The sequence below is a fragment of the Candidatus Laterigemmans baculatus genome, assembly GCF_010367455.1.
Classification (GTDB): Bacteria; Planctomycetota; Planctomycetia; order Pirellulales; family Pirellulaceae; genus Laterigemmans; species Laterigemmans baculatus.
The window spans coordinates 1-43,129 of the sequence record NZ_WRPR01000031.1; the positions used below are offsets into that span (position 1 = coordinate 1).

Annotated in this window: 33 protein-coding genes; 13 read left to right on the plus strand and 20 right to left on the minus strand. The window is 65.1% G+C overall.

Annotated elements, in window-relative coordinates:
• Positions 1-31: 31 nt before the first annotated feature.
• Positions 32-1,099, minus strand: a complete 1,068-nt coding sequence (gene epmB, locus GNK13_RS06585; protein ID WP_261345398.1) for an EF-P beta-lysylation protein EpmB — start codon at positions 1,097-1,099, stop codon at positions 32-34.
• A gap of 122 nt (positions 1,100-1,221) precedes the next feature.
• On the opposite strand from epmB, the gene efp reads away from it, so the two are divergent.
• Positions 1,222-1,791, plus strand: a complete 570-nt coding sequence (gene efp, locus GNK13_RS06590) for an elongation factor P (protein ID WP_164101716.1) — start codon at positions 1,222-1,224, stop codon at positions 1,789-1,791.
• 30 nt (positions 1,792-1,821) lie between these two features.
• Here efp and ribD read toward each other — a convergent pair whose 3' ends face one another.
• On the minus strand, positions 1,822-3,018 hold the full coding sequence (gene ribD / locus GNK13_RS06595) for a bifunctional diaminohydroxyphosphoribosylaminopyrimidine deaminase/5-amino-6-(5-phosphoribosylamino)uracil reductase RibD (RefSeq protein WP_203328959.1): 1,197 nt from the start codon (positions 3,016-3,018) through the stop codon (positions 1,822-1,824).
• 23 nt (positions 3,019-3,041) lie between these two features.
• A complete protein-coding gene (locus GNK13_RS06600; RefSeq protein ID WP_164101717.1) occupies positions 3,042-5,201 on the minus strand; it encodes a tetratricopeptide repeat protein in 2,160 nt (719 codons plus the stop codon).
• A gap of 614 nt (positions 5,202-5,815) precedes the next feature.
• Between GNK13_RS06600 and def the strand changes: the two genes are divergently transcribed.
• From def to GNK13_RS06625, 5 genes are all read left to right on the plus strand, one after another.
• Complete coding sequence (gene def / locus GNK13_RS06605) at positions 5,816-6,400, plus strand: peptide deformylase (protein WP_164101718.1); 585 nt, start codon at positions 5,816-5,818, stop codon at positions 6,398-6,400.
• On the plus strand, positions 6,393-7,439 hold the full coding sequence (locus GNK13_RS06610; RefSeq protein WP_164101719.1) for a methionyl-tRNA formyltransferase: 1,047 nt from the start codon (positions 6,393-6,395) through the stop codon (positions 7,437-7,439). The genes def and GNK13_RS06610 overlap by 8 nt, the downstream gene beginning before the upstream one ends.
• A 66-nt stretch (positions 7,440-7,505) precedes the next feature.
• Positions 7,506-7,787: a hypothetical protein gene (locus tag GNK13_RS06615; protein ID WP_164101720.1), complete on the plus strand. Its 282-nt coding sequence runs from the start codon at positions 7,506-7,508 to the stop codon at positions 7,785-7,787.
• Positions 7,784-9,217 (plus strand): tRNA (N6-isopentenyl adenosine(37)-C2)-methylthiotransferase MiaB, encoded by a 1,434-nt coding sequence (gene miaB, locus GNK13_RS06620; protein ID WP_164101721.1) that lies wholly within the window; start codon positions 7,784-7,786, stop codon positions 9,215-9,217. The genes GNK13_RS06615 and miaB overlap by 4 nt, the downstream gene beginning before the upstream one ends.
• Before the next feature lie 650 nt (positions 9,218-9,867).
• Positions 9,868-14,235: a hypothetical protein gene (locus tag GNK13_RS06625; protein WP_164101722.1), complete on the plus strand. Its 4,368-nt coding sequence runs from the start codon at positions 9,868-9,870 to the stop codon at positions 14,233-14,235.
• Between the two features lie 215 nt (positions 14,236-14,450).
• Here the strand turns inward: GNK13_RS06625 and ychF are convergent, their stop codons facing one another.
• From ychF to GNK13_RS06640, 3 genes are all read right to left on the minus strand, one after another.
• Positions 14,451-15,539 (minus strand): redox-regulated ATPase YchF, encoded by a 1,089-nt coding sequence (gene ychF / locus GNK13_RS06630; RefSeq protein WP_164101723.1) that lies wholly within the window; start codon positions 15,537-15,539, stop codon positions 14,451-14,453.
• Positions 15,540-15,850: 311 nt separating this feature from the next.
• Positions 15,851-17,485 carry a bifunctional aminoglycoside phosphotransferase/ATP-binding protein gene (locus GNK13_RS06635; RefSeq protein ID WP_164101724.1) on the minus strand — a complete coding sequence of 545 codons (1,635 nt, stop codon included), beginning with the start codon at positions 17,483-17,485 and terminating at the stop codon, positions 15,851-15,853.
• A gap of 175 nt (positions 17,486-17,660) precedes the next feature.
• Positions 17,661-18,236, minus strand: a complete 576-nt coding sequence (locus GNK13_RS06640; RefSeq protein WP_164101725.1) for a hypothetical protein — start codon at positions 18,234-18,236, stop codon at positions 17,661-17,663.
• Positions 18,237-18,609: 373 nt separating this feature from the next.
• On the opposite strand from GNK13_RS06640, the gene GNK13_RS06645 reads away from it, so the two are divergent.
• Positions 18,610-19,773 (plus strand): carboxylate-amine ligase, encoded by a 1,164-nt coding sequence (locus tag GNK13_RS06645; RefSeq protein WP_164101726.1) that lies wholly within the window; start codon positions 18,610-18,612, stop codon positions 19,771-19,773.
• 321 nt (positions 19,774-20,094) lie between these two features.
• Entirely contained in the window at positions 20,095-20,946 is an 852-nt protein-coding gene (locus GNK13_RS06650; RefSeq protein ID WP_164101727.1) for an ABC transporter ATP-binding protein, read from the plus strand.
• On the opposite strand, the gene GNK13_RS06655 is transcribed toward GNK13_RS06650, so the two are convergent.
• The 3 genes from GNK13_RS06655 to GNK13_RS06665 all read right to left on the minus strand — a co-directional run bounded on the left by GNK13_RS06655 (position 20,943) and on the right by GNK13_RS06665 (position 22,758).
• Positions 20,943-21,452 (minus strand): YciE/YciF ferroxidase family protein, encoded by a 510-nt coding sequence (locus GNK13_RS06655; protein WP_164101728.1) that lies wholly within the window; start codon positions 21,450-21,452, stop codon positions 20,943-20,945. The two genes, GNK13_RS06650 and GNK13_RS06655, sit on opposite strands and share 4 nt — an antisense overlap.
• A gap of 237 nt (positions 21,453-21,689) precedes the next feature.
• On the minus strand, positions 21,690-22,160 hold the full coding sequence (locus tag GNK13_RS06660) for a response regulator (protein ID WP_164101729.1): 471 nt from the start codon (positions 22,158-22,160) through the stop codon (positions 21,690-21,692).
• A 139-nt stretch (positions 22,161-22,299) separates the two neighbouring features.
• Positions 22,300-22,758: a hypothetical protein gene (locus tag GNK13_RS06665; protein ID WP_164101730.1), complete on the minus strand. Its 459-nt coding sequence runs from the start codon at positions 22,756-22,758 to the stop codon at positions 22,300-22,302.
• A 249-nt stretch (positions 22,759-23,007) separates the two neighbouring features.
• Here GNK13_RS06665 and GNK13_RS06670 point away from each other — a divergent pair, with 249 nt between their 5' ends.
• Positions 23,008-23,361 (plus strand): response regulator, encoded by a 354-nt coding sequence (locus GNK13_RS06670; RefSeq protein WP_203545343.1) that lies wholly within the window; start codon positions 23,008-23,010, stop codon positions 23,359-23,361.
• On the opposite strand, the gene GNK13_RS06675 is transcribed toward GNK13_RS06670, so the two are convergent.
• The 4 genes from GNK13_RS06675 to GNK13_RS06690 are packed head-to-tail and all read right to left on the minus strand — an operon-like array spanning position 23,358 to position 27,264.
• Positions 23,358-24,275: an AEC family transporter gene (locus GNK13_RS06675; protein ID WP_235934859.1), complete on the minus strand. Its 918-nt coding sequence runs from the start codon at positions 24,273-24,275 to the stop codon at positions 23,358-23,360. The genes GNK13_RS06670 and GNK13_RS06675 overlap by 4 nt on opposite strands.
• Positions 24,217-26,121, minus strand: a complete 1,905-nt coding sequence (locus GNK13_RS06680) for a PH domain-containing protein (RefSeq protein WP_164101733.1) — start codon at positions 26,119-26,121, stop codon at positions 24,217-24,219. The genes GNK13_RS06675 and GNK13_RS06680 overlap by 59 nt, the downstream gene beginning before the upstream one ends.
• The gene (locus GNK13_RS06685; RefSeq protein WP_164101734.1) at positions 26,111-26,674 is read right to left on the minus strand and encodes a PH domain-containing protein; all 564 of its coding nucleotides are present in this window, start codon (positions 26,672-26,674) and stop codon (positions 26,111-26,113) included. Before GNK13_RS06685 ends, GNK13_RS06680 begins: the two co-directional genes overlap by 11 nt.
• Positions 26,671-27,264, minus strand: coding sequence for a cytochrome c oxidase subunit 3 (locus tag GNK13_RS06690; RefSeq protein WP_164101735.1), 594 nt, complete (start codon positions 27,262-27,264; stop codon positions 26,671-26,673). The genes GNK13_RS06685 and GNK13_RS06690 overlap by 4 nt, the downstream gene beginning before the upstream one ends.
• 322 nt (positions 27,265-27,586) lie before the next feature.
• On the opposite strand from GNK13_RS06690, the gene GNK13_RS06695 reads away from it, so the two are divergent.
• Positions 27,587-28,543 carry a hypothetical protein gene (locus tag GNK13_RS06695; RefSeq protein ID WP_164101736.1) on the plus strand — a complete coding sequence of 319 codons (957 nt, stop codon included), beginning with the start codon at positions 27,587-27,589 and terminating at the stop codon, positions 28,541-28,543.
• A gap of 120 nt (positions 28,544-28,663) precedes the next feature.
• On the opposite strand, the gene ispG is transcribed toward GNK13_RS06695, so the two are convergent.
• The 3 genes from ispG to GNK13_RS06710 all read right to left on the minus strand — a co-directional run bounded on the left by ispG (position 28,664) and on the right by GNK13_RS06710 (position 32,624).
• Entirely contained in the window at positions 28,664-29,809 is a 1,146-nt protein-coding gene (ispG, locus tag GNK13_RS06700) for a (E)-4-hydroxy-3-methylbut-2-enyl-diphosphate synthase (RefSeq protein ID WP_164101745.1), read from the minus strand.
• Positions 29,810-29,892: 83 nt separating this feature from the next.
• Positions 29,893-31,149 (minus strand): HD-GYP domain-containing protein, encoded by a 1,257-nt coding sequence (locus GNK13_RS06705; RefSeq protein WP_164101737.1) that lies wholly within the window; start codon positions 31,147-31,149, stop codon positions 29,893-29,895.
• Between the two features lie 164 nt (positions 31,150-31,313).
• Positions 31,314-32,624 (minus strand): hypothetical protein, encoded by a 1,311-nt coding sequence (locus GNK13_RS06710; RefSeq protein ID WP_164101738.1) that lies wholly within the window; start codon positions 32,622-32,624, stop codon positions 31,314-31,316.
• A gap of 175 nt (positions 32,625-32,799) precedes the next feature.
• Between GNK13_RS06710 and GNK13_RS06715 the strand changes: the two genes are divergently transcribed.
• Positions 32,800-35,391: a DUF11 domain-containing protein gene (locus GNK13_RS06715; protein WP_164101739.1), complete on the plus strand. Its 2,592-nt coding sequence runs from the start codon at positions 32,800-32,802 to the stop codon at positions 35,389-35,391.
• 131 nt (positions 35,392-35,522) lie between these two features.
• Here GNK13_RS06715 and GNK13_RS06720 read toward each other — a convergent pair whose 3' ends face one another.
• From GNK13_RS06720 to GNK13_RS06730, 3 genes are all read right to left on the minus strand, one after another.
• Positions 35,523-36,872, minus strand: coding sequence for a polysaccharide biosynthesis/export family protein (locus GNK13_RS06720; protein WP_203328962.1), 1,350 nt, complete (start codon positions 36,870-36,872; stop codon positions 35,523-35,525).
• Between the two features lie 67 nt (positions 36,873-36,939).
• Positions 36,940-38,289 (minus strand): hypothetical protein, encoded by a 1,350-nt coding sequence (locus GNK13_RS06725; RefSeq protein ID WP_164101740.1) that lies wholly within the window; start codon positions 38,287-38,289, stop codon positions 36,940-36,942.
• Positions 38,290-38,550: 261 nt separating this feature from the next.
• A complete protein-coding gene (locus tag GNK13_RS06730) occupies positions 38,551-39,576 on the minus strand; it encodes a sugar phosphate isomerase/epimerase family protein (protein ID WP_164101741.1) in 1,026 nt (341 codons plus the stop codon).
• A gap of 303 nt (positions 39,577-39,879) precedes the next feature.
• On the opposite strand from GNK13_RS06730, the gene GNK13_RS06735 reads away from it, so the two are divergent.
• Positions 39,880-40,044 carry a DUF1328 domain-containing protein gene (locus GNK13_RS06735; RefSeq protein ID WP_164101747.1) on the plus strand — a complete coding sequence of 55 codons (165 nt, stop codon included), beginning with the start codon at positions 39,880-39,882 and terminating at the stop codon, positions 40,042-40,044.
• 239 nt (positions 40,045-40,283) lie between these two features.
• Complete coding sequence (gene rlmKL, locus GNK13_RS06740) at positions 40,284-42,530, plus strand: bifunctional 23S rRNA (guanine(2069)-N(7))-methyltransferase RlmK/23S rRNA (guanine(2445)-N(2))-methyltransferase RlmL (protein ID WP_164101742.1); 2,247 nt, start codon at positions 40,284-40,286, stop codon at positions 42,528-42,530.
• A gap of 68 nt (positions 42,531-42,598) precedes the next feature.
• Here the strand turns inward: rlmKL and GNK13_RS06745 are convergent, their stop codons facing one another.
• A complete protein-coding gene (locus GNK13_RS06745; protein ID WP_164101743.1) occupies positions 42,599-42,796 on the minus strand; it encodes a cold-shock protein in 198 nt (65 codons plus the stop codon).
• Between the last annotated feature and the right edge of the window lie 333 nt (positions 42,797-43,129).

Below are 43,129 nucleotides of genomic sequence, written 5' to 3' on the forward strand. Positions count from 1 at the left end.
GGGGGAGAGGGGGCAGAAAACTGCACAACCTCTAGAGAGGCGTTTTGGAGGGCTCGCCCGCCTGTTCGACGACGTAGGTGGGGACGGCGTAACCGGGGAGCCGCGTCCGCAGTTCCGCGACCAGCTGACGGCCTCGAGCGACGGGGACTTCGTAATGGGCAGCCCCGGCGACGCGGTCGAGCTGGTGGAGGTAGTACGGTTGCACGCGATGGTCGACCAGGGTGCGGCAGAGCTGCTCGAGAGCTGCGAGCTGGTCGTTCACGCCGCGGAGGAGGACGGCTTGGTTCAGGACCGGGATCCCGCGGTCGACGAGCCGCCCAAGCGCCGCCAGGGTCGCCGCATCGAGCTCAGTGGGATGGTTCGCGTGCACGACCATCCAGGTGGAAAGCCGCGTTCCCCGCAGCAGGTCGAGGAGTCGCTCGGTGATTCGCTGGGGAATCACGATCGGCAGTCGCGAGTGGATGCGAAGGCGACGGACGTGGGGCACCTCGGCGACGCGACGGATCAGATTCTCCAGTGCCGGATCGGTCAGGACGAGCGGATCACCGCCGCTGAGGATGACTTCGTCGAGCGTCGGGTCGTCGGAGAGCATCGCCAGCGGCTGGTCCCAGGCGGCGTCTCCATGCGGCACGGTGTCGTAGGGAAAATGGCGACGGAAGCAATAGCGGCAGTGGACGCCGCACGCGCCGCTGGCCACCAGCAATGCCCGGCCGTGGTATTTTCGCAGCAGCCCCACCGACAGCGAAGCGGCTGGGGAGCCTTGGAGTTCGCCGACCGGATCGGTGCTGAAGCCGGCTGCGGTGTCCCCTTCCTCGGGCAGCGGGAGGACTTGCCGCAGCAGTGGATCGCGGCAGTCGCCCGGGCGCATCCGGGAGAGGAATTCGAGCGGCACGAAAACCGGGAACGGGTTTCCAGGGGCTGCCTCTGCGACTCGCCGGTTAAATTCCGCCGGGAGCTCCAATCGCTGGCAGAGCACCTCGGCCGAGCGGATCGCCCGTTTCATGGCGGTCTGCCAGGAAACCGCCTCCGGTGCTCGCGGCCCCTCAGTGGTGCGGACAGAATTGGCTTGCGCCGCTAGACTTTCGCTGACAGGATCCAACTTTCAAACTCGGCAGCACGTTTCACGCTCCGCTAGGCCCTGCTCTCCGCTAGGCCCTGCTCTAGGACGGGCCGTGGAGATCGCTGCCGGGAAGCAACCCAAGGTTCGGAGTAGTTTTACCAGTGGCAACTTACAGCACGAGCGATTTTCGCAAAGGCCTGAAGGTCCAGATCGACGGCGAGCCCTACGTGATGACGGAGATGAACTTCGTCAAACCGGGCAAGGGAAACGCGATGTACAAGTGCAAGATGCGGAACTTGATTCGCGGCACGATGCTGGACCGAACGTACAAAGGGGGAGATTCCCTCGAGTCGGCCGACGTCGAGCAGACCGACGTGACGTTCCTGTACCGCCAGGGCGAAGATTACGTGTTCATGGACAGCAAGACGTACGAGCAGTACGAGCTGACGGGCGAACAGGGGGGCGACCTCTGGAAGTATTTGAAGGACGGCATGGGCTGCACGATCACCCTCTACAACGGCAACCCGATCCTGCTCGATCCGCCGAACCAAGTCGAGCTGGAAGTGGTCGACTGCGCCCCGGGAGCCAAGGGAGATACGGCGACGAACGTCACCAAGCCGGCCAAGGTCGAAACCGGAGCCGAGTTCACCGTCCCCGGATTCATCAAGATCGGCAACGTCATCAAGGTCGACACCCGGACCGGGGAATACGTCGAACGGGTCAGCAACTGAGCGTCTGAAGACGAGTACTGACTCCTCGCCCTACGCCGATTTGCTTCGTTTGCGGACGATGATGTGCACATCGTCGTCGACCCGTTCGATCGATTGCGTCTCCCAGCCGTGGGCTTGGCTCATGGCCGAGAGGCCTATGCCGGCGACGGGCGTGATCGCTTTTTGGCCACCGACGATTTTGGGCGAGACGAAGACTTGGGCTTCGTCGATCTGTCCGGCGTCGCGGAGGGCTCCGAGCAGCGCGCTGCCGCCTTCGACCAGGACGTTGGTCATGCCTGCGGCGCCGCAGTGGCTGAGCATCGTTTCGACCATTTTGACTCGACCGTTCGCTTCGCAGCGAACCACGTCGACGCCCGCCTCTTGGAGCTTGGCCATCCGCGCGGCATCGGCGTCGGGACCGACGAACAGCCGGACCGGGCACTGGCGAGCGGTCCGCACGAGCTGGGTGTCGGGGGCCAGCGTGCCATGGCGATCGACGACGATCCGGGTGGCGACGCGGTGTCCGGGGGGGCGCGTGGTCAGCTGCGGGTCGTCGGCCAGCACGGTGCCGGCACCGACGATGACCGCGTCGACGCGGCCTCGCAGTTCATGCACGCGGCGGCGGCTCTCGGGAGAGGAGATCCAGCGGCTGTCGCCGGTGGAGGTGGCGATTTTGCCGTCGAGCGTCATCGCCCATTTGGCGATCACCCACGGGCGGCCGGTGCGGACCCGCTTCAGGTACGGGGCGCATAGATTCGCCACTTCGGCTTCTCCCACGCCGAGCTCGATCGGGATTCCGGCAGCGGCGATGTGCTCGAGCCCGCCGCCGTCGACCGCGGGAAACGGATCGCGGAGGGCGACGACGACCCGCGCCGGTCGGGAGGCGATGACCGCGCCGCTGCAGGGTGGGGTCTTGCCGTAGTGGCAGCACGGCTCGAGCGTCACGTACCACGTCGCGCCGCTCAGGTCAGCACGCTCGCCAGCGGCGGCGAGCGCTTCACGCTCGGCGTGCGGCCCGCCGAACCGCCTGTGCCAGCCTTCACCCAAGACTTGCCCGTCGCGGACGATCAGGCAGCCGACCATCGGATTCGGCTCGACGAGTCCTTGCCCCCGCATCGCCAACTCGGCGGCCCGGTGCATCCAAGCCTCATCGCTCCCTGCTTCCGGCGGTTTCCTCGGGGAGTCGCCGGAGCCGGTGGGCTCGCCGGGGTGAATCGGGTCGATGGGGTTGTCGGGGTCGGAGGGCATCGAGGTCAATCCGTCACGGGCGGTCAATCCATGCCGGGCAACCACAACTTGCTGCCCGAGGAGGGCTCGGCGGCCAGCGGTGATTCCGGTGCTGCGGCTGGCTGCGCGCCGCGGAGTGCTCCGCCGGCGGAGCCCCGCGGCGGCCCTTGGCGGGGCGGGCCCTGGCGGGGCGTTCCGTCAGGGTTGAGCAGGCCGAGCTCGACCAACATCTGCTGCAGATACATCATCACGTTCGTATCGTTTTGATGTTTCGCGTAGATCGTTTGGATCGTGTTCTCGAACCCCCGAGCGTCCCCCAGTTCCAGGTGGCGCTGGAGCTCGATGAGCAGGAACGGAGCGTCGCTGACGTTGGCGGATTCGGCCCAGGCCTTTGCCTTAGCCGACATTTCCAGAGCCGCTTCGGGCGTGGGGGCGGCTTGCACGAGTACCTGGTAGGCGCGGGAGAGCATCGCCTTGCTCTCTTCATCGGTCGCTTCCATCGTGATTAACCGCTCGGCCGCCCGGCGGCTGGCCAGCGTGCTGCTGACCTGCGAGGCCCGCTGGAGCAAGTAGAACAAAGCCTCCTGGTCGAGCTGGCTGGGATCGATGCTCGCCAGGTCAAATGCATTCAGCTGCTCGAGTTCGTCGTCGTTCTGGGGAACGATCGTCGGCAGTTCGGTCGCCTTGAGCCGGGTCGCGACTTCGGCGAGCAGGTCGGCCGCTTCGAGCTGCAGGCCGTCGTAGCCTTGAAGGATGCGAACGATCGCGGTCCGCACGGTTTGGGCCGAAGGGTCGTCGGCGAGCGAGGCGATCGGCTCTCCACCGCTGGCCGGAACGCGGGCGGCGAGGATCGCTGAGACGAAGTGCTTGCGGAAGACTTGGTCGCGCAGCTTGAGCATCGCGTCGCGATTTTTTTGCAGCAGCGAGATGGGAAGCCGCGGGTTCGCCATCACGACCAGCGGCAGCGACTGCGAGCGCCGCTCGACCGGTTCGCCGCTGACCAGATCGCCGAGCTGGGCAATCATTTGAGCGTGATCGTCCTGGATCGCATCGCGGACTTCGAGCCGCGCCGACCGGTCGGTCTGGCGACCGAAGATGAGCACCGTGGCCAGCACGCGGGGCAACGACTCGGCGTCCACCGCTTCCTCGTCCCCCTCGGGCAGCTCGCGGTCGAGGATCTGGAACCCGGCGCGGGGAGGAACCTCCTCCTGTTCGTCGACGAGGCCGCGGAGCATCTCGGCGGGGATCGCCTGCGCGGTCCGCTGGCTGGTCAACGTCATCACCGCCGTGTCGGCTTCGGCGATCTCATAGACCAGCTCATCGGCGGCGACCGACAGCTGCGGCTGGCCCGGCTCGACCAGAATGCTCACGGCCCGCATCCGCGCCGAGAGTTCTGGTTCGTCGACCAGAGCGTCGCTCAACTTTCGCAGCAGCCGCGTCTGGCCCTCGACGTCGGCCCGCCAGAGGGCGCAGCTGAGCAAGCCCGAGAGGATCGCCGGCTGCTCGGGGAACTGGCGGTCGAGCGCTTCGAACTTGGCTTCGGCCGCCAGAATCTGATTGCTCCGCAGCAACGAGTTCGCCTCGTCGTACCGCTCGCCCCAGCTGACGTCCTCGGGACGATCGATCGGCAGCGGCAGACTTTTGGTCAGCAGGTTCAGCCCCCGCGATTGATTCAGCTCGCCGAGGACCGATTGGGCCATCGAGGAGTGTTCCGGCTCCTGCGTGGTAAGGGCCAGCGTGGCGTAGAGCCGCGAGGAGAGCACCTGGCCCTCTTGAGCCAAGGCCATCGAGAGGACCGAACCGATCTCGAGCAGAAACGCGTCGACGCTCCGCCCGCTCTCGGCGAGCGCTTCGAGCAGACTGTGAGCCGCTTCGGAGTATCGGCCTTTGAAGACTTGCGAGGCCGCTTTTTGGGCCAGCGCCAAGGGATTCGAGGGCTGCAGGCGGATGAACCGGTCAGCATTCTCCTCGAGCGCGTCGAGTTCGTTGAGGTTGATCAGCAAGCGGCCCTTGATCGCCAGCGGCCAGGCGGCGCTGGGATGCTCGGCGAGAACTTGATTGAGCCGGTCGAGGGCGGCGACCATCTGCCCGCCACCGACCATTTTGAGCACCTTGTCGAGCTCGCCGATCGAGTCGTAGCACTTGCAGAACTTGATCTTCTTGCCGCTCCCGCAAGGACAGAGAGCATATTGGTCGACGGCCATGCGGACGGCCTCCGTGAGGGTTGTAGGAAAAATGACGGCATCCGAACCAACAGACGGAGCTTCCGCAGATTCGGGGGAAGCAAAAGGCTGGGCTGACCGGAGCAACCTCCGCCAATTTAACGGCCATCGCCGCACCGCGGGAGGCGGGTGAGTGAAGAGTGAAGAGTGAAGAGTGAAGGGTGAAGGGTGAAGAGTGAAGAGTGAAGAGTGAAGAGTGAAGAGTGAAGAGTGAAGAGTGAAGAGTGAAGAGTGAAGAGTGAAGGGTGAAGGGTGAAGGGTGAAGGGTGAAGGGTGAAGAGGATTCTTTCTCTCGTACTCGTACTCAGCGAAGCGGTACTCGTACTCGTACTCGTACTCGCGACCACGCTCGCACCCGCCGATCACGTCACGCCTCGTCTCGCCGAGCAACCAAATCGGGTGTGCACGATGGAAGCACGAGTACCGCTCCGCTGAGTACGAGTACCGCTGCGCTGAGTACGAGTACCGCTCCGCTGAGTACGAGTACGGGTGAAGGATTCACCTGAACCCTCCCTCCTCCTGTCTGCCGCGTCCGGTTGGGCTTAAAATCGAAGGCCTCGTTCGCACCCGCTCCGCCTGAGGATTGCTGTTCTGCCATGCCGTTGCAAATCATTCCCTATCCTCATCCCACTTTGCGGCATAAGAGCAAACCGATTCGCCGCGTCGATGCGGAGCTGAAGCGGATTGCCGCCGAGATGCTGGAATTAATGTACGAAGCTCGCGGGGTCGGGCTGGCTGCCAATCAAGTCGATCTGCCGTTGCGGCTGTTCGTCGCCAATCCCTCGGGGGTCCGCGGCGAAGGGGAAGAGCTGATCCTGATCAATCCCGTGCTGCAGCGTCCCAAGGGGAGCGAGTCGGCCGAAGAGGGCTGCCTCAGCTTGCCCGGACTGTACGGCAACGTGATCCGCTCCAAAGAAGTTCGGCTGAGCGCCTACGACATCTCGGGCAATCCGATCGAGCGCCGCGTCGAAGGTTTCCTAGCTCGGGTGCTGCAGCATGAAAACGACCACCTCGACGGCGTGCTGTTCTTCGACCGGATCAGCGAGCAGGCCCGGGAGGATCTGTATGAGCCGCTCGAGGAACTGGAGATCGAATTCCGGACGCGGCAGGAGGAGGGAACGGTTCCCCCGGATGCGGAGCTGATCGCGCGGCTCGCCGAGTGGGAACAGCGTTATGCCTGAGTTGCGGTTGGTGCTGATGGGGACCGGGCCCTTTGCGGTCCCTTCGTTCGAAGCCCTCGCCGCGGCGGGCTATGCGATCGCGACCGTGGTCACCCGCCCCGAGCGGCCGGGGCCGGGGAATCGTCCGCCGGAAAAATCGCCGGTGCGGCAATGGGCCGAAGCCCGCCAGCTGCCGGTCATCGCTCCCGACTCGATCAATACAACCGAGGCGATCGAGACGGTCCGCGGCGTTCAGCCCGATCTGCTGGTCGTGTGCGATTATGGACAAATCCTCAAACCCGCCGCCTTGGCCGCCGCCAGGCTGGGAGGCATCAACCTGCACGGGTCGTTGCTGCCTGCCTACCGCGGGGCCGCCCCGGTCCAGTGGGCGGTGCTGTGCGGCGATCAGGAGACCGGCGTCTCGGTGATCCACATGACGCCGCAGCTCGACGCCGGCCCGGTGATCACTTCGCGGCGCACGCCCATCGCGGCCAAGGAAACCGCGGGCGAACTGGAAGCTCGACTGGCGGAGCTCGGGGTCGAAGCGACGCTCGAAGCGGTCGCGGCGCTCGCGAATCTTGCCCAGGCCGTCCCGACGCAGGCAGCCCCGGGGGAGGCAGCCCCGGGGGAGGCAGCCCCGGCGCAGGCCGCCCTGGGGGAGGGTTTGCGGGGGCAGCCGCAGGACGCGCAAGCGGCTAGCCGAGCCCCGCGGCTGAGCAAAGCCGACGGTCGGATCGTCTGGACCCGGCCAGCCGCGGAGCTCGAGTGGCACGTGCGAGGGATGCAGCCGTGGCCCGGAGCGTTCACCGAAGTGCCCGCTGGCGAGGGGCGGCGGGCTCAAAGTACGCGGTTGATGATCACCGAGGTCGAAGCGACCGACCGCGCGGTTCCCGAGCAAGTCGCGGCCGGGACCGTCGAGATCGAGGGCGATGTCCTGCTCGTCGCCGCTGGCGATTTCTACTTGCGGCTGGAACGCTTGAAGCCGGCGGGCAAGCGGGAGATGGCCAGCGAGGAATGGTTGCGGGGCCGTCCGCTGCGTGCGGGAACCGTGTTGCACTGAAGGCGCGGGACTCAGTACTCAGTATCCCGTGCCGCGTCTTCTTCCCGCTTGCTCCGCTTGGAAACGATGTTTGATTTGCCCTCGGTCCTGCTTTGGGCTTTTGCGACCTCCGTTTCGGCTGTCATGATGGCGTCGCTGATGCAGCGACGGCGGGAGCAATTGACCGGCCAGTTGCGAGGTTACGTGGAGCGGCATTTGGGGCCCCCCCAAGCTTCCGGCGATGCACAAGCTTCCGACGACGCATCATCCTCCGACGGCACGCGATCCTCCGACGGCACGCGATCCTCCGACGGCACGGCTGGGACCGGCCCTCAAGACACCACCGATCCGATCGACTCCTCTCCATGAACAAGCGTCTTTACATCGAAACGGTCGGCTGCCAGATGAACGTCTTGGACAGCGAGATGGTCGTCGCCGACCTCCGCCGCCACGGCTACGAGCTGGTCGAAAATCCGAGCCAAGCCGATACGGTGCTGCTGAATACCTGCAGCGTCCGGGAGCATGCCGAGGAAAAAATCTACAGCCAGCTCGGTCGGTTGCGGATCGACAAGCACAAGCATCCGGAGAAGACGATCGGGGTGATGGGCTGCATGGCTCAGAAAGACCAAAAGATCATCTTCGAGCGGGCTCCGTACGTCGATTTGGTCGTCGGTCCCGGCCAGCTGCAGCAGATCCCCGAACTGCTCGAGAAAATTCGCAGCGGTGGCGGTCGTCAGATGGCCGTGAGCTTGGATCGCAAGGCAGGGGCTCAGGAGGTGATTCGGCGGAGTCACGAAACTTTTGATCCGCTCCGCGACCCGACGATGCGACCCACTCCGTTCCAGGCGTATCTGCGGATTCAGATCGGCTGTGACAAGTTCTGTACCTACTGCGTCGTCCCCAATACGCGGGGACCCGAGCAAGGTCGTCCCCCGGAGCAGATCCTCTCGGAGGCCCGCGTTCTGGCCGAGCAAGGCTGCAAGGAAATCATCCTGCTCGGGCAAACCGTCAACAGCTATCGCTACGCGGCCGATGGCCAGACCACGCGGCTCGCCGGGCTGCTGCGGCAGCTGCACGAGATCGACGGCATCGAGCGGCTGAAGTTCGTCACGAATTATCCCAAGGACATGTCCGAGGATCTGTTGACGACGGTCCGCGACCTGCCCAAGTGCTCGCCCTACTTGCACGTCCCCGCCCAGAGCGGCAGCGATGACGTGCTCAAGCGGATGAAACGTGGCTACACCGTCGCCGACTACATGGAAATGATGGAGCGGATCGAGCGGATTCTGCCCGAAGCGGCCGTCAGCAGCGACTTCATCGTGGGGTTCTGCGGCGAGACCGACGAGGATTTCCAGAAAACGGTCGACCTCGTCCGCCGCTGCCGATTCAAGAACAGCTTCATCTTCAAGTATTCAGTGCGGCCCGGGACCAAGGCCTCCGAGCGGCTCGAGGATGACGTTCCCGAGGAGGTTAAGTCGGCTCGCAACAACGAGTTGCTGGCAATCCAAAACGCGATCTGCGAGGAGGATAACGCCGCCTTCATCGGTCGCACCGTCGAAGTGCTCGTCGAAGGACCGAGCAAAAAGTCGGTCAAACGCGGGGACGACGGCCCGCTCGTCCAGATGACTGGCCGAACTCCCTGCGACCGCATCGTGGTTTTTGACGGCAATCGTCGCCAAGCCGGGCACCTGCTGCCGGTGGTGATCCACGACGCCAGCGCCCACACGCTAGCCGGAGTCGTCCGCACCCAGCACACGGGCCCCGAAGTGTTTGGGATCGGAGTCCCCGCGGGAGCGTAAAGCCGGCGGGGGGCCTGTCGATATCCTCCCGATGGGGCTCTCCGTAAATCAGCCGCCACGCGCTAGCGTCCGGTTCTCCCAGCGTTTTCGGGAACCGGGGGCTAGCGCCCGGCGGCTGATGAATAATCCGGGCTAGCGATCGGCGGCTGATGAATAATTAGGGCTAGCGCCCGGCGGCGGATGCATTATCCGGCCAGCCGACGACTCTTCTTCTCCTCTCCCGCCCTGCTTCGCGGCACCCTGTTTGCCTTCTATGGGCAATGCTTGCATTAGCGGCCGGTTGTGCTTTGTGGTGCTTGCGCAAAAAGCTTCAGGTGTTGCATCTTGCAACACTTACAACCGCTACAGCGAGCCTTCCATTAAGGGTTTCCCTGAGAAATTTCGTAGCAGCCTTACAGTACGGCAAATAGACTCAGGAAGGACGCAGGATGCCTTTTCTCGTAATCAAACCTTGTCGACAGCAGCAGTCGGAGATCAAACGCATGGCAGAGCGACGCGGAAACGCTTGCCTCCACGGCCGGATCGCCCCCCAGCGATCCCATGCTCATTCGGGGGCTCCTTCCCCTTTCCACGCCCCGAAGTCGCCCCTTCGAGGTGGACGCGCGCACAGCGGACGTGCCGCGATCGCCAGCTGGCTTGCCGGCTCCCGGGTGGCTGAGGGTTGGGGAGCGAAGTTGCTGGGGATCGCGCTGCTCGCGGCGACCGTCACCGGCGGGTCCCTCGCGGGAACTCCCGCGGCGTGGGCTGCCGAGGGAGGCAAGAGCGAGCAGACTGCCGAAACGAAGCAGGTCCGCTCCGACAGCCGCTTGGCGACGTTCGAAACCGAGCGCGGCGAGCACTACTTCGCCCTCGCCGTCCGGCCTGCCGAATCAAGCTCGCTGCACCAGCAACTGAGTAGCGGTCCGCGGAGCGTGTTGATCGTCGTCGACACCTCGGCCAGCCAAGCCGGACCGGTTCGCGGCGACGCCAATGCGGCTCTCGACGGGTTGCTCGACGGGCTCGATTCTGCGGTTTCCGTTGCGATCGCCGCGGTCGACGTGCGGGCGACGATGCTCAGCGGTGAGTTCGCCGCCAGCGACAGTTCGGCCATCACGCAGGCCCGCGGCAAGCTTGATCAGCGGTTGCCGCTGGGCAACACCGATTTGGCGGCAGCCCTCGAGCTGGCAGTCGACCAGTTGAGCGAGCGGAGCGGCCACCGCAGCGTGGTCTACGTCGGCGACGGCGTCTCGCTCGGCAAGCTGCGCGATCCGGAGTTCTTCGCCGGCCTCGTCGACCGTTTGCGGACTGAACAGATCAGCATCCATTCGTTGGCGGTCGGTCCGACCACCGACGTCAGCACGCTGGCGACCCTGGCCAACCAGACCGGCGGCGTCACGCTGGTCAGTGGCGTGGATCAGCGGGTCTCGCCGCAGCAGTCGGGCATGATGCTTTCGGCCGCCGCTGCGGTCAGCCCGGTGTGGGCCAGCGAAGTGGAACTGCCAGAGGGTTACACCGCGGTCCAAGAAGGCCGCCTGCCGCCGCTGCGACTCGACCGCGACTCGGTGCTGCTCGGCCGGATTGCCGCCGACGCCGAGGGGCTCGAGAAAACCGCCACGGTCGCCGTCAACGGCGTTGCGGGGGAGACCCCGGTCGCGCTTCGTTGGCAAGTCAAGGCCGAGCCGAGCCATCCCGATTTCACCTTCCTGCCTTCGATGGTGGCTGCGGCCGAGCCGAATGCGGGCTTGATGCTGCCGACCGCCGGATCGGCGGCGCTGCGGGTCGCCGCTCAGGCGATGGCCCAGCAGGCTCAGGAATTGGTCCGCGCCGGCCGCTTGGCACTGGCGCAAGGGAACTTCCGCGGTGCTCGGGCGCTGGCCGAATCGGCGCTGAAGATTGACCCTTACAACCCCGAAGCCAAGACGCTGCTCTCGATGGCTTCGCAGGAAAAGACGCTGACGGTCGCTCAGGACGAGGATCCGTTTGGCGCCGCTCCCGGGGATAATCCGTTCGCCGACGAACCGGGGCTTAGCGATGAACCGGCTCCGGCTCCTGCGCCGCCGGCCGCGCCCGCCGCTCCGGCAGTTCCCGAAGCGGCGGAGATTCCGGGCGTGCCGGCGGTCCCGGCGCCGGCGGTCCCCCCTGCTCCGCTCGGTGCGGAGTTCGAGACCGACGTGTTCGAATTCGGCGAAGCGCCGAGCGGATTGCTCGACCAAGTCGAAGCCGAACGGTCGGCGCTGGTCGGTCGGCTGCGGGCCGAAGTGCGAGCCCGGCTCGCCGAGGCCTCGCGGCAGCTGGCAACCGACCCGGTCAATGTCGCGGGCGAGTTGAAGGTGTTGCTCGGCGTCGTCGAAAGCGAACCCAACCTGCCGCCGGAGATCCGCGCCCAGCTGATCAGCCAGATCCAAGCGGCGATTCGCCAGGCGAGCCGTCGGGAAGCGGCTTATTTCGAAGATCAAGCGACCCAGCAGCAGCAGCTGGCCGGGGCCGCGGCGACCGAACGCTTGCTCGAGCTCTCTGCCCGCGACGAAGCCCGTCTGGCCGCGGCCGTGCAGCAGTTCAATGCCTTGCTGACGATCGGCGAGTACGACCAGGCGGTCACCGAGATCGTGCCGGCGATCGAAGCGATCGATGGTTACCGGACGGTCGGCGAACAGGTCGACACCTACGGCGCGTTCGGTTTGGCGGTGACGCGGGCGAATCGCTATCGCACGCTCCGGCACCGCGCGTTCGTCGATGCTCTGGCGCTGAACGAAAAAGCGCTCATCGCCTTCGTCGACGAGCCCCCGATCGTCTACCCCGACGCCGAAGTCTGGCAGCGGCTCAGCGAACGCCGCCTGGAACGCTACGGGTCGATCGAGCTGACCGGCGATAACGAGGCGGAGCGAGGCATTTACCGGGCGCTCGAGCAGGAATACAGCCAGAGCTTCAACCAAATTCCGCTTGAGGATGCTGTTCGGATCATCGCCACCGAGAACGAGATCCCGATCATCATCAACACGCGCGCCCTGGAAGACCTGGGGCTCATTCGGGATTTGCCGGTGACGGTCGATCTGAGCAACGTCAGCCTGCGGTCCTTCCTGCGGATCATGCTTCGCGAGAGCGACTTGACCTACATGATCAAGGACGAGGTCCTGCAGATCACGACGATCGAAGACGCTGAAGACCCCAGCAACGCGATCACCAAAGTCTATCCCGTCGGCGACTTGGTCGTCCCGGTCATCCAGCTTGGTGGCATGGGCGGCATGGGTGGCATGATGGGCGGCGGGATGATGGGCGGCATGGGAGGCATGGGCGGCGGCATGGGTGGTATGGGAGGCATGGGCGGCATGGGAGGCATGGGCGGCATGGGAGGCATGGGGATGGGCGGCATGATGGCCGTTCCGGACGATGCCTCGCTCGAAGCCAAAGCCACCGCGGCCCCCGTTGCGGCCCCCACTGCGGCCCCCGCTGCGTCGCAAAAAAACCAGCCCGCCAAGGCAGCGGCCACTCCGGCGACCCCCGGCGCGGTGTCGGCAGCCGAGGCGAACCGCGGCGACGTTCCGCTGCGGGTCACTCCGGCCGAAGGGGAGTCGATCGATGCGGCCTGGGCAGCCCACTTTGCTTCGCTCGAATTGCCCACGGCCGAAGCACAGGCGTTGCACGACGCTCGGCTGCGGACGACCGTGCGGCAGCTAAATCTGAAGGCCGCTCAGGCGGTCGAACAGAATGACGAAGCGGCCGCCCGCCGCTACTACGACGAGGTCCGGGCGTTGATCGCCGCGGCCCTTCGCAGCGGAGCGGTCCAGCCGTGGATGCAGCAGGGGTATGCGATTGCACTGTCGGCGATCGGCGCCGATCCGGAAGAGGTCGAGCGGGCACTGCTGTCGGCGGCGGACGTTGCCGAGACTCCCGATGAACTGTTGCTGGTCGCCAGCCACCTCGAGCGGCATGGCCGGTATGCGGCGGCCTTGGAGCTCTGTCGCGATTTCGCTCGGCTCGAGCCCTATCGGTCCGAATCCTACCTGGTCGGCTTGCGGTTGGCCCGCGAGCTCGACGACGTCGACGGTTTGGCGTGGGCCTGCCAAGGGATCCTTAGCCAAGCCTGGCCGAAGGGTCAGGAGAAGCTGGAAGCGGAGGTTCGCTTGCTAGCCCGAGCGACCTACCTGCAGTTGGTCGAGGAAGGCAAAGCGGAGAAGGCCGCGGAATTCGCCCAGTCGATCAATCAGTCGACCGCTCGTGACTGCATCATTGAAGTCGTCTGGACGGGAGATGCCGACATCGATCTGGCGGTGGAGGAACCGGCAGGCACGGTCTGCTCGATTCAGAATCCCCGCTCTCCGGGCGGCGGCGTGTTGCTCGGCGACGGGTATTCGAGTGGTGCCGATTCGGCGACTGGCCAAATCCGAGAGACCTACATTTGCCCGCAAGGCTTCAGCGGCCGGTACCGGTTGCTGGTCCGCCGCGTGTGGGGCAACGTCTCGACCGGTCAGGTCACGGTGAACATCCTGACCGACGCCGGGCGTCCTTCAGAGCGGCTGATTCAGAAGCAGATTCCGCTGACCGAAAAAGACGCCTTGATCACCTTCGAGGTCAAAGAGGGACGTCGACAAGAAGAGTTGGTCGATGCCCAGCTGGAACAGCTCCGCGACGTCCAGGATAAGCTCAACGGAGCCGTGCTGGCTCAGATCGGAGCCCCGGCGCCGCTGGCCAATGCACCTGGCAACCGGGCCTCTAGCGACCCGGATTACTCGGACCTGATGCGGGAGTTCTACCGCAGCACGCGGCTGGCCGAATTCGCTCGCAACGGCGGCTTTGGTCGCGGTGCGGTTGGATACCAGCCGGTGATCGAGACGATTCCCGAAGGGACGATGATGATGGCGATCGGCGTGATCTCGGGTGACCGCCGTTATGTGCGAATCACCCCCTCCCCGATGTTCAGCGCCATCGGCGACGTCAGCACCTTCAACTTCGTCACTGGCGAAGAAGGGACCGGAACCGGCGGCGGCGGCGGTGTGGGCGGCGGCATCGGCGGTGGCGGTGTCGGCGGCGGCGGATTCTAAGCCGCAGAAGCGCACAACCGAAAGCAGCGCAAGCCGCCAGCGAGCAAAAGTTCGCTGGCGGCTTTTTGTTTTTCAATGTTCTAGGTGTCGCCTCATCAGCCGCAACGCGCTAGCGTCCGGTTGCTGCGGAGTTTGTGAGAACCGGGGGCTAGCGCCCGGCGGCTGATGAATCATCCGGGCTAGCGCCTGGCGGCTGATGAAATTGGGTGCGCCGGTCAGTTGAACAGGAAGTGGCAGATGTCGCCGTCTTTGACGACGTACTGTTTGCCTTCGACCCGCAGTTTCCCGGCAGCTCGGATCTCTTTTTCGCTTTTAAAAGTTTCCAGATCCGCGAGCTCGTAGACTTCGGCGCGGATGAAGCCTTTTTCAAAGTCGGTATGGATCACGCCAGCGGCCTGCGGAGCGGTGGCCCCGATCGGGATCGTCCACGCTCGGACTTCCTTCTCTCCGGCCGTGAAGTAGCTCTGCAGACCGAGCGTCCGGTAGGCTTCTCGGGCGAGCGCCGCGAGAGCCGGTTCGCTGAGCCCGACCGATTCGAGCATCTCGTCGCGGTCTTCGGGATCGAGCTCGGCGATCTCCGCTTCGAGCCGAGCGCAGACCGGGACAAAACCCGCCCCGACTTCCGCCGCATGGCTACGAACCCGCTGGGCCATTTCGCTCTGCCCTTCGAGATCGTCCTCGTCGACGTTGGCGACGTACAGAATCGGCTTGGCGGTCATCAGTCCAAAGCTGGCGATCGACTTCGCTTCGTCCTCCTTGAGCGACAGCGTTCGCAGCGGCTTCTCCTCCGAGAGGTGGGCGATGCATTTCTCGATCGCCACCACGCGGAGCTTGGCTTCCTTGTCGCCGCTCCGGGCGGTTCGCTGGGCTTTAGCCAGGGCCCCTTCCAGGGCTTCCATGTCGGCGAACATCAGCTCGTTCTCGATCGTCTCGATGTCGGCCAGCGGATCAACGTTGCCGCTGACGTGCGTCACGTCGGGATCACTGAAGCAGCGGACGACCTGCAGGATCGCGTCGACCTGGCGAATGTGGCTGAGGAACTTGTTGCCCAGCCCTTCCCCTTCGCTGGCACCTTTGACGATGCCCGCGATGTCGACCAGCTTGAGGGCTGCGGGGATGATTTTCTGCGTCTTGATCAGCGCCGTGATCCGCTCGAGCCGTTCGTCCGGGACGCTCACGACCCCTTCGTTCGGTTCGATGGTGCAGAACGGGTAATTGGCGCTCTGGGCTGCCCGGCTGCACGTCAACGCATTGAAGAGGGTGCTCTTGCCAACGTTGGGCAGCCCCACGATGCCGGCTTCCATGTGGACCGCTTCGCTTGGTTGGGGAGAGAGGGAAGTGTGATTTTTGAAACGAAATCGTAACGCCCGAGAGGGAATTCCCAAACGGGGGCAGGATCGGCGCCCTCCCCCCGGGAGGGTGCCTCGAAGAGCCGGGGGCTAGCCCGGATTATTCATGTGTTTGGATAAATGTGTTGCAAGTTCATGTGGTGTTTGAAGTTGCCACAGACCCTCGCGAGACGGTGCGTTAAATCAGCCGCCACGCGCTAGCGTCCGGTTCTCACGGCGTTTTCGGAAACCGGGGGCTAGCGCCCGGCGGCTGATGGAAGAAACGGTTACAGATCGGGCAGTGTCTCAATGCGCTGGCGTTCGGCGGCCGAGAGTGGTTCTTCATTGGCGAATTGTTGCTCGAGGACTTCGAGCCCGGCGTCCGAGGCATCGTCGCCCGCGGCCTGCCGCTCGGCAACGCGTTGGCGGAGGGTCGCGGCGTCGGCGGGAAAGTCGAGGATGGCAAACCGCACCCCTTCCTGCTTGGCTAATTCGGCGAACCGCTGCCGCTGGTCGGCCATCAGGAAAGTTGCGTCGACGACGACCGAGTAGCCGCCGCGGAGCACGCCGCGGGCGAGCCGATGGAGCTGGTCGTAAATCGTCTGGCGACCTGCCTCGCCGTACATCTCGGCGGCCTGTTGCCGATCCGGCCGCTCCGTGGGTGCCAGCCCCAATCCGCGTTTCCGCTCGACATCCGAGCGGAGCCGGATCGCTCCGCAGCGTTCGACCACCCACTCGCTGCCGGTTGTCTTCCCGCTGCCGCTCAGCCCGTGGGTGATCCACAAACAGCGGGGTTCGGGGCGGGTGAAGCGTTCGGCCAGAGCGATGTGGGCGCGGCAGTCGTCGATCATCGTGGCTCGCTCTTGCTCGGTCAGCCCCGGCTGGTCGGCCCGCATCGCGGCGACTTTGGCGCGGACCAGCGCCCGGTAGACCAGATACCACCGCCAGAGCTGCAGCGCTTCTCGATCGCCCGAGAGCTCGAGATAGTCGTTCGTAAACCGATGGCTTAGATCGAAGCGTTCGCAAGCCGCGAAGTCCATGGCGAGGAAGGCTGCGTCGCTGAGCACGTCGATCCAGCGAAAGCTCTCGTTGAACTCGATCCCGTCGAAGGGGAGCAAGCGATCGTGCCACTGAATCACGTTTTCCAGATGCAAATCGCCGTGGCACTCGCGAATCCGTCCCTCGGCGATCCGCTGCCAAAACTGAGCGGCCTCGGCTTCCAAAAAATCCCGCGTCCACTGCTCGAGCGCCGACAGCCGGGGTTCGAAGTCCGCCAGAGGTGCATTCCGCAGCACCTTGAAATTGGCCAACGCGTTGCCACCGGCTCGCGGTGGGGAACCCCAAGGCGCGTCGGGGGATGGCAGCCCCGCATTGGCCTTCGCCGCGGCCGCGTGGAAGTCCGCCACCGTTTGAGCCAGTTGGCGGATCTCGCCGCCGGCAAGCCGACCTTGGCGGAGCCGTTCTTTGAGCAGCGCGTCGTCCGGAAAGCGGTGCATTTGGACGGCGTACTCGACCACCTCGCCCTGCTCCTGACCCTGCTCCTTCGCCGGCTCCTGACGCTGGCCTTCGCCACTGCCGACGCGGTGGCTCCCGGCGACGGAGAGGCCGCTGCCGACGCAGAGGCCACTGCCGACGCGGTGGATAGGGACGACCGACAAATAAAGGTCGGGAGCGTAGCGGCGGTTGAGCCGCAGCTCCAACTCGCAGGCCGCTTGCCGCGCCGCGAGCGTGCCGTAGTCGAGAAAGTCGGTGACGCACGCCTTTTTGATTTTGTAGGCGTAGGGACCGGCCAGAACGATCAGCGAGATGTGCGTCTCGCGAAACGTGACCGGTCCCTCGACCGGATGCGGATACGCCGCGGGATCGCTCAGGCTGTGCTTCAACTCGCCGGGGTTCAGCTCATTGCGGGCAGAGCTCGGCATGGCAGCGTTGTCGGTTCTCGAGCGGTTCCAAGTTGCAGCAGAACGTCACGAAGTCGTGTGTCAAATCAGCCGCCATGCGCTAGCGTCCGGTTCTCACCGCGTTTCCGAGAACCGGGGGCTAGCGTCCGGCGGCTGATGAATCATACAGGCCATCGCCCGGCGGCTGAGATCATGGTCAGCTCGAGGTGGTGAGCGTCCGCTCGATATCGTCGAGCACTTTCTGCTCGTCGGCCGAGATTTTGCCGATCCCTAGCACCCCACCGGAGGCTTTGGCCACCGCTCGCGACTGGTTCAGAATCGAGGTGCGGAGCGACTGCTGCGAGGCGGCATCGAGCGACCCGTGGACCGTCTGGACGTAGTGCTGCCAGGTTTGCCAGAGGGCCGCCGTGGGGCGCGTCTGCAGCCACTCGGAGAGGAGCTGCGAGGCGAGGCTGTCGGCAGTGATGCCGCTTTCGCGAGCCGTCTTGAGGATCGATTCTCGTTCCTCGGCCGTCACGTTGCCATCGGCCCAGGCGACGAATACGGGGGGAACGAGGGCGATCGCAAGCAGCGAAGTTGCTTGGACCCCGCGGTCGAGCAAGGTGTCGAGCAGCCCGCGGTCCTGGATGCCCGTGGCTTGGGCCAGGGCTTCCCGCGACTCGTCCCGCTCGAGCGACTGACGCATCTTCTCCAGCAACGCTTTGTCGGCGCGGTAGAAAAACTCGTCTTCCAACGCACGTTCCCGCTCCCGAAAGGCGTCCTTCTCAGCCATTCCACACAGCTCCCACAGGCGATTGATGGTCGTTCGGGTCCAGCCGGCGCCGACCGCCGATGCGCGAATTGAGGACCCTTGCTGCGCTGTATCGTATCGTTTGCACCGCCGACGTGGGGCCCCCCGTCCGTACGCCAGACTTTCCAGAGTCGCCTTTCGCTCCGCGAAAGTAGCGTTTCTGCGCAACTTTCGCGGAGCGAAAGGCGACTATCGCGGAGCGAAAGGCGACTCGGCCGACGCACGCCGTTGGCTCGCGATTTGCTTCCCTTGCGGAGCGTCGTATTTCTTAGCTCGCCAGAGTTGGCCCTTGCAGGCGCGTGGTCCTTGCAGGCGGAGTACCAGCGAGAATCGTTCCTGCGAGAGAAAAGCACCCATGAGGGAAGTTACCCAGCCGCTCACGGTCGGTGTCGAGGAAGAGTATCAAATCGTCGATGCCGAGACGGGCTGTCTGCGACCGGATTGCGACTCGATCATGGCTTCGATCGAGTCCGACGAGGCCCACCGAGGCGGGGGAGCCGCGGAGACCGGGGCGGCGGTCCAGCACGAACTGCACCTGACTCAGATCGAGATGGCTTCGGCTGTCTGCACCACCCTCGAGGAGGTCCGTGCGCAGGTCGCCGAAGTCCGCGGCCGGCTGATCGCCGCAGCCCGACAGTGTGGGGCGGAATTGGTCGCGGCGGGGACGAACCCGAAGCGTCCCCCGGACGAGGACGATGTGACGCCTAGCGAACGCTACCGCAGCATGACGCGGCGGTACCAGATGCTCGCCCGCGATCTGCGGATCTTTGGCTGCCACGTGCACGTCTCGATGCCGGATCCCGAGATGGGGGTTCAGGTGATGAATCACGCCCGGCCCTGGCTGCCGGCGCTGCAAGCGTTGACGGCCAACTCGCCCTTCTGGGAGGAGGAGGACACGGGTTACGCCAGTTATCGCCGCGAGTTGTGGGTCCAGTGGCCGATGGCCGGGCCGCCGCTTCCTTTCAAAGACGCGGATGAATTGCGGCGGTGCGTTCGGTCCTTGGTCAAAGCGGAAGCGATCGAGGACGCCACCCGGATCTACTGGGATGTGAGGCTCCCCGAAAAGCTGCCCACCATTGAATTTCGCGTGATGGACGTGATGACGCGGATCGAAGAGACGGTCGCCTGCGTGGGGCTGATCCGCGCGCTGGTCGCCCGCTGCATGGCGGACGTGCGGGCCGGCGTGGCGCCGCCGGATGTCCGCCCCGAGTTGCTGACGGTCGCGATGTGGCAAGCGGCCCGCTATGGGATGGGCGAGCGGCTGATCGATCCGGTCGGGTGCCGGCAGGTCTCCGCAGTCGAACATATCGAAGAATTGCTCGCCTATGTCCGCGATCCGCTCGAGGCGGCGGGCGATTGGAGCGAAGTGCGGAAGACGGTTCAGCGAATGATCGATTTCGGCGGCGGCGCGGCACGCCAGCGAACCTTCCACCGCGAAGGGCCGCTCGAGCACGTCGTCCAGCGGTTGGTGGAACATACCGCGGCAGGAGCTATCATACCCTCGCCCGCGTCCTCCTGATTCCACCGCTCCCTCGAGACGAGCCTCGGAGCCCCGGGATTTCCGCTGCAGCACCCGCGGCTAGCGCCGTCGGCTCAGGGTTTTCTGCCAGAGCCTAGCTGGACAGCGCCACTTTGGATTGATTCGCAGCAGGACGGCTCGCGGAAAAATCGTTTAACGGCAAGCCGAAGACGCCTGTGTTTAAAAAGCAGTCGCCTTCGGCTTGCCGTTAAACGACTATGGTGCCAACTGCTGGGCACTGCTGACGTTATGGCAATTCCGCGTGAGAAAGTGGCGCCGTCCAGTTAGCGCCCGGCGGCTGATTCTGTGACAACCAGAAAAATGAACGGTATTGCACGTGAAGGCGAGCCCGCCGCACCGCTGCTCGAAGTCTCCGATGTCACGGTGCAGCGGGGAGAGGTCACGATCCTCGATTCGCTCAGCGTGAGCATCCCCGAGGGCCGTCACACCGCCGTCCTCGGGCCCAATGGCTCTGGCAAAACCTCGCTGCTGAACGTCCTTCTCCGCCATTTCTATCCCTCGGTAGGAGCCGCCGGTCATCAAGGCACGGTCCGGATCTTGGGGCAAAGCGTTTGGGAAGTGGCGGCGCTACGGCGGCAGATGGGCGTCGTGTCTTCCGCCGTCGACGCTGCCTTCTCCAGTGGCCGCACCGGGCGAATGACCGGAGGCGAAGCGGTCGCCAGCGGTTACACGGCGACCGAGCTGCCGGAGTTCGGAGTGCCGATGACCGGGGAGACGGTGGAGAACGCTCGACGCGCCCTCGACCGGGTCGACGCCGCGCACCTTCTGCACCGCCACGTGGCGACTCTTTCAACCGGCGAACGTCGCCGCGTGCTGATTGCCCGGGCCCTTGTGCATCGCCCGCGAATCCTGATTTTGGACGAGCCGACGACCGGTCTCGATCTCGTCGCCCGCCATCACTTCCTCGCCATGCTTCGGCGGATCGCTCAAGGCGGCGAGGTGACGCTCGTCATCGTGACGCACCATACCGAAGAGATCCTTCCCGAGGTCGAGCACGTGGTGTTGCTCGAGCGGGGGCGAGTCGCATTCGCTGGGCCCAAAGAAAAAGCGCTGACCGACGAACGTCTGTCAGCGCTTTACAAGATGCCTCTGCGGCTAGAGCATCGCGAGGACGGCACAAGCGTCGCCATCCTCGATCCCGTGCGAGATTAGTGATGCGCCGCCGCGACATTGACTTCGCTGGTCGCCAGCGTCGTCAATTTCTTGTCGGTCGCACCCTCTTCGTCGAGCGTGGTCTGAAGGATTTCAGCCACGCGGGTGAGACCGAGTCGCTGGGCCAAGCTACGAGCGGTCCCGTAGCCGGCGATCTCATAGTGCTCGACGCGCTGGGCCGCGGCAATCAAACCAGCGTCACGGACGTCCGAGTCCCCGTGCGCGGAAATGATTTCCGACCCCTCCGCAATCAAGCCCTTGGCAGCTGGGCACGTCTCGCGTTCCGGCTGGCGATCGCACATCCGGAACACGCTTTCGAGCCGCTCGATCTGCTGCTTCGTTTCACCCAAGTGGGTTTCGAAAGCGGCTCTCAAATGGGCCGAAGAAGCTGCCTCTGCCATTTTGGGAAGCGCGTCGGCAATGCGATGCTCCGCGTCATACAGATCCTTGATCTGATCCCAAAACAGCTCCTCCAGCGTATTGTAGGTTTTGCTGAACAGTGCCATGACGATAACTCCTCTTGGGAAGTGTGCGATTGTTCGAGTTCACACCTCTCAAGAATTGCAACCCTCGTTCCAGCCACTCGCCCCGCGGAGGAGATTCGCAGCGGAACGGCCGCGGAGGGGCAGAAAGGGCTGTAGGAATCGCCCGTAGCGACTGCAGCCGGAAGCTCGGCGGAGAAATTGAGCGGAGCGGGAGTGGTGGATCGCCGCGCAATGGGGCTGTTCGCGAATCGCTCGCCCCTAATTCGCTTCGGTGGCGGGGCGGGCGGCCGGTTTGGCCTGGTCTTCCATCTCGCGGATGTAAGCTCGCAGGCGTTCGAGCTCGTCGGCCGTTCCCTTCAGCTTGAGCATGTTGCGAACTCGCTGCAGCAACTCGATCTTGTTGACCGGTTTGCTGAGGAAGTCGTCGGTTCCCGCCTGCACGGCTCGCTCGATATCGCCCAGCTCGGCCAGCGCCGTGACCATCAGGATCATCACCCGCGCCGTTTCTGGGTTGTCCTTGATCTTCCGGCAAACTTCGAAGCCGCTCAGCTTCGGCATCATCACGTCGAGGAGGATCAGATCGGGGGCGAACGAAGCCACTTTGTCGAGCGTGTCCTGGCCGTCGACTGCCGTCTCGACCTCGCAGTCCACGGCGGCCAGATAGGCTTCTAACAATTCGCGGTTGGCGGCGTTGTCGTCGGCGATCAGAATCCGGTGGGTGTCGGGCATGGGAGGCGTCGAACGGGCGAGGGAAAGAAGCGAAGACCTGCTGCCAAGTTTACGAGAACGGCTCGATCCTGTCGCGGGCATTCTGGGGGCTGTCGCGGGCATTCTGGGCGCTGTCGCGGGCATTCTGAAGGCAGGAGATCTACCTCACCCAGCGGAAGCCGGCGAGCGCGAGTAGAGTGAGGTGCAGCAGCAAACCGACGATCGCCCAGCGAGGTCGCGGCGCAGCGCAGCCGAACAGGCTCAGCACGCTTCCCAGCCCCGCGATCAGCACGCCGCCAAACGGGAATCCCCAGGCCGTTGTCAGAGCAAACGGGAGCATCAACCACCCGGCGAGGATTCCTCCGCGAGCCATCTCGGCCGCCACGCTGGCCCCCGCGTCGATAGGGACCCCCGCGTCGCCGGCCCCCCCCACATCGATCGACGCTGCCGCTTCGAGCTCCGTTCGGCTCGCCTCGGCCCTAGGGACGGGCGGGGGTGGATCGACGGCGAAGGGGGACCCGGTGCGAACCTCCGGGGGCTCAGCCGGATTGGCCGCGGCGTCGGTAGAAGGTAGCCGTGGGGGGTCGGAATCGGCAGGAGGACGGGGCGGCGGGCTCACAACCGAGGAAACTCCCTCAAAGCGGAAAAAAGGGGCCGACCGAGTCCGACGGCGGATTGTCGCGGTGATTCGTTAAAATACACTGGAAAGCGGCCCGCCGGATCCCGGCGGATCCCTTCCCTGCGCCCCCCCGCTTCCCGATCGGCACCGATCGCACCACTTGTCCGGGGCATCGCTTCAACTTTTGAGATGAGACTTGAACCCTTGGTAGCCAGCTCTAACGGATCGGTCGGGCGACGGATTTTGGTCGTGGACGATAACGTCGGCGCGGCAAAGATGCTGGCGATGCTTCTGAAGCGGCTCGGGCCGCACGAAGTGGAAACGGCCCACGATGGGCCGAGCACGCTGGAAAAGGCCGAGGAATTCAAACCCAACCTCGTCCTGCTCGACATCGGCTTGCCGCGGATGGACGGGTTGGCCGTCGCCACCGAGCTGCGGAAGCGAGCCCACTTCGCCGATACCCTGCTCGCCGCCCTGACCGGCTTCGGGCAAGAGGAAGATCGGCAGCGGTCGAAAGAAGCCGGCTTCGACGAGCATCTGATCAAGCCGGTCGACGTCGATACGCTCCGGCAACTGCTCGAACATCCCAAGCTGTCTAGCTAAAACCCGAGCAGCTGTTTGCCGACCACCAGCCACACGGGGATCGTGAGGATTCCGGTCAACGACGTCCCGAGCACGGCGCGGAGCGCGGTGCCGGTGTCCTGGTTGTAGAGCAGCACCAGGACGATCGGGAAGGTCGCCGCGGGCATCGCCGCCTGCAGCAGCACGACTTGCTGCAAATCGACGGGGATTGCCGCGAAGAGGGCGAAGGCCATCAGCGCCGCGGGGATCAGCAGCTGCCGCAGCGCCACGGCGGCCACGATGGTGCTGAGGTTCTCTCCCCACCGCACCAGCCGCACGTAGTCGAGGATGATCGCGCCGCTGAGCACCAGCCCGAGCGGGATCGCGCACTGGCCGAGCGAATCGGTCAACTGCATCACCGGACCAGGGACCTCGTCGGCCCAACCGAACTGGCGAATCAGAATCGCGAGGACGACGGCCAGCAGCGGTGGAGAGAGCACCGCCCGCGTCCACTGCTTGGTGAAGTGACCGGAAACGATCATCACGCCGACGCTCCAGAGGGCGACGTCGACGCCCACGTTGTGGAGCATCAAGGTGACCACCGCTTCGGGGTAGAAATACTCGGCCAGCGGAAACGGGATGTAGCCATAGTTGCAGATCCCGACGCAGAGCGCAAAGGCCCGTTGGCTCGCCGGGTCGCGGAGCCCGATCCATGGCCCCAGCCCCCAAGCGACCAACCCGGCCACCGCAAAACCGCCACAGGTCGAGAGGAACCCGACCGTCGGCGGCAGCCAGCTCTCGGCGAACGAATCAAACTGGTCGCTGGCGACGATCCGAGAGAAGAAGAATGCCGGAATCAACACGTTCGCCGTCAGGTTGGCGAGCGATTTGTCCGACTCATTGGTCAACCAGTTCAGCCGCCGCCCCAGCGCCCCGACGACCATCACGAGGAACACGCCGAGAACTCGAGAGGTAATGGGCCACAGGTCGGACATGGAGAGCGTCGGGAGTCTGAGAGGCGTGGAGCGCGATGCTTGTGGCTTCGGCGTGGGCCACGGCCGCCGGTAAATAATGCATCTCGATGCGATGCTGGGCGGGGCCCGCCGCGGCCGTATCGACCTGCAGCGTAGCCATCTCCCAGCGACGGTCGAAAGGGGACTGGAGGACCGCGACCGTTTGCACTTTGTCGAAAAAGGTAAGGCTGGTTTTGCGACTGACCATCCCGCTGCGAAAGAAAACCATCGGCCCGCTGCGGGCATACTCGAGCGAGCGGGCGTAACGCACTGCGAACAGCAGCAGTGCCGGAAGGACCGCCAGCCCCACCAGACCGCCCCACGGCCAACTCAGCGCCGCTCCCACGCAGCCGATCACCAGGGCCCGCAGCACCGCGACGCCGCCGAGCCGCCGCACGGCCCGCGGCGCGGTCGAACGCCAGCAAATCGCCGCTGGCTGATAGACCAAGCCCTCGCGGAGCTCCGGCAGAATCGTCTCCGCATCGGAGAGCTTAAGGACCGGCACGAACCATCGCCGAGCGACCGTCTCGGCGGCATCTTCTTCCTTCGTGCCGCCGCCGCTGGCCGTCTCGATCCGAATCGTTGCCAGCCCAAAAATCCGCCCCAGCAGCGTCTGCTGGACGCTGATGAACTGAATCCGGTGCCGCGGGACGGTCGCCGAAACCCGCGTGAACAAGCCGCAGGAGATCCGCAGATCTTCGCCGTACCGCTGCAGGGAATAAGCGTGAAAGCGGAACACAAACCAACCCGCCGAGGCCATCCGCAGCAGAACCAGCACCGCCACAGCCGCCGAGATCGTCACGACCGTCGTCTCGGCGACCGACAGCCCCCGCGGCAACCACTGCTCGACTTGCTGAAAATCAATCTGCCGCTCCAGATCGAACTGGAAGATCACCCCGATCAGCAGCGGAATCAGGAGCAACCCGCGATTGGAAAGCAACCCCGCCAAAATCAACCGCCGGCTGCCGATGCGATAGCTCCACTCGGGCGAAGCGGCCACCGCCCCGCGACGCGCTGCAGCTGGCTCCGCGGCCGCAGGACTCGACGGCTGGTGTGCGTCCTGAGCCGCTGCGCGAGGTGCAGCCGGTAGGTCCGATCCACCGGCAGGCTGGCCCCCACTCAGCGACGGGCCCCCACTCAGCGACGGGCCCTCCGCAGCCGCGTGGGGAGCCGCGTGGGGAGCCGCGTGGGGAGCCGCGTGGGGAGCGGCGGCAAAGATGGCGGCCCGCAGCCGCGCGACGTCGGCCAGCGAGAGGACGCGGAGCTTGGCCTCGAGGTCGCTGCCGCCGGCCGTTTCGACGCGGACTTCCGCGACGCCAAACGCATGGTGCAGAGGGTTCTGCAGCAAGTCGATGTTTTGGATCCGGGCGGCCGGGACCGTGCGGTGGCGGCGAAACAGCAACCCGTCGCTGATTCGCAACTCGCCGCCGAGCAACTGGTACCGGAGGGTCAAAAAACGCAGCAGCGCCCGGGCGGCGGTCATCGCGACCCCGGCCGTGGCGATGAACAGCGCGTAGCGATTGCCCGAGCTGGCCATGAACACCGCCAGCAGCGCAGCGACCACAAACTGGCGGAGCGTCGAGAGCAATTCGAACAGAATGCTGCTCGGGTGCAGCCACTGCGGCGCCTGCAGGGCGTCGACGAGCTGGGCATCGACGAGTTGGGCCTCGACGCCTTCGGCCTCGACGAGCCGGGCGACGAAGATCGGCTCGGTTTCGGGTAGCTGGATTTTGGGCGGCTCGGGTCGCGGCTTCTCCTCGGCCGCGCCGCTGGGCTCATCAGACGCCATCGCTCGCCTCGCGCCGGCCGATCAGGGCATCGCGGAGCTCGCAGGCGGTGGTGAACGCGAGCCCGCCGAGTTCGACCGAAGCGTTCTGCGTCCCTGCGGTGTAGACGATGAGTTTGCCAATGTCGAACGAGCGTTCGAGCGGCCCTTGAGCCACGTCGGTGTGCTGGACGCGGGCATGCGGGACGGTAATCCGCCGCCGCCAGAGGATTCCGCGGCGGATTTCAAACCCGGCATCGCTGAGTTGGTAGAACGTGTGGCGGTAGTTGAGCGCGGGGTGCCAATGTGCGGCCCATATGAGAACGGCGGCGAGGAGGCCGTAAGCTGCGAGCACCAGCCCCAGCAACACCGGGCTCGGCGAGCTGAGCAGCAGGAAGCTAAGGATCGCGACCGCGCCGGCGACGAGCACCACGGCGGCGAAGATCCAACCGGCAATTCGCTCCGCCGTCACCGATTGCGGGGCCACTTGCTGCCAGCGGTCGGCCTCCTCGCGCGGGACCCCGCTCGGTTCCCCGCTCCCTTCCCTACTCCCTTCTCCGCTCGCTTCATGGCTCAAAGCTGAACTCCGCCGGTGGTGACCCAGAATGCGACCAGCATGCAGAGCCAGATCGCGTCGAGAAAATGCCAGTACATGGCGGAAAAATCGATTGCCCAGTAGCGTTCGTGGTCGTAGCGGCCGATCGCCGCACGGGAGGCCACCAGAGCCAGCGCGATGACGCCTCCGGCCACGTGCAAGCCGTGCAGCACGGCCAGCACGATCACCATCCCAAAGACCCCTTTGTGCGGCGTCGCTGTGAACTCGGGTTTGCTCATCATCTCCCACATCGCGAACATTTGCAGCGCCATGAACGCCAATGCGGCGACGACGGAACCGGCGAGCAGGAGCACCAACCGCCGCCGCTGTTCGCGACGCACCGCCCGCGTCGCCACGTGCAGCACGCCGCTGATCGCGAGCAACAAGGCGGTGCTGAGTAGGAACGTCGCCGGCAGCGGCTCGAGCGTCTGCGGTTCTCCACGCCGGGCCACTGCATACAGGACGTAGATCAGGATGCTGCCGAGGAAAAACATCAGCAGCGACGTGAGAAACAGCAAGCCTCCCTGCTGGGCGCGGCGATCCGAGGCGAGTGCGAGCGGCCGAGTCGTCATGGCGAACGCTGGTGAAATCCAAGGAACCAAAGAACCATCGTCGCCTTTCGCTCCGCGAAAGTAGCGCAGTCTTCGCTGCTTTCGCGGAGCGAAAGGCGACAATGCTCCGTTACTTTCGCGGAGCGAAAGGCGACTATGAGAAAAACCGCATGCGGGCAGCCCCCGAAAACGGCTCAGGTGGTAAACCTCGCAGCTCTATGCCATGATTCTCGACCGTCGCAAAGCATCCGTCGAGGACGGCCGGCAAGCGAATCGCATTTCGAGAGCGTGGATTTGCGAGTATGACAGTTCCTCTACCAGCTTACCTGCAGAGTCGGAACGCGTGATTTCCATCCGACCGTTCCAGAATATCGATGTCCCCGCCGTCTGCCGCCTGTGGAATGCCCACCGCGCGGAGCTGCAGCTGTCAGCGGATCTGTCACCGCTGACCCTCGAAGTGGCGGTGCTCAGCCGACCCTTTTTCGATTCGCGGCAGCTGCTGATTGCTCGCGAAGGAAAGGCGGCGCTCGGTTTCGTGCACTGGATGTTCGCCGCGGAGACTCCGGACAAAGCGGTCGTCGCGAACTTGGCGGTCCCGGCGGGGAGCCGCCGCGAGGAAGTTGCCGAGCGACTCCTCCAAGCGGCGACCGAAGCGGCCGCGGCCGACGGAGCCAAAACGATCGCGCTCGGCCAGGCTCCCGACGACTGGACCGGTTACGCGGGGGCGGCGGTGCATGGGCTCGGCGGCGGAATCCCCGAATGCGACGCGGCGGTCGCTCGGTGGGCCAAGCAGGCCGGGTTCACCCCCTCGCGGCAGCTGCTCAACTTCCTGCTCAACACGACGACCTACCGCCCGGCCTACGACCGCGAACTGCTCACGCTGCGGCGATCGGTCACGGTCGAGCATCGCCAGGAAGTCACCGACCTCCCGTTCCGCTTGGCCGCCTCGCTCAGCCATCTGCAGCTCCACCGGTTCGTCGCCCACCGGCGGAGCGGAGAGAGCATCGCCGAGGTCGATCTGATGCTCGGGGACCCGGAGATGCTGATCGTCACCAGCGGAATCGCGCTGCTCATCCGCTGGACCACGCTGCCGGCGACGCCGAGCCCTGCCAATGCGTCGGCTGGTCCCGCTCCCGAGCTGCGGTTTGTGTTGGCCACCGCCATCGGTCAACTGATCGGCGAACGGATCACCCGCATCGAAGCCACCGTTGACGCCGCCGATACCGCCTCGACCGCGCTGCTCGAGCAAGCGGGCTTCACGCTCGACCACCGCGGAACGATCTTCAGCCGCTCGCTCTAAAGCAGCATCAGCCGCCACGCGCTAGCGTCCGGTTGTCGCGGCGTTTTCGGGAACCGGGGGCTAGCGCCCGGCGGCTGATGAATAATCCGGGCTAGCCCGGCGGCTGATGCATGCACTTTTCTACGGCGTAGCGGCGGAGGGGCGAGCGGCGATCAGGCGGTCGAGCTCTTGCCGCAGCTGGGGGAGGATCTCGTCGTAGGTGAAGCTCCCGACGACTTCGGTGCCCCGTTTGAGGTTGACCCGATTGGGGCCGCACCACAGGCCGAGGTCGGCGTCGTCGGTCTCGCCTGGGCCGTTCACGCGGCAGCCCATCACGGCGATCGTGATCGCGTGGTCGCGGGCGTAGTCGGCCATCTCTTTGACGTTCGCTGCCAAGTCGACGAAGGCCTCGTTTTCGACCCGCGAGCAGCTCGGACAGCTGATGATGTTCAGCTTGTCGGGCTGGAAACGCACGACGCTCCGCACGCGGCCAGCGGCGATGTCTTCGAGAATCTCGCGGCCGGCGGCGATCTCTTCGGGTTTGCGGGGGTTGGGGACGGTCAGCGAGACGCGCAGCGTGTCGCCAATCCCTTGGCTGATCAATTGCTCGAACGCCACCCGGGTTTTGATAATCCCTTCGGGAGGCAGCCCCGCTTCGGTGACGCCCAAGTGGAGCGGGACGTCGGGCCGCTCGGCGGCGAAGCGGCGGTTGACTTCAACGACCTTCCGTGGATCGCTGTCCTTGAGCGAGACGACGTAGCGGTGGAACCCCAGCGAGTCGAGGAACTCGCAGTGCTCCAGGGCGCTCTCGAGCATCGGCGTGATCGAATCGCTCGGGTCGTATTTTTCTTTCTTGGCCGGATCGACGCTTCCGCAGTTCACCCCGATGCGGATCGCGCAGTCATGGTCCACGGCACACTGGACGATGAACCGCACCTTATCCTGCCACGGCCGATCCTTCTGGTGGTGGTAGAGATGCCCCGGGTTGTAGCGGATCTTGTCGACGTGGGGGGCGACCAGGGCCGCGAGCCGAAAGTTCTCTTGCAAGTCGACCGCCAGATTGGCCGTGGTCCGCTGGCGAATTTCCGCCAAGGCCGCCGCATCTTTCTCGCTATCGACGGCGATCCGCACGACGCCCGCCCCCGCCTCGCGGAGCGCTTCGGCTTGCTCGGCGGTCGCGGCGACATCCTGAGTCTTGGTCGCCGTCATGCTCTGCACGGCGATCGGGTGCCCGCCGCCGACGGTGATCCCGCCGATGGCGACCGTGCGGGTGGGATTCCGCCGGATGTTTGTGTTGCTGTTGTTCGTGTTGCTGATGTTCGTTTCGCTACCGCCACGCACCTGCAGTTCCTCCGAAGCTGGGCCGTCCGTTACTTGCTTCCTATTCTATGGCCCGACCAGAGATCGAACGATGGGAGCTGCGTTCCTAAAGAGTCGCGTTGCTGAATAAATTGCTCCATCCGTTCCCGATCGTTCAGCAAACAATCGACGACTTCGGCGTCCCACTGCTGGCCGCGGCCTTCGCGAAAGATTTTTTCGACCCTCGCGAGCGGCATCCCCGTGCGGTAGGGCCGGTCGCTGGACATGGCGTCAAACGCATCGGCGACGGCGAGGATCCGAGCCATGTGCGGAATTTCCTCGCCGGCCAAGCCGTCGGGATAGCCGCGGCCGTCCCACGACTCGTGGTGATGGCGGACCCCCGGGAGAATCGGCTCGAACTGACGGATTCCATGGAGGATTCCATAGCCGAGCACGGGGTGTTTTTTCATCTGATCGAACTCCTCGTCGGTCAGCCGCCCCGGTTTTCCAAGGATCGCGTCGGGAACGCCAATCTTGCCGATGTCGTGCAGCAGTCCCGCCATCCGCACCGTTTCGCGGGCGTGGGTGTCATAGCCGAGATCGTCGGCCAGCATTTCGGCTAGCTGGGAGACGCGGTTGCTGTGGCCGCAGGTGTAGGGATCCTTGGCGTCGACGGCTGAAACCAGCGAGAGCACCGTCCCGGCAAACATGCTCCGCATCTCGGCGAACTGGTCGTCGATCGCCAAGTGGGCCTGCAGAATGCTCGCGACCGACTGCATCAATTGAACTTCGATCGTTCCCAACTCGGCTCCACTCGGCGAGCCGATCGCCAGCATTCGGCTGCTGCTACGTAGCCCCCCCTCGAGCCTCACCGAGATTGCTCGGTCGATCTCGGGAGCCGAACGGAGGGCGTAGTTGGCCACCACGGCTTCCTCGCTGCCCAGCTCTTCAGCGATTCGCCGCAGCAGCGCGCCGTCCATCGGTTCGCCGGCTTGGACCACATCAACTGCCGAGCCGACCCGGCTGTTTTGCTCGAGCCAGACGATTGCCACGGTTTCCACCGGAAGGCAGACCGCCAGCTTCCGCAGGGTGTCGCGGCACAGGGTGTTGCGATCGCCCACCGAGTCGAGATTGCAGGCGAGGTTGTGAATCAGGTTCAGCTCTTCGAAGGTCTGCGCCAATTGACCGCTCAGCTGGTCGATCTCCGCTTCCATCTGCTGGATCAGGGGCGCGGCCTCGTAAACCGCCGGCTGAGCGAAGATCAAGTCCGGAGAGACCGCCCCTGCATGGGCATGGGATGCGAAGTTGAGGGCCTGCAGAGATGTCACGGTGCACGTTCCTGGAAGAGTCGGGGAAAGAGCGCTGCCCAAAAACTACGCCGCGACTTCCCCTCCCGCTCTCAAAACGGTCCGTGAGATACCTCTTTCGAACCAAAATTCCCGGTAGCCGAGGTCAAGCTCTGGCAGTTGTGCGGGATGTGCGGGGACACGATTCACGAAAACTTGTCGCGGCTTTCCCGCAACCGCTGACTGACCCGTCGCAAAATCGTCCGCTCCGCCATCGAGAGCGACCCATAGCCCTCGCGGTGGAGCCGCTCGAGAACCGCGTCGAGCCGCATCGCATCGACCGCTTCTTCCCGCTCGGCCCGCTGCACGCGGCGGATCCGCCACCGGCCCCACCAGGAAAGTCGCCGGCGCTTCCGCTTCGCATCCGCTCCCGATGAACGAGTCGCCTGGGAAGGGGAAGCTGGGAGAGGGGAAGCTGGGAGGGAAGCAGGCGAGCTGCTCCCGAGCACCCGGCCGCGACCGGACCAAACCAGGATCGAGAGCGCGATCAGAATCGGCCAAAGGGGCAAAAAGAATCCCACCGGCCAGAACGCCCCACCCGCCGCCGCCCCGCCGGTCTCCTGTTGCCATTGCCAAGCGGCAACGGCGGCCAACAGAACCGCCACAACTCCCTGCAAGCGATCGACTTGCCGCTGGACGATTTGCGGCTGGACGGTAGCGGACGGAGCGCGATCGCTCGGCCGCAGCGTGTGCCACTGCTCCACGAGGCCGCAGAGGATCTGGCGTCCGGCGGTGCCGGGAAGCGGGAGTCCCGTCAGCGTCGCCTGTGTCAGCCACACCCAGGCAGCGACGCGGAAGGCCGAGCCGAGCCCACCGTCTCCCGACAAGTGGGCCGATCCCCAGAAAGTCCGTGGAGCGTCCTCGGGGGCCAGCAGCAGAGCGGCTGCGGCCGCAAGCAGCCCTGCGACCAGGATCGCGAGCGTCGGTCCAGCCGCCAAGGCTAACCGCGGGCTTCCGACCAGCACCGGCGAAGCCCCCGCCCGCTGCGAAGCCCCCGCCCGCTGCAAAGTCCCCGCCCGCTGCGAAGCCCCCGCCCGTGGGTCCTTCAACCGCAGTGCGATCGCCGACACGCCCCGGTAGCCGATGGCCGTCAGCGTCAACTGCTCGGGGCGACGGTGCAGTCGCCGGCTGATCATGATCCACAGCCCGGCTTGGACCAATGAGCCCACACCGGCGGCGAGCAACAGCAGCACAGCGAGATTCGGCAGATCCCCGTCCCCAGGCCGCCCCCGCAGCCACCACGCACCGCCGAGGACCACGACCACCAGCGCTGGCCAGCTCCAGCCGATCAGCAGCCGTACCGATCGCCAGTGGCCGACGATGATCCCTTCAAGCCTCGCGGCTCCCCCTGCCGGGGCGACCGCCAATCCCGCGGCTCCTTCGCCGGAGTGCCGCTGTGGAGGCTGCCGATCGGGCCCGGAATCGTCTGCAGCATTGGGCGGAGGATGAAAATTCAAGGGAACCCACTCGAGCAGTATTCTGACAATGCCTGGGCTTGATTTTACGTTGCCTGCGGCGGCTTGGTTTGTCTCCAATTTCTATTTCCGTTTTTTCGAAGTTTTGCTAAAGATGCGGCAGCGGGCCTGGATTGGCCCCCGGGGAGGGACCCGACGAAAGCATCGAAAGGACGCGATGAAGATGAATCGCTTTGGTATTCGCTTGGCCGCTGGTTTGGCCGTGATCACGCTCGGTTGCTTGGGGATCTTCCAGGCCCAACGCAGCTCGCAGAGCGTCGTCGAAGAGCCCTGGGACGATGCGCCCGTCCCGGCCGCGATCGAACCTCCGACTCCGCTCCAACTGGAGAACGCGGCCGCTCCGGTCGATCTTCAAACGCCGCAACTGGCCGAAGCGAGTGCCGCCGATGCCGAACTGCTGGTCCGTGGCAACGATCGCGGCAGCGACCCGGCTGCCGATGGTCCCTCGAACGGATTTAATTTCGGTCCGCTCGACGAACCGGCCCCCGCGGCAGGAGTCACGCCCGCCGCTGCCAGTGAAATGGACATGGGCAGTGCAATGGGCATGGGCAGTGCAAGGGACAGGGGCAGTGAAGTGGCGTCAGCTGGCCCCGACGCGGCTGCCGTAGGCCCTGGTGGCGTCCAGTTGGCGGCGCATGATGAGCCCGCCGCGTCAGGTCCGGCCAGCGATTTCGCCTTCCCGCAACCGCTCGCTCCCGCCGCTCCGGCGAGCCAAGCCGGCCCCTCCACCGCCGAGCAATTTGCTGCCGAACCGATCACCGAGGAACCGATCACCGAGGAACCGCTAGCCGCCGAAGCGCAAGCGGAAGCGTCGGCCCCCGAGGAACTGGCCCCCGAGGAGTTGGCCCCCGAGGCGTTGGCCCCTGACGCAGCCATGGGCCCTGCCGCAGCGGCCCCTCCTGCCACGCTGCAGATGCCCACGATGACGTTCGACGGCAGCGGCGACGAGGCTCTGGACGGCGGTTCGCTGGACGCTGAAGCTGGCAATGAAGCCGCCAGTGGCGTGACGATCGGCGAGATCGAGAGCGGTCCGGCGGGCTCGCCGCTGCAGATGCCCCAGCCGCTCGAGCCCCTTCCGGCCGACGCTCAAGCCCTCGACACCGAATCTGCAAACCCTCTGCCCGAGGAGCCCGCTGCCGCCGGGCCGGCAGACCCTGCGGCCACTCCCGCAACCGCGTCGGCCCCGAATTCGTCGGCCTTCAATTCGTCGGCTGCACCCCAGACGATCACACCTCCCGCGGTCACACCTCCCGCGGTCACTGCTCAGCCGCGGATGTCGCAGCCTTCTGGTGCCGCTTCGAGCATGGCGGCGGCTTCGGGAGCCGCGGCGCTGCAGACGGTCAGCCCGAGTGAAGTGTTGGCCGAGCCGGGGGAACGGCGGCTCGAGGGAGCTCAAACGCCGAGCGTCGTGATCCACAAACGGGCGCCGGAAGAAGTCCGCGTCGGCAGGCCGTCGGATTTTGTGATCCAAGTCAAGAACGTCGGCACGGTCGCTGCGCTCGACGTCCGCGTCTTCGATTCGGTCCCGCAGGGCATGCAGTTGGTGGAGGTCGTTCCCCAGGCGGCTGAAGTCGACGGGCTGCTGTGCTGGCAGATCGGCGACCTGGAGCCGGGAGGTGAGCGAACGGTGACGATGCGGTTGATTCCGGAGGTCGAAGGAGAGCTGGGAAGTGTGGCTCGGGTCACGTTCGAAGCGGCCGCCTCGGTTCGCACGATCGCCACCCGTCCGCAGCTGAAGCTCGTGCAGCGGGCGCCGGAAGAGGTGCTGATCGGTCAGCAGGTGGAGATCGAAGTCGAGCTGTCGAACGTGGGCAGCGGGACGGCCTCGGGCGTGATGCTGCAGGCGGATCTTCCCGAAGGGCTGGAGCATCCGATGGGACGTCAGCTAGACAACTTGATCGGGGCAATGCCCCCGGGCGACGTCCGCCGCCAGATTCTCCGCTTGCGAGCGACGGCGCCAGGCATGCTGCAGAACGCGATTCGGCTGGTCGGCGAAGATGGAGTCGTGGCCGAGAGCACGGTCGACATCGAGGTCGTTTCGCCGGCGCTCGAAGTCGCGCTCGATGGTCCCTCGCTGCGGTACTTGGAACGCCAGACGACCTACAACGTGCAAGTCGCCAACTCGGGAACCGCCAACGCATCGGAAGTCGACATCGTGGCCTATCTCGACCGGGGACTGAAGTTCGTCAGCACCGAATTCGAAGGCCAATACGACCCCAACCAGCACGCCGTCTTTTGGAGTTTGGCGGAATTGCCGGCCGGTCAGAGGGGCGAAGTTCCGCTGACCCTGCTGCCGGTCGAAGCGGGCAAGCACAACGTTCGTCTCGAAGCCAAAGCCGACCTGGGGATCGCTGCGGCGAGCGCGAAAGAGCTGGCGATCGAAACGCTCGCCGAGCTCAGTTTCTCGATCGCCGATGATCAGGATCCGATCGAGACGGGGACCGAGACGACCTACGAGATCCGGGTCCAGAACACCGGCTCCCGCGACGATGGGAACGTTCAGCTGAAAGTCCAGCTGCCGGCTGGGATGGAGCTGATCAGCGCCGATCCGCAAGCCGGGACCGACGGCCGGGGATTGGTCGTGTTCCAGCCCATCGCGCGGATCGATGCCAAGGGAGAACAAGTCTTCCGCGTGCGGGTCCGTGGAGCGAGTGCCGATACGCACGTGATCCAAGCGTCGCTGACGAGCAACCAATCCCCCAAGCCGGTCACCAAGGAAGAGAGCACGACGGTCTACTCCGACCGGTAGAGTGGTCTTCCACCTTGCCCTCCCCCCGGGAGGGTGCCGTTCGGCCTTCTTGAGCCGTAGGCGCTAGCCTCGGGCCTCGCAGCCTTGTATTTCCGCCGCAGAACCCGCGGCTAGCGCCGTCGGCTCAGGGTTTACTCGTCGCCGAGCGAGATGCTGACGCCACCGAAGGGCACGATGCCGTAGACCCCTTCGGTGAAGACTTGCCGGACGAAGTTGTCGAACAGCCGAATCGGGGCTGGCGGAACGACCACCACGTCGCCGTCGCGAAGCCAAATTTCGTCCGACGGCGTGGGGCGTTTGCCGAGCAGTGCCCCGCGGAGGTCGAGCATCGTGGAAACGATCCGCCAGTCTTCAGCGCGGCGGAAAATCACCACTTGCCGGAGGTTGGCTCCCGGCAGCCAGCCGCCGGCCGAAGCGATCCCGGCGGTGACCGTGGTGGGACCGTCGAGCTCGATCCGTGAGGGGACGCCGACCTCGCCGATCACGTACACGTAATGCGGGGCTTGCTCGGTGAGGATCGGCTCGACCTCGATTCCCACGACGCGCTCGTTGTAAGCCAAGTTGATTTCGCGTTTGACCTCGTCGAGCGAAAGCCCCTGCACTCGGACCGAGCCGATCACCGGCAGGCGGATCGTGCCGTCGGGAGTGACCGTGACAGTGATCGCTTGCTGCGTCAGACCGCTCGCTCCACCGACCGCGTTGCGAATATCCTCGGCCAACGTGTTGGTCCGGATCGGCGTCACGTCGACCGCCGGTTCGGGGTAGAACCGCGTGTAGCGTTCTTCGAGCAGCTCGCGGAGCTGCGTGATCGTCAGACCAGCCGCGTGGACTTGGCCGAGCAGCCGCACGGTGATGGTCCCGTCGGGCTGAATCCTCAGCCCGTTTTCAAAGGTGCCCCGCGTTAACTCCTCGTCGGCGACCGACTCGATCAGCACCTCGTCGCCTACCATCAGGCGGTACGAGCCGTTGATCTGCCGCCGGGTGAGCAGATAGATCAGCTGCAACTGGTCGCCCGGCCGCAGTCGGTACTCGGCCAAGTGGGAGAGCCGCGGTGGACCGGCGTATTCGCCTGGACCAAACTGCTGAAAATCCATCGGCCGCATGTCTTCCCAGCGGCCTTCCGCTCCCGCCGACCACGCACAGTCGACACCCTGCAGGCAGGGGCTACAACCGTTCCCGCAAGTTCCGTGAGGCAGCTCGGCCGCAGGCAATATGGCTGCCGGAAAAGGGGCTGCCGGAAAAGGGGCTGCATGCAAAGGGGCGGGAGGAACTGCGGCAGGAGGGGCGATCGATTCGAAGTCCTCCGGCGACTGGGGAGCCGGGGTCGCGTTTCCTACGGCCGCCGCCGCAGGCAGGACGTGCGAAACGGGGACCGCTCTCGAGAGCTGGGGCACTCCCAACTGCGCTTGCTGGGCCGTGGTGGTTTGGGGGCACCAAGCCAGAGCGACCGCCGCGGCGACCAGTAACCATGAGCTGCGCATCGCTGCCGAACCTCTCTAAAGCTCTAAAGCGGTAATCCGTTATCGCCGTACGCTCAGTACTCAGTACTCACTTCCACAAATTCCGCATCCCTGCGGCGACGCGCTCTAAGACACTGTAGGTGCCATCGGCGGCTGGTTGAGCCTCAGCCGGCGGCGCCCCGCTCCGCTCGGCGCCCCCCGGGTGCCGGTTCTCGGGCGGAGCCTTCTCGGCTGGGGCCAACGGTTCTCGCGAGGGAGGCCGGGGGGCTGTGGAGCCGCTGGTCGGCGGCTGGACCGGAGGCGAAATCGCGGCGAACTGGCTGGGTTCGACTTGAACGATTTGGGGGCCGTGCGATGGGGCCGTGCCGCTGACGCTCGGCAGCATCGCGATCAGCGTCTGAGCGGTCGCGGTGCGGCCGGCCAGCCGATGCGTTTCAATCAGATTCCGCAGCGCGGGCTCGTTCGGTTGCAACTCCAGGCTTCGCTCAAGTGCCCACTGGGCTTCCTCGAGCAGCCCCAGCCGCATCGCGCGATAACCGAGTTCGTTGCTCACCAGCGGATGGTTCGGGTCAACGCCGACGGCCGCGCGAAGGCAAGTCAGCGATACCGACTCGGCCAGCGCCCCGTGGCATTCGCCGTGGGCCAGTTCGATCCGCGAGAGCCACAGCAGAATCGTTGCCGTCTCTCGCCGACCGGCGGCGGCACGCGTCAGCGCCTCGCGAGCATAATCGAGGTAGACGTCGGCTGCCGCGAAGGGGGTCAGCGTGTCGAAGCGGCAGTCGTGCAGCACCGGCGTCTGATGGGACTGGACCATCCGCTGCAGTTCCTCGGGGCCGGCATGGCCGTAGCGACCGACCAGATCTCCGGCCTCGCGGATCGCAGTGATCGCCTGCTCGAGCGCCGCGGTCGCAGCGTTGCTTCCCGTCTGCAGGTCGGCTGCGGCGGCTGAGGTGCGCAGCGCTTCGAGGATCGATTCGCGGGCCGAGCGGTACGCGCCGCGGCGGAAGGCCAGCTCACCCTCCTGCGTCAGCCGCTCCGACTGCCGCTGCAAGTGAACCACCGTCGTCGACTCGACCAGCGGATTGGGTGGCGGTTGCCGGAGCGAGCCCGAATCACGATGGAGGATCGTGCGGCTCGCCAGTCGCGCCAACTGCTGACGGTCGGGAAACGCCGGTGCGGCAGCGTCAGCCGCCGCTGCCGTTTGCGAAGCGGGGGGCAAACGCTGGGGCTGACCGCGCGAAGGCTGCCCACTCGCCGTGCCGAGGGGGAGCGGCGGGCGAGCATCTTGGGCCAGCGCTCCGGCAGAACCGCTCAGAGCCAGCGCTGCGGCCAGTGCGATCCGCCGGAGCGAGCCGGTGCGGCCGACGCGCGAGCTGCCGGAAGTGCTGCGGCGGGCGGCACTGCCTCGGTGAGCGGCGGTCGAGAATCGGTCATCCATGACAGATTGCGGGTAAGGAGCCTGCCGTGATCGCTGAGGTGCATCGGCACTCAGTCCATGCGACGGTTGCAACCTCAGCCATCGGAATCTGGGCCGTCAGCCAGTGATCGAAACCGACCGATCGGCAGCGTGGCCGCCACGGACCCACCCCCCAATGAGCACAGCCCGCAAAATCGTTCACTGCGCGAGGCGGCCCATAAAAAAACCACGCTGGGATTTCCAGCGTGGTTGGCGTGCTTCGCTTGGGGGAGCTCAGGCGGCTTACCGCGAGCTGGCCGACTCGTGATCCGCGTCGGCATTGTCCTCTTCGTTGTCGTCGTCGTCCTCGGAGGTGGCGCCTTGGCGGATCGGCCGCGTCGGGCGGGCTTCGTCGTCGTCGCGCCCGAGGTCGGCGTACATCGTCTGGATCAAGTCCATCGGACGCGGATCGACCGACAGGCCGGCGGCCCGGAAGATCGCATCGATCGCTTCTTGAGCTTTGTTGACGATCGATTCGCGGGTTTGCCCCTTCGCCTTGGCGGCCGAAGCCGAGGGAACGACCGGGCCCTTGTAGGTGTTCGCCGCCAGCCAGCGGACGATCGAGACCTGGTCGATCGTTCCGTCGACCGTGGGGACTTCGCGGTCAGCCGCTTTGGCTTCTGCTGCCGAAACGTCGCCGGGCAGCTCGGCCAAGCGGACGGCGACGACGCGGGCCGGATCGAGTTCACGGAGCTGCTCGAGCGTTCCGCCGCCGACGTGCCAGTGCCAGCTGTCGATCACGAACCCGACGTTGCTGGCCGAGACGCTCTTGAGCAGCGCCACGAAACCTTCGACGTTGCGAACGAACTCGAACTTCTTCCCTTCAGCCGCTTCGCGCGCCGCCGAGAAGGCCACCCCGAGCTTGATCTCCTTGGCCGCCAGGACTTCGCCGATCTGGTTCAAGCGATCGCGGACCTGATCGAAGAACTCCGGATAGGCCATCCGGTCGGTCCCCGCCGGGAGATTCAGGAACGCCCGCTTGGCTTCCAGCTGCGAAGCGACGTCGGACAACGGGTGGAGCGTGGCGAGCTGGGTTTTGAACTTCTCGTCATCGGCGTCCAAGTTGATGTCGGCGTTGAAGCCGCCGACGATGATCTCGGCCGCGCGGAGGTACTTCGAAGCGTCCTCAAAGTCAGTCCGCTGGCTGCGCTTGACCATGTCGGTCATGTCGACGTCGATGCCGCGGAAGCCGTAGGTCAAAGCCAGTTCGATCAATTCGCTCTGCCGGCCCGAGATGCCCAGCAGCGGTGCGGAGAAGTTTTTGTACACGTCCGCGGTCTCCTATGTTAAATACGCTCGACGAGGTGCCCGCGGATCGCGAGCTCGTGGATCCATCGCCTGTAAGTGTCCGATCGCTCAGAATCGAGTGAGTATCGCACACGGGGGGAAATTCCGCCAAGGGGGAATCGAGGCCCGTTTTCGTGCCTCCACCGAGCGCGGCTGAGGCGGCGGTCGGTGAGTCTGGTCCGAGAGTTGCTCTCGCAATGCTTTCATTCCCCAATGCCGCGCGTGTCGGCGGGGAATCATGAGCCATCCGGCACGCACCCCCTTTTCTGAGCAATGAGATCCAACATGTTGTACTACGCTTTGATCTTCTTCATCATCGCCCTGATTGCCACCGCGCTCGGATTCGGAGCCCTCGGCGGCATGGCGGCAAGCATCGCCAAATTCCTGGCGATCGTGTTCATCATCCTGTTCGTGGTGAGCCTGATCTTCGGCCGCCGCGCCCGGGTCTAACGAGCGCGGATGCGTTCTTGCTCCACGGAGTCCGCCCAAATTCAGCCGCAAAAAAATCAGCCGCCGGGCGCTAGCCCCCGGTTTCCCCAAAAACGCTGGGGAAACCGGACGCTAGCGCGTGGCGGCTGATAGGGAGGGTGACGGGCTAAGAGCCGACAACTGGGGCCAAAACGACTATTATCAGCCGGTGTTTTGATTGCGGCAGTTGAGCCGCGACCTCATCGGATCGAATAACGTCGATGGTAGCTTCGGGTGTCGGTGGAGAGGGGGCGATCGAGCTGATCGCGACCTGTGGCTTTGGGCTCGAAGCGGTCGTCCGCCGCGAACTCGAACAGCTCGGCTACGCGGCCCGCGTCGGTGCTCCCGGACACTTGCAGTTCGAGGGAGACGCGGCCGCGATCTGCCGCGCGAACCTGTGGCTGCGGTCGGCCGATCGGGTGCTGGTCGTGGTCGGCTCGTTCGAGGCGAGTGACTTCGACGCGCTGTTCGAGTCGACGCGTCAGTGCGGCTGGGAACGCTGGCTCGCCCCCGATGCCGCTTTTCCCGTGAGCGGGCACAGCGTTCATTCCCAATTGTCGAGCGTCCCGGCCTGCCAGCGGGCAGTCAAGAAAGCGATCGTCAGCCGCTTGCAGAGCGTCTATGGCGGAGTCGAATTGGCGGAGACCGGCCCGGCCTATCAAGTGCATCTGGGATTGGTCAACAACCGCGCCCTGCTGACGCTCGACACGACCGGCCCGAGTCTCCACCGCCGCGGATACCGCCAGTGGAAGAGTCGTCACCCGCTGAAGGAATCGCTGGCCGCGGCCCTTGTCCAGCTTAGCTTTTGGAGCCCGGGGCGACCCCTGATCGATCCGTTTTGTGGCAGCGGCACGATTCTGATCGAAGCGGCGCTCCTCGGTCGCAATTTAGCTCCCGGACGCCACCGCAGCTTCGCCTCCGAAGGGTGGCCGCAAATTCCGGAATCTCTCTGGCGAGCCGCTCGGACGGAAGCGGACGATTTGCAGCAGCCCGAGCTGAGCGAACGCATCCTGGGAATGGACATCGACGAGCATGTTCTGAAGGCAGCACGCCACCACGCGGAGCTCGCCGGTGTCGCCGCGTCGATCCACTTCCAGCCATCCCCGTTCGCGAGGCTGACCAGCAAGCGACGCTACGGGTGCATCCTCACCAATCCGCCCTCGGGAAATTCGCGAGAGACCGAAGCTCTCTACCGCTCGATCCCCGAAGTGCTTCGCAAACTGCCCACCTGGTCGCACTTTTTCCTGACCGACTTTCCCGAATTCGAGAAGCTCGTCGGCCGTGCCGCCGATCGGCGACGCAAGCTCTACCACGGTCGCGTCCAGCACACCTTCTATCAGTTCTTTGGCCCTAAGCCCCCCGCCGCTCAGCAGCCCCCAACGGAGCAGCCACTAACGGAGCAGCCTCCAGTCGAGCAGCCTCCAGTCGAGCAGCCTCCAATCGAGCAGCCAACTCCGCCGCACCCCGCTGACCGCGCTCCGCGACAACCGATGCCGGCAGCCTTTGGCGAACTGACTCCCAAGGCACGCGAGCAAGCCGAGTTGTTTCACCGCCGGCTGGTCAAACGCAGCAAGCACTTGCGGCGGTGGCCCACGCGTCAGGGCATCACCTGCTTTCGGCTCTACGAGCGGGACATCCCGGAGATCCCCTTGGTCGTCGATCGCTACGAGGATTATCTGCACATCACCGAGTACGAGCGGCCGCACGATCGCGATCCGGCGCTGCACGCCAACTGGCTCGATCTGATGGCCCGCACTGCGGCCAAAGCGGTCGAGATTCCGCCGAAGCAGGTGTTTCTCAAACGCCGTTCACGGCAACGGGGCGACACCCAGCATCAGCGGGTTGCGGAGCAGCATCACGAGGTCCTGGTCCAGGAGGGAGGGCTCCGCTTCTGGGTGAATCTTTCGGACTACGTCGATACCGGATTGTTCCTCGACCACCGGATCACCCGGTCGCTGGTCCGCGATGAAGCGAAAGGCAAGCGGTTTTTGAACCTGTTCGCCTACACCGGGGCCTTTACCGTTTACGCGGCCGATGGGGCGGCGGCGGAGACGACCACCGTGGATTGGTCGAAGGCTTACCTCGAGTGGGCGCAGCGGAACATGGAAACGAACAAGTTCGTCGGCCAGCAGCACCGCTTCGTCCGCTCCGACGCGGCGACGTTTCTCAGCACGCTCGATCCGGACGCCCAGTTCGATCTGGCCGTCGTCGATCCGCCGACCTTTTCCAACAGCAAGCGGACCGACCAGGACTGGGACGTGCAGACGGGCTACGTGCAATTGCTGAACGATCTGCTCGAGCGGATGTCTTCGGGCGGCGTGATTTACTTCTCGAACAACTTTCGCCGCTTCAAATTCGATCCCGAAGCGATTCACGCGGGCGCGATCCACGAGATCAGTAAGCAGACGGTTCCGCCGGATTACCGCAACCGCCGGATCCACCGCTGCTGGCGAATCGTCGCCGACTGACGTCCATGAAAGAAGCCGGCGATTTCTCGCCGGCTTCGCGTCAAATTTGTGGTTTAAACTTCGTTCGCTCAGACAGGGCGGACGTTCTCAGCTCGCGGTCCCTTGGGACCTTGCCCGGGGTTGTAAGAGACCCGCTGGCCCTCCCGCAGTTCTTCGTAGGAGACGCCTTCGAGGGCCGACATGTGGAAGAACATGTCGCTCGCGGTTCCGGTGTCAATGAAACCGAAACCTTTGTCCGTCAACCGTTTGATCGTGCCTTCTGCCATCGTACCGCTTCAAAAAAGATGCTTCTTCGAGACCCAGAGTTTGCCAAATGGCGGTGATCTCGTTGCCGAAGTCTAGCGGGGTCGATTCGGGTGTCAACGAAATTCCGGGGCGAATTCTCACTTTTGGGGGGGAGGTTCGTTCGCTGGATCTTCTTTGCGGCGTCCCATGAGCCGTAGCCGCTAGGCCCTGTCAGTACAGAGCCTAGCTGGACAGCGCCACTTTGGATTGGTTCGGAGCAGGACGGCTCGCAGAAAAATCGTTTAACGGCAAGCCGAAGGCGACTGCTTTTTAAAACACAGTCGCCTTCGGCTTGCCGTTAAACGACTTGGTAG

What these genes read in the sequence shown, in the direction of transcription:
- ribD (WP_203328959.1), bottom strand. Translation starts at nt 3,018, where the DNA reads ATGCCCTCCGACCCCGACAACCCCATCGACCCGATTCACCCCGGCGAG.
- GNK13_RS06600 (WP_164101717.1), bottom strand. Translation starts at nt 5,201, where the DNA reads ATGGCCGTCGACCAATATGCTCTCTGTCCTTGCGGGAGCGGCAAGAAG.
- def (WP_164101718.1), top strand. Translation starts at nt 5,816, where the DNA reads ATGCCGTTGCAAATCATTCCCTATCCTCATCCCACTTTGCGGCATAAG.
- GNK13_RS06610 (WP_164101719.1), top strand. Translation starts at nt 6,393, where the DNA reads ATGCCTGAGTTGCGGTTGGTGCTGATGGGGACCGGGCCCTTTGCGGTC.
- GNK13_RS06615 (WP_164101720.1), top strand. Translation starts at nt 7,506, where the DNA reads ATGTTTGATTTGCCCTCGGTCCTGCTTTGGGCTTTTGCGACCTCCGTT.
- miaB (WP_164101721.1), top strand. Translation starts at nt 7,784, where the DNA reads ATGAACAAGCGTCTTTACATCGAAACGGTCGGCTGCCAGATGAACGTC.
- ychF (WP_164101723.1), bottom strand. Translation starts at nt 15,539, where the DNA reads ATGGAAGCCGGCATCGTGGGGCTGCCCAACGTTGGCAAGAGCACCCTC.
- GNK13_RS06635 (WP_164101724.1), bottom strand. Translation starts at nt 17,485, where the DNA reads ATGCCGAGCTCTGCCCGCAATGAGCTGAACCCCGGCGAGTTGAAGCAC.
- GNK13_RS06640 (WP_164101725.1), bottom strand. Translation starts at nt 18,236, where the DNA reads ATGGCTGAGAAGGACGCCTTTCGGGAGCGGGAACGTGCGTTGGAAGAC.
- GNK13_RS06645 (WP_164101726.1), top strand. Translation starts at nt 18,610, where the DNA reads ATGAGGGAAGTTACCCAGCCGCTCACGGTCGGTGTCGAGGAAGAGTAT.
- GNK13_RS06650 (WP_164101727.1), top strand. Translation starts at nt 20,095, where the DNA reads ATGAACGGTATTGCACGTGAAGGCGAGCCCGCCGCACCGCTGCTCGAA.
- GNK13_RS06655 (WP_164101728.1), bottom strand. Translation starts at nt 21,452, where the DNA reads ATGGCACTGTTCAGCAAAACCTACAATACGCTGGAGGAGCTGTTTTGG.
- GNK13_RS06660 (WP_164101729.1), bottom strand. Translation starts at nt 22,160, where the DNA reads ATGCCCGACACCCACCGGATTCTGATCGCCGACGACAACGCCGCCAAC.
- GNK13_RS06680 (WP_164101733.1), bottom strand. Translation starts at nt 26,121, where the DNA reads ATGGCGTCTGATGAGCCCAGCGGCGCGGCCGAGGAGAAGCCGCGACCC.
- GNK13_RS06690 (WP_164101735.1), bottom strand. Translation starts at nt 27,264, where the DNA reads ATGACGACTCGGCCGCTCGCACTCGCCTCGGATCGCCGCGCCCAGCAG.
- GNK13_RS06715 (WP_164101739.1), top strand. Translation starts at nt 32,800, where the DNA reads ATGAAGATGAATCGCTTTGGTATTCGCTTGGCCGCTGGTTTGGCCGTG.
- GNK13_RS06720 (WP_203328962.1), bottom strand. Translation starts at nt 36,872, where the DNA reads ATGCGCAGCTCATGGTTACTGGTCGCCGCGGCGGTCGCTCTGGCTTGG.
- GNK13_RS06725 (WP_164101740.1), bottom strand. Translation starts at nt 38,289, where the DNA reads ATGGATGACCGATTCTCGACCGCCGCTCACCGAGGCAGTGCCGCCCGC.
- GNK13_RS06735 (WP_164101747.1), top strand. Translation starts at nt 39,880, where the DNA reads ATGTTGTACTACGCTTTGATCTTCTTCATCATCGCCCTGATTGCCACC.
- rlmKL (WP_164101742.1), top strand. Translation starts at nt 40,284, where the DNA reads ATGGTAGCTTCGGGTGTCGGTGGAGAGGGGGCGATCGAGCTGATCGCG.
- GNK13_RS06745 (WP_164101743.1), bottom strand. Translation starts at nt 42,796, where the DNA reads ATGGCAGAAGGCACGATCAAACGGTTGACGGACAAAGGTTTCGGTTTC.